The 54,950-nt window shown below is 68.4% G+C and carries 51 protein-coding genes; 30 read left to right on the plus strand and 21 right to left on the minus strand.

Going from position 1 to position 54,950, the window contains the following annotated elements; genetic code table 11:
* Nucleotides 1-502: 502 nt before the first annotated feature.
* From OOT46_RS26230 to OOT46_RS26240, 3 genes are all read right to left on the minus strand, one after another.
* Nucleotides 503-2,152 carry a PhoH family protein gene (locus OOT46_RS26230; RefSeq protein ID WP_265406582.1) on the minus strand — a complete coding sequence of 550 codons (1,650 nt, stop codon included), beginning with the start codon at nucleotides 2,150-2,152 and terminating at the stop codon, nucleotides 503-505.
* 171 nt (nucleotides 2,153-2,323) lie between these two features.
* Nucleotides 2,324-2,800 carry a peroxiredoxin gene (locus OOT46_RS26235; protein ID WP_265406583.1) on the minus strand — a complete coding sequence of 159 codons (477 nt, stop codon included), beginning with the start codon at nucleotides 2,798-2,800 and terminating at the stop codon, nucleotides 2,324-2,326.
* Between the two features lie 131 nt (nucleotides 2,801-2,931).
* The gene (locus tag OOT46_RS26240) at nucleotides 2,932-3,312 is read right to left on the minus strand and encodes an Mth938-like domain-containing protein (RefSeq protein WP_265406584.1); all 381 of its coding nucleotides are present in this window, start codon (nucleotides 3,310-3,312) and stop codon (nucleotides 2,932-2,934) included.
* Nucleotides 3,313-3,494: 182 nt separating this feature from the next.
* Between OOT46_RS26240 and OOT46_RS26245 the strand changes: the two genes are divergently transcribed.
* The 9 genes from OOT46_RS26245 to clpB all read left to right on the plus strand — a co-directional run bounded on the left by OOT46_RS26245 (nucleotide 3,495) and on the right by clpB (nucleotide 13,104).
* A complete protein-coding gene (locus tag OOT46_RS26245; RefSeq protein WP_265406585.1) occupies nucleotides 3,495-4,721 on the plus strand; it encodes a pyridoxal phosphate-dependent aminotransferase in 1,227 nt (408 codons plus the stop codon).
* Between the two features lie 58 nt (nucleotides 4,722-4,779).
* Nucleotides 4,780-6,102 (plus strand): homoserine dehydrogenase, encoded by a 1,323-nt coding sequence (locus tag OOT46_RS26250; RefSeq protein WP_265406586.1) that lies wholly within the window; start codon nucleotides 4,780-4,782, stop codon nucleotides 6,100-6,102.
* A 22-nt stretch (nucleotides 6,103-6,124) separates the two neighbouring features.
* Nucleotides 6,125-7,531, plus strand: coding sequence for a threonine synthase (gene thrC, locus OOT46_RS26255; protein ID WP_265406587.1), 1,407 nt, complete (start codon nucleotides 6,125-6,127; stop codon nucleotides 7,529-7,531).
* Between the two features lie 15 nt (nucleotides 7,532-7,546).
* Nucleotides 7,547-8,131: a molybdopterin-guanine dinucleotide biosynthesis protein B gene (gene mobB / locus OOT46_RS26260; protein WP_265406588.1), complete on the plus strand. Its 585-nt coding sequence runs from the start codon at nucleotides 7,547-7,549 to the stop codon at nucleotides 8,129-8,131.
* On the plus strand, nucleotides 8,073-9,287 hold the full coding sequence (gene glp, locus OOT46_RS26265) for a gephyrin-like molybdotransferase Glp (RefSeq protein WP_265406630.1): 1,215 nt from the start codon (nucleotides 8,073-8,075) through the stop codon (nucleotides 9,285-9,287). Before mobB ends, glp begins: the two co-directional genes overlap by 59 nt.
* A complete protein-coding gene (moaD, locus tag OOT46_RS26270; protein ID WP_265406589.1) occupies nucleotides 9,284-9,535 on the plus strand; it encodes a molybdopterin converting factor subunit 1 in 252 nt (83 codons plus the stop codon). Before glp ends, moaD begins: the two co-directional genes overlap by 4 nt.
* Before the next feature lie 3 nt (nucleotides 9,536-9,538).
* The gene (gene moaE, locus OOT46_RS26275; RefSeq protein ID WP_265406590.1) at nucleotides 9,539-10,039 is read left to right on the plus strand and encodes a molybdopterin synthase catalytic subunit MoaE; all 501 of its coding nucleotides are present in this window, start codon (nucleotides 9,539-9,541) and stop codon (nucleotides 10,037-10,039) included.
* Nucleotides 10,039-10,425 (plus strand): fluoride efflux transporter CrcB, encoded by a 387-nt coding sequence (crcB, locus tag OOT46_RS26280; RefSeq protein ID WP_265406591.1) that lies wholly within the window; start codon nucleotides 10,039-10,041, stop codon nucleotides 10,423-10,425. The genes moaE and crcB overlap by 1 nt, the downstream gene beginning before the upstream one ends.
* A 78-nt stretch (nucleotides 10,426-10,503) precedes the next feature.
* Nucleotides 10,504-13,104 carry an ATP-dependent chaperone ClpB gene (clpB, locus tag OOT46_RS26285; protein WP_265406592.1) on the plus strand — a complete coding sequence of 867 codons (2,601 nt, stop codon included), beginning with the start codon at nucleotides 10,504-10,506 and terminating at the stop codon, nucleotides 13,102-13,104.
* Between the two features lie 107 nt (nucleotides 13,105-13,211).
* On the opposite strand, the gene OOT46_RS26290 is transcribed toward clpB, so the two are convergent.
* Genes OOT46_RS26290 through phnF form a run of 4 tightly spaced genes read right to left on the minus strand, consistent with a single transcriptional unit; the run spans nucleotide 13,212 to nucleotide 15,890 of the window.
* Nucleotides 13,212-13,865, minus strand: a complete 654-nt coding sequence (locus OOT46_RS26290; RefSeq protein WP_265406593.1) for an ElyC/SanA/YdcF family protein — start codon at nucleotides 13,863-13,865, stop codon at nucleotides 13,212-13,214.
* A 14-nt stretch (nucleotides 13,866-13,879) separates the two neighbouring features.
* A complete protein-coding gene (locus tag OOT46_RS26295) occupies nucleotides 13,880-14,449 on the minus strand; it encodes a phosphonate metabolism protein/1,5-bisphosphokinase (PRPP-forming) PhnN (RefSeq protein WP_265406594.1) in 570 nt (189 codons plus the stop codon).
* A complete protein-coding gene (locus OOT46_RS26300) occupies nucleotides 14,446-15,123 on the minus strand; it encodes a DUF1045 domain-containing protein (protein ID WP_265406595.1) in 678 nt (225 codons plus the stop codon). The genes OOT46_RS26295 and OOT46_RS26300 overlap by 4 nt, the downstream gene beginning before the upstream one ends.
* On the minus strand, nucleotides 15,120-15,890 hold the full coding sequence (gene phnF / locus OOT46_RS26305; RefSeq protein ID WP_265406596.1) for a phosphonate metabolism transcriptional regulator PhnF: 771 nt from the start codon (nucleotides 15,888-15,890) through the stop codon (nucleotides 15,120-15,122). Before phnF ends, OOT46_RS26300 begins: the two co-directional genes overlap by 4 nt.
* A gap of 82 nt (nucleotides 15,891-15,972) precedes the next feature.
* Between phnF and phnG the strand changes: the two genes are divergently transcribed.
* The 18 genes from phnG to OOT46_RS26395 all read left to right on the plus strand — a co-directional run bounded on the left by phnG (nucleotide 15,973) and on the right by OOT46_RS26395 (nucleotide 33,585).
* On the plus strand, nucleotides 15,973-16,446 hold the full coding sequence (phnG, locus tag OOT46_RS26310; protein ID WP_265406597.1) for a phosphonate C-P lyase system protein PhnG: 474 nt from the start codon (nucleotides 15,973-15,975) through the stop codon (nucleotides 16,444-16,446).
* Nucleotides 16,443-17,057: a phosphonate C-P lyase system protein PhnH gene (phnH, locus tag OOT46_RS26315; protein ID WP_265406598.1), complete on the plus strand. Its 615-nt coding sequence runs from the start codon at nucleotides 16,443-16,445 to the stop codon at nucleotides 17,055-17,057. The genes phnG and phnH overlap by 4 nt, the downstream gene beginning before the upstream one ends.
* 3 nt (nucleotides 17,058-17,060) lie before the next feature.
* Nucleotides 17,061-18,149 carry a carbon-phosphorus lyase complex subunit PhnI gene (locus tag OOT46_RS26320; protein WP_265406599.1) on the plus strand — a complete coding sequence of 363 codons (1,089 nt, stop codon included), beginning with the start codon at nucleotides 17,061-17,063 and terminating at the stop codon, nucleotides 18,147-18,149.
* Nucleotides 18,146-18,991 (plus strand): alpha-D-ribose 1-methylphosphonate 5-phosphate C-P-lyase PhnJ, encoded by an 846-nt coding sequence (locus tag OOT46_RS26325; RefSeq protein WP_265406600.1) that lies wholly within the window; start codon nucleotides 18,146-18,148, stop codon nucleotides 18,989-18,991. The genes OOT46_RS26320 and OOT46_RS26325 overlap by 4 nt, the downstream gene beginning before the upstream one ends.
* Entirely contained in the window at nucleotides 18,988-19,455 is a 468-nt protein-coding gene (locus OOT46_RS26330) for a GNAT family N-acetyltransferase (protein WP_265406601.1), read from the plus strand. Before OOT46_RS26325 ends, OOT46_RS26330 begins: the two co-directional genes overlap by 4 nt.
* Nucleotides 19,452-20,249 carry a phosphonate C-P lyase system protein PhnK gene (gene phnK / locus OOT46_RS26335; RefSeq protein ID WP_416136258.1) on the plus strand — a complete coding sequence of 266 codons (798 nt, stop codon included), beginning with the start codon at nucleotides 19,452-19,454 and terminating at the stop codon, nucleotides 20,247-20,249. Before OOT46_RS26330 ends, phnK begins: the two co-directional genes overlap by 4 nt.
* Complete coding sequence (gene phnL, locus OOT46_RS26340; protein WP_265406602.1) at nucleotides 20,246-20,977, plus strand: phosphonate C-P lyase system protein PhnL; 732 nt, start codon at nucleotides 20,246-20,248, stop codon at nucleotides 20,975-20,977. Before phnK ends, phnL begins: the two co-directional genes overlap by 4 nt.
* On the plus strand, nucleotides 20,974-22,119 hold the full coding sequence (locus tag OOT46_RS26345) for an alpha-D-ribose 1-methylphosphonate 5-triphosphate diphosphatase (protein WP_265406603.1): 1,146 nt from the start codon (nucleotides 20,974-20,976) through the stop codon (nucleotides 22,117-22,119). Before phnL ends, OOT46_RS26345 begins: the two co-directional genes overlap by 4 nt.
* Nucleotides 22,116-22,271 carry a hypothetical protein gene (locus OOT46_RS26350; RefSeq protein ID WP_265406604.1) on the plus strand — a complete coding sequence of 52 codons (156 nt, stop codon included), beginning with the start codon at nucleotides 22,116-22,118 and terminating at the stop codon, nucleotides 22,269-22,271. Before OOT46_RS26345 ends, OOT46_RS26350 begins: the two co-directional genes overlap by 4 nt.
* Before the next feature lie 229 nt (nucleotides 22,272-22,500).
* Complete coding sequence (locus OOT46_RS26355) at nucleotides 22,501-24,789, plus strand: type VI secretion system Vgr family protein (RefSeq protein ID WP_265406605.1); 2,289 nt, start codon at nucleotides 22,501-22,503, stop codon at nucleotides 24,787-24,789.
* 7 nt (nucleotides 24,790-24,796) lie between these two features.
* Nucleotides 24,797-25,171 carry a hypothetical protein gene (locus OOT46_RS26360; RefSeq protein ID WP_265406606.1) on the plus strand — a complete coding sequence of 125 codons (375 nt, stop codon included), beginning with the start codon at nucleotides 24,797-24,799 and terminating at the stop codon, nucleotides 25,169-25,171.
* A gap of 9 nt (nucleotides 25,172-25,180) precedes the next feature.
* On the plus strand, nucleotides 25,181-27,886 hold the full coding sequence (locus tag OOT46_RS26365; protein ID WP_265406607.1) for a DUF2169 family type VI secretion system accessory protein: 2,706 nt from the start codon (nucleotides 25,181-25,183) through the stop codon (nucleotides 27,884-27,886).
* A gap of 11 nt (nucleotides 27,887-27,897) precedes the next feature.
* Nucleotides 27,898-28,947, plus strand: a complete 1,050-nt coding sequence (locus OOT46_RS26370; protein WP_265406608.1) for a pentapeptide repeat-containing protein — start codon at nucleotides 27,898-27,900, stop codon at nucleotides 28,945-28,947.
* Between the two features lie 32 nt (nucleotides 28,948-28,979).
* Nucleotides 28,980-29,705, plus strand: a complete 726-nt coding sequence (locus OOT46_RS26375; protein ID WP_265406609.1) for a DUF3540 domain-containing protein — start codon at nucleotides 28,980-28,982, stop codon at nucleotides 29,703-29,705.
* A gap of 4 nt (nucleotides 29,706-29,709) precedes the next feature.
* A complete protein-coding gene (locus OOT46_RS26380) occupies nucleotides 29,710-30,102 on the plus strand; it encodes a DUF4150 domain-containing protein (protein ID WP_265406610.1) in 393 nt (130 codons plus the stop codon).
* 194 nt (nucleotides 30,103-30,296) lie between these two features.
* Nucleotides 30,297-31,028, plus strand: coding sequence for a response regulator (locus OOT46_RS26385; protein WP_265406611.1), 732 nt, complete (start codon nucleotides 30,297-30,299; stop codon nucleotides 31,026-31,028).
* Complete coding sequence (locus OOT46_RS26390; protein WP_265406612.1) at nucleotides 31,025-32,083, plus strand: sensor histidine kinase; 1,059 nt, start codon at nucleotides 31,025-31,027, stop codon at nucleotides 32,081-32,083. Before OOT46_RS26385 ends, OOT46_RS26390 begins: the two co-directional genes overlap by 4 nt.
* Before the next feature lie 224 nt (nucleotides 32,084-32,307).
* The gene (locus tag OOT46_RS26395; RefSeq protein ID WP_265406613.1) at nucleotides 32,308-33,585 is read left to right on the plus strand and encodes a serine hydrolase domain-containing protein; all 1,278 of its coding nucleotides are present in this window, start codon (nucleotides 32,308-32,310) and stop codon (nucleotides 33,583-33,585) included.
* A 618-nt stretch (nucleotides 33,586-34,203) separates the two neighbouring features.
* Here OOT46_RS26395 and OOT46_RS26400 read toward each other — a convergent pair.
* Genes OOT46_RS26400 through phnC form a run of 4 tightly spaced genes read right to left on the minus strand, consistent with a single transcriptional unit; the run spans nucleotide 34,204 to nucleotide 37,477 of the window.
* A complete protein-coding gene (locus OOT46_RS26400; protein ID WP_416136259.1) occupies nucleotides 34,204-34,788 on the minus strand; it encodes a phosphohydrolase in 585 nt (194 codons plus the stop codon).
* Complete coding sequence (gene phnE / locus OOT46_RS26405) at nucleotides 34,788-35,579, minus strand: phosphonate ABC transporter, permease protein PhnE (RefSeq protein WP_265406615.1); 792 nt, start codon at nucleotides 35,577-35,579, stop codon at nucleotides 34,788-34,790. Before phnE ends, OOT46_RS26400 begins: the two co-directional genes overlap by 1 nt.
* A 37-nt stretch (nucleotides 35,580-35,616) precedes the next feature.
* Nucleotides 35,617-36,588, minus strand: coding sequence for a phosphonate ABC transporter substrate-binding protein (phnD, locus tag OOT46_RS26410; RefSeq protein ID WP_265406616.1), 972 nt, complete (start codon nucleotides 36,586-36,588; stop codon nucleotides 35,617-35,619).
* Nucleotides 36,589-36,637: 49 nt separating this feature from the next.
* A complete protein-coding gene (gene phnC / locus OOT46_RS26415) occupies nucleotides 36,638-37,477 on the minus strand; it encodes a phosphonate ABC transporter ATP-binding protein (protein ID WP_265406617.1) in 840 nt (279 codons plus the stop codon).
* Nucleotides 37,478-37,740: 263 nt separating this feature from the next.
* Between phnC and OOT46_RS26420 the strand changes: the two genes are divergently transcribed.
* On the plus strand, nucleotides 37,741-38,934 hold the full coding sequence (locus OOT46_RS26420) for an aromatic ring-hydroxylating oxygenase subunit alpha (protein ID WP_265406618.1): 1,194 nt from the start codon (nucleotides 37,741-37,743) through the stop codon (nucleotides 38,932-38,934).
* Here OOT46_RS26420 and OOT46_RS26425 read toward each other — a convergent pair.
* The 6 genes from OOT46_RS26425 to OOT46_RS26450 all read right to left on the minus strand — a co-directional run bounded on the left by OOT46_RS26425 (nucleotide 38,916) and on the right by OOT46_RS26450 (nucleotide 45,517).
* A complete protein-coding gene (locus tag OOT46_RS26425; RefSeq protein ID WP_265406619.1) occupies nucleotides 38,916-39,980 on the minus strand; it encodes an ABC transporter ATP-binding protein in 1,065 nt (354 codons plus the stop codon). The two genes, OOT46_RS26420 and OOT46_RS26425, sit on opposite strands and share 19 nt — an antisense overlap.
* A gap of 15 nt (nucleotides 39,981-39,995) precedes the next feature.
* Nucleotides 39,996-41,057: an ABC transporter ATP-binding protein gene (locus OOT46_RS26430; protein ID WP_265406620.1), complete on the minus strand. Its 1,062-nt coding sequence runs from the start codon at nucleotides 41,055-41,057 to the stop codon at nucleotides 39,996-39,998.
* 12 nt (nucleotides 41,058-41,069) lie between these two features.
* Nucleotides 41,070-41,915 (minus strand): carbohydrate ABC transporter permease, encoded by an 846-nt coding sequence (locus OOT46_RS26435; protein ID WP_265406621.1) that lies wholly within the window; start codon nucleotides 41,913-41,915, stop codon nucleotides 41,070-41,072.
* Nucleotides 41,912-42,793: a carbohydrate ABC transporter permease gene (locus OOT46_RS26440; RefSeq protein ID WP_265406622.1), complete on the minus strand. Its 882-nt coding sequence runs from the start codon at nucleotides 42,791-42,793 to the stop codon at nucleotides 41,912-41,914. Before OOT46_RS26440 ends, OOT46_RS26435 begins: the two co-directional genes overlap by 4 nt.
* A gap of 64 nt (nucleotides 42,794-42,857) precedes the next feature.
* Nucleotides 42,858-44,420: an ABC transporter substrate-binding protein gene (locus OOT46_RS26445; RefSeq protein WP_265406623.1), complete on the minus strand. Its 1,563-nt coding sequence runs from the start codon at nucleotides 44,418-44,420 to the stop codon at nucleotides 42,858-42,860.
* Between the two features lie 44 nt (nucleotides 44,421-44,464).
* On the minus strand, nucleotides 44,465-45,517 hold the full coding sequence (locus tag OOT46_RS26450; protein WP_265406624.1) for an NAD(P)-dependent alcohol dehydrogenase: 1,053 nt from the start codon (nucleotides 45,515-45,517) through the stop codon (nucleotides 44,465-44,467).
* Nucleotides 45,518-45,757: 240 nt separating this feature from the next.
* On the opposite strand from OOT46_RS26450, the gene OOT46_RS26455 reads away from it, so the two are divergent.
* Complete coding sequence (locus tag OOT46_RS26455; RefSeq protein WP_265406625.1) at nucleotides 45,758-47,626, plus strand: sigma-54-dependent Fis family transcriptional regulator; 1,869 nt, start codon at nucleotides 45,758-45,760, stop codon at nucleotides 47,624-47,626.
* 174 nt (nucleotides 47,627-47,800) lie between these two features.
* On the opposite strand, the gene OOT46_RS26460 is transcribed toward OOT46_RS26455, so the two are convergent.
* The gene (locus tag OOT46_RS26460) at nucleotides 47,801-50,362 is read right to left on the minus strand and encodes an ATP-binding protein (protein WP_265406626.1); all 2,562 of its coding nucleotides are present in this window, start codon (nucleotides 50,360-50,362) and stop codon (nucleotides 47,801-47,803) included.
* A 302-nt stretch (nucleotides 50,363-50,664) separates the two neighbouring features.
* On the opposite strand from OOT46_RS26460, the gene OOT46_RS26465 reads away from it, so the two are divergent.
* Nucleotides 50,665-51,966 carry a serine/threonine-protein kinase gene (locus tag OOT46_RS26465; RefSeq protein WP_265406627.1) on the plus strand — a complete coding sequence of 434 codons (1,302 nt, stop codon included), beginning with the start codon at nucleotides 50,665-50,667 and terminating at the stop codon, nucleotides 51,964-51,966.
* Between the two features lie 200 nt (nucleotides 51,967-52,166).
* Here the strand turns inward: OOT46_RS26465 and OOT46_RS26470 are convergent, their stop codons facing one another.
* From OOT46_RS26470 to OOT46_RS26480, 3 genes are all read right to left on the minus strand, one after another.
* Nucleotides 52,167-52,508, minus strand: coding sequence for a putative quinol monooxygenase (locus tag OOT46_RS26470; RefSeq protein WP_265406632.1), 342 nt, complete (start codon nucleotides 52,506-52,508; stop codon nucleotides 52,167-52,169).
* 495 nt (nucleotides 52,509-53,003) lie between these two features.
* Nucleotides 53,004-53,432, minus strand: a complete 429-nt coding sequence (locus OOT46_RS26475) for a hypothetical protein (protein ID WP_265406628.1) — start codon at nucleotides 53,430-53,432, stop codon at nucleotides 53,004-53,006.
* A 60-nt stretch (nucleotides 53,433-53,492) separates the two neighbouring features.
* A partial coding sequence (locus OOT46_RS26480) for a hypothetical protein (protein WP_265406629.1) occupies nucleotides 53,493-54,950 on the minus strand: 1,458 nt, incomplete at its 5' end.

Genomic DNA, 54,950 nt, shown 5'->3' on the forward strand with positions numbered 1-54,950 from the left:
CACGAACCTGTCGCGTAGCGACAGGCAGCCAGCGCGCGGCGATGCGCAGCGAGTCGTGCGGGGTTCGGGGGCCCCGTGTGGGGCGGCGAGGAGCGCAGGGCTTGGGAGGTTGCCCCGCCCGGAGGGCGGGGTCGGCGAGCACTGTCCGAGGTCCGTTTGAAGGGCGCGAAGCGCCCTTCAAAAAGGCCGAGTTGCGCAGCCGCCTCCCAAGCCCGAGCACCGCAGCGGACCCTCCTCGCGCAGCGAGGAGGGCGCTCTGCTCGGGGTCGCCTTTCTTTGCCTTCTTTCTTTGGCGAGGCAAAGAAAGAAGGTGCGCTGCCGGGCGCACATCCCGGCATCGCCCCTCAGGGGCGCGCCCGCGTCAGCGGGCTTGTAGGAGCAAGGCAGCAGAAGCACCCCGTCAGGCTCAACCTCACAAACCACAAACCACAACCCGCGAGCCATGCCCATGAAAAAGGGGCTCCCATTGGAGCCCCGTCCTGGGCGGGCGTCGCGCGCCCCGTCAGAGCACCTGGCTCGCGAAGTCCGCCAGCCGCGAGCGTTCGCCGCGTGCGAGTGTCACGTGGCCGCTATGCGGCCAGCCCTTGAAGCGGTCCACCGAGTAGGTGAGCCCCGAGCTGCCTTCCGTGAGGTAAGGCGTGTCGATCTGCGCCAGGTTGCCCAGGCAGATGATCTTGGTGCCGGGACCGGCGCGCGTGATCAGCGTCTTCATCTGCTTGGGCGTCAGGTTCTGGGCCTCGTCGATGATGACGTACTTGTTGAGGAAGGTGCGCCCGCGCATGAAGTTCAGGCTCTTGATCTTGATCTTCGAGCGCACCAGCTCGTTCGTCGCCGCGCGGCCCCACTCGCCGGCGCTCGAGTCCGAGCGTGCCAGCACCTCCAGGTTGTCGTCGAGTGCGCCCATCCACGGCGACATCTTTTCTTCCTCGGTGCCGGGCAGGTAGCCGATGTCCTCGCCGACCGGCACCGTGACCCGGGTCACGATGATCTCGCTGTAGCGGCGTTCGTCCAGCACCTGGCTCAGCCCGGCCGCCAGCGTCATCAAGGTCTTGCCGGTGCCGGCAGTGCCGGTGAGCGTGACGAAGTCGCACTCGGGATCCATCAGCAGGTTGAGCGCGAAGTTCTGCTCGCGATTGCGCGCCACCACGCCCCAGACGGCGTTTTTCTGGTGCGTGTACTCCTTGAGCGTGCGCAGCACCGCGGTCTTGCCGGTGATCTCGGTGACCTTGGCATACAGCGGCACGACGCCGGCCGCCTCGAGGTAGACGAACTGGTTGATCATCAGCGAGGGCACCAGAGGCCCGCTGATGCGGTAGTAGGTGAGTCCGCCCTGCTGCCAGCTCTCCATCGTCTTGCCGTGCCGCTCCCAGAAGTCGGCGGGCAGCGCGAGGGCGCCGGTGTAGAGCAGGTCGACGTCGTCGATGGTCTTGTCGTTGTAGTAGTCCTCGGCGGGCAGCCCCAAGGCGCGCGCCTTGATGCGCATGTTGATGTCCTTGGACACCAGCACGACATCGCGCTGCGGGAACTGCTGGCGCAGCGACTGCACGACTCCCAGGATCTGGTTGTCGGCCTTGCCCTGCGGCAGGCCCTCGGGCAGCTGCACATTGAGCAGCTGGGTCTGGAAAAACAGGCTGCCGCCGGCGTCCTTGTGGCCGCTCTTGGACAGCGGGATGCCGTCGGGCATCGCACCGGTACTGCCGGCCACGAGGCCGTCAAGTTCGCGGCTCACCTGGCGGGCGTTGCGAGCCACCTCGGACATGCCGCGCTTGTGACTGTCCAGTTCCTCCAACGTCACCATCGGCAGGTAGACGTCGTGCTCGTCGAAGCGGAACAGCGACATCGGGTCGTGCATCAGCACATTGGTATCGAGCACGAAAAGTCGGGGCGGCCCCTCGGCCCGTGGGCGTTTCACCGCACGCGGCTGGGGCGTCGGCTCGGCGGTCTCGGCCCTGGCCCGGACGGCGGCGCGTGCGGGCGGTTTGCTGGCTTCGACCGGAGCGGTCTTGTCGGCCGGGTCGAAGAGATCGAGCACCGGCGGCGAGGTCGGCTCCGTCTTGGAGGAGCGTTTGGTCGGCCGGGGCGCCGCCTGGGCGTCGAGGTCAGCGAGCGTAAGAACGGTGGCTTTCTTGGCGGGCGGTTTCGGCAGTGGCATCGTGTGGCGACAAAAAAGTCAGGCTGCGAAAACAAAAAAAGCCGTACACAAGTCGCGTACGGCTTTCGGTGATGCAGGAGATCCAACTCAACAGCATGGATCCATTATGCACAACTCGCAGGGCGGGGCAATGCCGGGCCGGCGACGCCAAGGCGCGAAGCGCCTGGCGTCTCAAGCCGTCTTCTTGAGCGCCTTGACGGCCTTCAGGACCTCGTCGACGTGGCCCGCGACCTTGATGCCGCGCCATTCGTGGCGCAGCACACCATCAGCGTCGATCACGAAGGTGCTGCGCTCGATGCCCTTGACCTTCTTGCCGTACATGATCTTGTTTTTGACGACGCCGAACATGTGGCACATCTTTTCTTCGGTGTCGGCGATCAGCTCGAAGGGCAGCTCCAGGCTCTGCTTGAACTTGTCGTGCGAAGCCATGTTGTCGCGCGAAACACCGAAGAGGACTGCGCCAGCCTTCACGAAGTCTTTGTGCTTGTCGCGAAATTGCATCGCCTCGGTGGTGCAGCCTGGGGTATTGTCTTTAGGATAGAAATACAGGACGACGGTTTGCCCCGCAAATGCCGCAGGCGTGTACTTCACGCCACCGGTGGCGAGCGCTTCAAATTCCGGGAGGGGTTTATTGAGGGCTGGCGTCATGTAGATTTTTTGGAGGGTTGCGCCGGGTCAGGCGTAGCCCGAGATTATACGGCTTCTCGCTTGTCCCTCGGACCCTCGGGCACGCCGCCGCATGCACAGAACGCGCGAGTGAGGGGGGCGGCCCGCGATCCTCAGCCGAGGGGCTTGACGAGCAGCGCGGCGACCACCGAGCGGCCTTCCGAGATCAATACGTTGTAGGTGCGGCAGGCCGCCGCGGTGTCCATCGTTTCCATGCCGACGCCTCGCTCCACCAGCGGCCGCAAGGCCTCGGGCCGCGGGAAGCGCAGCCGCGGCCCGCTGCCGAACAGCACCACTTCCGGCGACAACGCAGCCACCTGTTCGAAATGTTCTGCCTGCAGTTCCTGTGCTTCGCGACCGTCCCACTCGACCACCTCGCCCGCGTGCGGGACGATGATGCTGCGGGTGTAGAGTCGGCCGTTGACCGTCACGCCTTCCGGCCCGTGAGCGCCGATGACGTTGGCGGAGTCGATACGGTCGGGTTGTAGCTTCACGGCGGCGCTCCGGTCGGGGACGGGGGGATGCCGGCACAACACAGGAAAAGCCGCGCGGCCGGCAGGGTGGCTGTGGTTAAATTATAGGTTTTGCGCTGCAGCATTTGCTTCAGCTCCGCGTTTCAACGCGGGTTCGCGAGCCCGCTGCCGTATCCGCTTCCAACCGTCCCCGGAGGTCTTTCGTGAAACCCGTCTCCAAGTCCGCCAAGCTGGCCAATGTCTGCTACGACATCCGTGGCCCGGTGCTGGAGAAAGCCCGGGCGATGGAAGAGGAGGGCCACAAGATCATCAAGCTGAACATCGGCAATCTGGCCGTGTTCGGCCTGGAGCCGCCGGACGAGATCGTGCAGGACATGATCCGCAACATGCCCCACACGGCCGGCTACACCGATTCCAAGGGTTTGTTCGCGCCGCGCAAGGCCGTGGTGCACTACTGCCAGGAAAAAGGCGTGCGCGGCGTCACGGTGGACGACGTCTACCTTGGCAACGGTGCCTCCGAACTGATCGGCATGTCGCTGAACGCGCTGCTCAACAACGGCGACGAGGTGCTGATTCCGGCGCCCGACTACCCGCTCTACACCGCGGTGGTGGCGCTGTCGGGCGGCACGCCGGTGCACTACGTCTGCGACGAGCAGTCGGGCTGGTTGCCCGACATCGACGACATCAAGCGCAGGATCACGCCCAACACCAAGGCCATCGTCGTCATCAATCCGAACAACCCGACCGGCGCGCTTTACCCCGAAGCGCTGCTGCTGGAACTGCTCGAGGTGGCACGCCAGCACCAGCTGATCGTGTTCGCCGACGAGATCTACGACAAGACGCTGTACGACGGTGAGACCCACACCAGCATCGCCTCGCTGGCCGATGACGTGCTCTGCGTGACCTTCAATGGCCTGTCGAAGAACTACCGTTCCTGCGGCTACCGCGCCGGCTGGATGGTGGTCTCGGGCGAGAAGAAACACGCGCGCGACTACATCGAGGGCCTCAACATGCTGGCCTCGATGCGCCTGTGCGCCAACACGCCGGGGCAGCTCGCGATCCAGACGGCATTGGGTGGCTACCAGAGCATCAAGGACCTGGTGATGCCCGGCGGACGCCTGGCGCGCCAGCGCGATCTGGCCTACCAGCTGCTGACCGCGATTCCGGGCGTCAGCTGCGTCAAGCCGAAGGCAGCGCTCTACATGTTCCCGCGCCTGGACCCCAAGCTCTACCCGATCGCCGACGACCAGCAGTTCGCCTACGAACTGCTGGCCGAGGAGAAGGTGCTGATCGTGCAAGGCACCGGCTTCAACTGGTCGCAGCCCGATCACTTCCGGCTCGTGTTCCTGCCGAATTCGGACGACCTGAGCGATGCGATCGGCCGCATCGCGCGCTTCCTCGAGCACTATCGCAAGCGCCACTCCTACTGACCCTGATTCCCTCCGACCCGATCCGACCGATCCGTCGATCCTCTACCTCCGAACAGCTATGAATCCCATCCGCATCGGTTTGCTGGGCGCCGGCGTCGTCGCCAGCGGTGTCGCCAAGGTCCTGGAGCGCAACCAGGCCGAGATCCGGCGTCGCGCCGGGCGCGGCATCGAGATCGCCCGCGTCGCGGCGCGTTCGCCCGAGAAGGCGCGCGCCGCGCTCGGGCCCGCCGTCGAGATCGGCAGCGATTTCGACGCCGTCGTGACCGATCCCGGCATCGACATCGTGGTCGAACTGATCGGTGGTACCACACGCGCCAAGGAACTGGTGCTCAAGGCCATTGCCTCGGGCATGCACGTGGTCACCGCCAACAAGGCGCTGCTGGCCGTGCATGGCACCGAGATCTTCGCGCAAGCCAGCCACCACGGTGTCATGGTCGCCTTCGAGGCGGCGGTGGCCGGCGGCGTGCCCATCATCAAGGCGCTGCGCGAGGGCCTCACCGCCAACCGCATCCAGTGGATCGCCGGCATCATCAACGGCACCACCAACTTCATCCTCAGCGAGATGCGCTCCAAGGGCCTGGACTTCGATGTCGTGCTCAAGGAAGCGCAGCGTCTCGGTTATGCCGAGGCCGACCCGACCTTCGACGTCGAAGGCGTGGACGCGGCCCACAAGGCGACCATCATGAGCGCGATCGCCTTCGGCATCCCGGTGCAGTTCGACCAGGCCTATGTCGAGGGCATCACGAAGCTGCAGGCCGCCGACATCACCTATGCCGAGCAGCTCGGCTACCGCCTCAAGCTTCTGGGCATCACCAAGCGCCGCGACGACATCGCGGGCGGCGGCATCGAGCTGCGCGTGCACCCGACCCTGGTGCCGGCCAAGCGCCTGATCGCCAATGTCGAGGGCCCGATGAACGCGGTGGTCGTCAACGGCGACGCGGTCGGCGCGACGCTCTACTACGGCAAGGGCGCCGGCTCCGAGCCGACCGCCTCGGCGGTGGTGGCCGACCTGGTCGATGTGACCCGCCTGCACACCGCCGACCCCTACCACCGGGTGCCCCATCTGGCCTTCCAGCCCGACATGCTGGACAGCACGCCCATCCTGCCGATCGAGCAGGTGGTGACCTCCTTCTACCTGCGCCTGCGCGTGGCCGACCAGACCGGCGTGCTCGCGCGCATCACCGGCATCCTGGCGGAGCACGGCATCTCGATCGACGCGGTGCTGCAGCGTGAGGCCGGCGACAACGAGAACCAGACCGACCTGATCATCCTGACGCACGAGACCGAGGAAGGCCGCATGAACACCGCGATCGGCCAGATGCAGAGCCTGCCCACGGTGCTGCAGCCCATCGTGCGCATCCGCAAGGAAGAGCTGAACTGACGAACCCGGGCCGGAGACCGACTTGAAGTACATCAGCACGCGCGCCGACAAGACCGAGCGCGGTTTTTCCGAGATCCTCCTGGAGGGCCTGGCGCCCGACGGCGGCCTCTACCTGCCCAGCCACTATCCCAGGGTGGACGCGCAGACGCTGCAGCGCTGGCGCGGCCTTTCCTATGCGGAGCTGGCCTTCGAGGTGCTGTCGCTCTACATCGACGACATCCCGGCCGGCGACCTGCGCGACATCGTCTCGCGTACCTACACCGAGCAGGTGTTCGGCAGCCGCGAGATCACGCCGCTGAAACCGCTGGACGGCGGCATCCGGCTGCAGGCCCTGTCCAACGGCCCGACGCTGGCTTTCAAGGACATGGCGATGCAGCTGCTGGGCAACCTGTTCGAGTACGAGCTGAAGCGCCGCGGCGATCAGCTCAACATCCTCGGCGCCACCAGCGGCGACACCGGCAGCGCGGCCGAGTACGCGATGCGCGGCAAGCAGGGCGTGCGGGTTTTCATGCTGTCGCCGCATGGCCGCATGAGCCCCTTCCAGCAGGCCCAGATGTTCAGCCTGCAGGACGAGAACATCCACAACCTGGCGGTCGAAGGCGTGTTCGACGATTGCCAGGACATCGTCAAGGCGGTTTCCAACGACCTCGAGTTCAAGCGCCGCTACAAGATTGGCACCGTCAACTCGATCAACTGGGCCCGCCTGGTGGCCCAGGTCGTCTACTACTTCGCCGGCTACTTCCAGGCCACCCGCTGCAACGACGAACCGGTCAGTTTCGCGGTGCCCTCGGGCAACTTCGGCAACATCTGCGCCGGCCACGTCGCGCGCATGATGGGCCTGCCGATCCGCCGCCTGGTGCTGGCCACCAACGAGAACGACGTGCTGGACGAGTTTTTCCGCACCGGCACCTACCGGGTGCGCAAGAGCGCCGAGACCTACGAGACCTCCAGCCCCTCGATGGACATCTCCAAGGCCTCGAACTTCGAGCGTTTCGTGTTCGACCTGCTGGGCCGCGACGGTGACCGCACCCGCAGCCTGTTCAAGCAGGAGGTCGAGCTGCACGGCTCCTTCCAGCTCGCGCCCCACGAGTTCGCCAAAGTGGCCGAGTACGGCTTCGTCTCCGGCCGCAGCACCCATGCCGACCGCCTCGCCACGATCCGCGACACCTGGGAGCGGCATGGCGTGATGATCGACACCCACACCGCCGACGGCCTGAAGGTCGCACGCGAGCACCGCGACGCCAGCGAGCCCATGCTGGTGCTGGAGACCGCGCTGCCGGTCAAGTTTGCCGCCACCATCCGCGAGGCCCTCGGGCGCGATCCCGAGCGGCCCGCAGCGCTCGAAGGCATCGAGGCGCTGCCCAAGCGTTTCACCGTCGTGCCGCCCGACGCCCAGGCCGTCAAGGACTACGTCGCGCGCCACTGCTGAGCTGCCGGCAGCGCGATGAAAGTGCTCGGCTTCTGCGGCTACAGCGGTGCCGGCAAGACCACCTTGCTGGAGCAGCTGATCCCGCGCCTGCGTGCCGCGGGCGCGCGGGTGTCGGTGGTCAAGCACGCCCACCACCGCTTCGACATCGACCAACCCGGCAAGGACTCCTGGCGGCACCGCCAGGCCGGCGCCTTCGAGGTCGTGATCGCTTCGGACCGCCGGCTCGCCAAGATCCGCGAGTACGAGGTCGAGGCCGAGCCCACGGTGCACCAGCTGATCGCCGAGCTGAGCGCCTGCGACTGGGTGCTGGTGGAGGGTTTCAAGCGCTCGGCCCTGCCTCGCATCGAGGTCTGGCGCGCCAGCACCGGGCACCCGGCCCTCCACCCGGAGGATCCTTGGGTGGTGGCGGTCGCCACCGATGACCGGGCAGCCCTGCCGCAGCCGACGGCGTTGCCGGTGTTGGATCTGAATGACCCCGACGCCGTGGTCGCGCATCTGCTGCAGAATGCTGCTCGATATGAGTACCGCCCCCCGCCCGACGATGCTGAGCCTGGACGAGGCCCTGGCCCGGCTGCTCGCCCCCCTGAAACCGGTCGCTGAGACCGAGTCGCTGCCCACCTTCGAGGCCCTCGGCCGTGTCCTTGCCGAAGACCTGCGCTCGCCGCTGGACGTGCCGCCGCTGGCGAACAGCTCGATGGACGGGTATGCCGTCCGGGCCGCCGAGGTGGCCGACGAGGGGGTCGTGATGCCGGTCTCGCAGCGCATCGCCGCAGGGCAGGTGGGCGAGCCGCTGGAGCCGGGCAGTGCCGCGCGCATCTTCACCGGCGCGGCGCTGCCGCCCGGTGCCGACGCCATCGTGATGCAGGAGCAGGCCGAGGTCCTGGACGACGGCCGCGTGCGCCTGCAGATCGTGCCGACGCCGCGCCAGTGGGTCCGCGAGCAGGGCGAGGACGTGCGCCGCGGCAGCACGGTGCTGGCGCGCGGCAGCCGGCTCACACCCCAGGCGCTGGGTCTGGCTGCGACGGTCGGCGCTGCCCGTTTGCCGGTCGTGCGACGCCTGCGCGTGGCGCTGCTATCGACCGGCGACGAGCTGGCGATGCCCGGCGAGCCGCTGCGCCCTGGGGCGATCTACAACTCCAACCGCTACACCTTGCGCGCGCTGCTGGCCCAGGCCGGCTGCGAGTGCACCGACCTGGGCATCGTGCCCGACTCGCTCGAAGCGACCCGGCAGGCGCTGCGCGGCGCCGCCGGCGGCCACGACCTGATCCTCAGTTCGGGCGGCGTCTCGGTCGGCGAGGAGGACCACGTCAAGGCGGCGGTACAGGCCGAAGGCCGGCTCGACCTCTGGCAGGTCGCGATCAAGCCCGGCAAGCCGCTGGCCTTCGGACACGTGGACGGCGGCCCGGGCCGGACGCCCGCCTGGTTTTTGGGTCTGCCCGGCAATCCGGTCGCGAGTTTCGTGACCTTCCTGCTGGCCGTGCGCCCGGTGCTCGCGGCCTTGCAGGGTGCCGTGGTCCAGGCGCCGGCGCCCGTGATGCTGCCGGCCGGCTTCGACTGGCTGAAACCCGACCGCCGCCGCGAATTCCTGCGCGTGCGCCGCGGTGCCGACGGCCGGCTCGAGCTGTTCCCCAACCAGAGCTCGGGGGTGCTGAGCTCCACCGTCTGGGCCGACGGCCTGGTCGACAACCCGCCTGGGCAGGCCATCCGCGCCGGCGACCTGGTGCGTTATGTTTCGCTGAGGGAGTGGCTGGCATGAAGATCAACGTGAAGTATTTCGCCTCGATCCGCGAGGCGCTGGGGGCGGGCGAGACCGTCGAGCTGCCGGAGGGCGCCACGGTGGGCCAGCTGCGCGACGCGCTGATCGGCGCCTCCGCTGCGCACGCCGAGGTGCTGGCGCGCCGCCGTGCGGTGCGTGCTGCGCTGCAGCAGGCGATGTGCGACGAATCGGCGGCGCTCGCGCCGGGCTGCGAGGTCGCCTTCTTCCCGCCTGTCACGGGAGGCTGAGTCATGGACGCGAGGGCAAGGGTCTCGATCCAGACCGAGGACTTCGACCTCGGCCAGGAGGTCGCCCGCCTGCGCGCCGGCGACGCCGGGGTCGGCGCGGTGGTCAGCTTCATCGGCACCGTGCGCGACCTGAGCGAAGGCGGCGACGTCAGCCGCATGGAGCTGGAGCATTACCCCGGCATGACCGAGGCCTCCATCGAGGCCATGATCGACGAGGCCATGACACGCTTCCAGCTGCGCTCTGCCCGGGTGGTGCACCGCGTCGGGCCGCTGTTGCCGGGCGACCAGATCGTGCTGGTGGCCGTCAGCTCGGCTCACCGCGGCGAGGCCTTCCAGGGCTGCGAGTTCCTGATGGACTACCTCAAGACCCAGGCGCCGTTCTGGAAGAAGGAGCACACGCCGGAGGGTGCCCGCTGGGTCGATGCACGCGCCAGCGACGATGCGGCGCTGCAGCGCTGGGGTCTGGCGGCCGGCAACGCGCAAGCGCCGGGCAGCGGCGCCTGATGCAGGCGCTCTCGGCCGTTCACGCCCTCGCGGTGGCCGGTGGCGCCGCGGCCGGGGCGCTGCTGCGCTGGCAGGCAGGCCTGTGGCTGAACGGGGCCTGGAGCGGGTTTCCCCTCGGCACCTTGCTGGTCAACTGCGCCGGCGGTCTGCTGATCGGCATGGCCGCCTGCTGGTTCAGCCGCACCCCGGACGAGTTCTGGCGGCTCCTGCTGGTGACCGGCTTCCTCGGCGGTCTGACCACCTTCTCCGCGTTCTCGGCCGAGTCGCTGCAACTGCTGCAGACGGGGCGCTGGGGCCTGGCCCTCGGCCACAGCGCCGCACACGTGGTCGGCGGCCTGAGCTGCGCCGCGATCGGCTTCAAACTCGTGAAGTCCGCCTTGATCTGAGTCAGTCGCGGGCGCGCCGATTGCACTTGAAATGAGGCTGCGCTGCCTTCATTTCCTTCGCAATTCGGAGGATTCCTCATGCGACTCGACAAACTCACCACCAAGTTCCAGGAGGCCCTGGCCGACGCCCAGAGCCTCGCCCTCGCGCACGACAACCAGTACATCGAGCCCCCCCACATCCTGCTCGCCATGCTGCAGCAGGACGAAGGCCCCAAGGCCCTGCTGGCGCGTGCGGGCGTCAACGTCCCGGGCCTGCAGAAGGCGGCCGAGGGAGCCCTGAAACGCCTGCCCCAGGTGCAGGGCGCCGAGCAGGTGCAGGCCGGCCGCGAGACCGTCTCGCTGCTGCAGGCGGCGGAGAAGGAGGCGCTCAAGCGTGGCGACCAGTTCATCGCCAGCGAGATGTTCCTGCTCGCCCTGTGCGACTCGAAGGCCGACATCGCGCAAGTGGCGCGCGAGTTCGGGCTGACCCGCAAGTCGCTCGAATCGGCCATCGACGCCGTGCGCGGCGGCCAGACCGTGGACAACGCCGAGGCCGAAGGCCAGCGCGAGGCGCTGAAGAAGTACACGCTCGACCTCACCGAGCGGGCCCGCCAAGGCAAGCTCGACCCGGTGATCGGCCGCGACGACGAGATCCGCCGTGCCATCCAGGTGCTGCAGCGGCGCTCCAAGAACAACCCGGTGCTGATCGGCGAGCCCGGTGTCGGCAAGACCGCCATCGTCGAGGGCCTGGCCCAGCGTATCGTCGCCGGCGAAGTGCCCGAGACCCTGAAAAACAAGCGCGTGCTGGTGCTCGACATGGCGGGCCTGCTGGCCGGCGCCAAGTTCCGCGGCGAGTTCGAGGAGCGGCTCAAGGCCGTGCTCAAGGAAGTCTCGCAGGACGAGGGCCGCATCATCCTCTTCATCGACGAGATCCACACCATGGTGGGCGCCGGCAAGGCCGAAGGCGCCATCGACGCCGGCAACATGCTCAAGCCGGCGCTGGCGCGCGGCGAGCTGCACTGCATCGGCGCCACCACGCTGGACGAATACCGCAAGTACATCGAGAAGGACGCCGCGCTGGAGCGCCGCTTCCAGAAGATCCTGGTGGACGAGCCCAGCGTGGAGGCCACCATCGCGATCCTGCGCGGCCTGCAGGAGAAGTACGAGGTGCACCACGGCGTCGAGATCACCGACCCGGCCATCGTGGCCGCGGCCGAGCTCTCACACCGCTACATCACCGACCGTTTCCTGCCCGACAAGGCCATCGACCTGATCGACGAGGCGGCCGCCAAGATCAAGATCGAGATCGACTCCAAGCCCGAGGCGATGGACAAGCTCGACCGCCGCATGATCCAGCTCAAGATCGAACGCGAGGCGGTGCGCAAGGAAAAGGACGAGGCCTCGCAGAAGCGCCTCGGCCTGCTCGAGGACGAGATCGCCAAGCTCGAGCGCGAGTACGCCGACCTGGAGGACATCTGGAAGTCGGAGAAGGCGGCCGCCCAGGGCTCGGCCCACGTGAAGGAGGAGATCGACCGGATCCGCTTCCAGATCGAGGAGTTCAAGCGCAAGGGCGACTTCAACAAGGTCGCCGAGCTGCAGTACGGCAAGCTGCCCGAGCTGGAGAAGAAGCTCAGGGACGCCCAGGCCAAGGAGGCCGGCAAGGCCGAGACCGGCAAGCCGCAGCTGCTGCGCACCCTGGTCGGCGCCGAGGAGATCGCCGAGGTGGTGGCGCGCGCCACCGGCATCCCGGTCAGCAAGCTGATGCAGGGCGAGCGCGACAAGCTGCTGCAGATGGAGGCGCGCCTGCACGAGCGTGTGGTGGGCCAGGACGAGGCCATCGTCGCGGTGAGCGACGCGATCCGCCGCTCGCGCGCCGGCCTGAGCGACCCGAACCGGCCCTACGGCTCCTTCCTCTTCCTGGGCCCCACGGGCGTGGGCAAGACCGAGCTGTGCAAGGCCTTGGCGAGCTTCCTGTTCGACAGCGAGGAGCACCTGATCCGCATCGACATGAGCGAGTTCATGGAGAAACACTCGGTGTCGCGGCTGATTGGCGCGCCGCCGGGGTATGTCGGCTACGACGAGGGCGGCTACCTGACCGAGGCGGTGCGGCGCAAGCCCTACTCGGTGGTGCTGCTCGACGAGGTCGAGAAGGCCCACCCCGACGTCTTCAATGTGCTGCTGCAGGTGCTCGACGACGGGCGCCTGACCGACGGCCAGGGCCGCACGGTGGATTTCAAGAACACCGTGATCGTGATGACCAGCAATCTTGGCTCGCACCTCATCATGCAGATGCAGGGCCAGGAGCCGGAGCTGATCCGCGATGCGGTGTGGGCCGAGGTGAAGGGTCATTTCCGGCCCGAATTCCTCAACCGCATCGACGAGGCGGTGGTGTTCCATGCGCTGGACCAGAAGCACATCGAGTCGATCGCCCGCATCCAGCTCAAGGCCCTGGAGGCACGCCTCGAGAAGATGGAAATGAAGCTCGATGTCTCGCCCGCGGCGCTGGCCGAAATCGCCAAGGTGGGCTTCGACCCGGTGTTCGGGGCGCGACCGCTGAAGCGGGCGATCCAGCAGCGCATCGAGAACCCCGTCGCCAAGCTGATCCTGCAGGGCCGTTTCGGCCCCAAGGACGTGATCCCGGTCGACGTCGAGAGCGCGGAGGAGGGCGCGAGCTTCACCTTCGAGCGCGTGGTGCACTGAAGCCGCCGCTGGATACACCGGGGCTCTGGGATCCGAGCCGGGTCTCGCCCGACCGCCCGTGAAGGCCCTCCTTGCAAACAAGGAGGGCCTTTGTCATGGATGCCCGGTCAGCGCATCAGCCCGGCGGCCGCCGCGCGCAAGCTCGAAGCATCGAAACCGTGCTTCTGTGGTCGAGCAATGTGTCCTCGCTCGCTGTAGTCGGCAATCTTGATCAGTTCCTCGGCAACCTTGCGCCGAAACTCGTCGTGACGGCGCCAGGAGGTGCGGTCCACGTGGAAATAGTCGACCCCATGGAGCGCCACCTGCCAGTCTGGGAAGCGTTTCTTGAGCGTCAGGAAGCTGCGGGGCGCAGCATGCAGTTTCGCCAGGACATGAAGCTGACGTGCCGGACAGCAACGCCGCAAGAGGTCCGCGCTGAGAAGCACGTTCTCGTAGGTGTTGCTGGCGCGCCGCTCGACTTCGAAGACATCGGCCGGAATGCCCAGCTGGCAGGCTGCGGTGACGATGCGGTCCGCTTCGCCGCGGTGGCCGCTGACGATTGCACGTCTCAGCGACAAGCCGCTCCACAGCGCCTGGATGCGCTCCGCGAAATGCGGGATGTGATGCGACGTGCCGAATACGAACAAGGTGTCCGATTCAACAGCATCCCCCGCTTGAAAGACCCAGTCGTCCAGCTCGACGTCGCCTGCCTGCGGAACGCGGTGATCTGCCCCGCTCCGATAGACATCTGCCCCGGACGCCGAGTCGGGCAGGGACGGCACCCTCTTTGCCCCCATCAGTCCCCCTCGCGGCGCAGGCCCTGCCACCACCGGTCGAGCAGCGCCGCTGCGGCCGCGACGTCGCCCGTATTGCTTACCACCAGCGCCGCGCCGCTGACCGGGACCTCGCGGGCCAGCCGCGCCGCGACCGCGGTGGCATCCTCGCGCCGCCGCGCTGCGAGCCGCGCCGCCAGCAGCTCGGGCGGGGCCGTCACTTCGACAACGCGGGCCCCGGGTGCACGCCGGCGCAGCTGCGGCAGGTGCGCCCGCGACCCGTTCAGGACCACCCAGCGCCCCTGCCCGAGCGGTGCCAGCGAGGTATGCCGCACGCCGTAGTGCAGCCCGTGCGCCTCCCACCAGAAGGCGAGGGTGTCCGAGGCCCGGAGGTCGATGAAGTGCGCCGGGTCGATGGACTCGTGGCCTTCGCCCTGCGGGTCGGGGGCCCGCGTGATGACCCGGCGCACCGGCGCCGGCCCGGTCCCCGGCGGCAGCTTCCGGAGCCAGGTCTGAAGCACGCTGTCCTTGCCGGCGCCGGACGGGCCGACCACGACGATCAGCCGTTCGCTGTTCAGCAAGGGGCCCGTCATCGGCCGTCTCCGAGCGGAAAGCGCCGCACCAGCCGGAACGGCGCACCGGGCGAGGGCTCGACGAACCACGCGAGCTCGCCGGCCGGGCGAGGCGCTGCCAGCGCCTCCGCGAAATGGCGCTCGGCCGCCGCGGTGAGCTCGTCACGCAGCGCGGCCTGGTCCGCGCTGATTTCGTCCGACAGGGTCAGGTGCATGCGCCAGCGCTCGAACACATGCGGGTAGCCCCAGCGGTCGTAGAGGCGCACCTGCTCGTCGTCCAGACCGGCGACGCGACGCGCCCGCTCGCCCGTGTCGGGTGGCGCGCGAAACGGGTCGAGCCGGGCGACACAGTCGGCGGCGAGCGCGGCGAACGACGCCGGCAGCGCCGCCTCGGGACACAGGGCCATGAAGTCGCGCAGCCAGCCCACGCGCAGCGCCGGCATCTCCACCGCCCGGTGCTCGCGCGCAAGCGCGGCGAGCGTGTCGGCGAAGGCCGACGCATCGCTGCCCTCGCGCCAGCGCATCGGCGCCTTCAGCGTTGCATGAAAGCCATAGCGCCACGGCGAGGCCCGGTGAGGCGGCGCTGCACCCAGCGGCCGGCCTTCGGTGGGATCGCGCCCGAGCCAGGCGATGCCGGCGTGCCACAGCGGATCGTCGGCGGCCGGGACCCAGTAGACCGCATGCCGGGCCGTCATGCGAGGTCTCCGTCCGGCTCGACCGTCAGCTGCACCGCATCGGCGGCGAACAGGGTGGTCCCGGCCTCGACGGGCGTGCCGTCCAGATCGGCGTTGACGTACTGGACCACCAGCACCGGCTGGGTCACGGGCCGGGCCAGCGCGTCGGCTTCGGCGAGCGTGGGCAGCCGCGTCGAGATGGTGCTGCGCACCCGCACGTAGTCGTCGACGCCGAGGCGGCGCAGCGCCGCCGTGATCGCGCCGGTCTTGCCGAAGGCCGCTGCCATCTCCGCCAGGCGCGGACACGGATAGGCCGAGGTGGTGATGCCGACCGGCCGGCCGCGGATCGAGGCGCGGGTGTGCAGCACCTCGACTTCACTCGACGCCGCCACTTTCAGCGGCCGCGCCCAGGCGCCGGCGGGCACGCGTTCATGCGAGAGCAGCTCGCGGCTGGCGCGCTCGCCGGCCTGCGCGACGTTTTCGCTCAGGCGCGTGCGCCGTTGCAGCGCGTAGTCGAGCACCAGCTCGCGCACATAGGTGCCGCTGCCGTGCACCACCCGCAGGTGGCCTTCGCGCACCAGCGCCTGCACGGCCTGGCGCAGCGTGTGGCGGTTGACGCCGAAGCGCTGCGCCAGCGCAGTTTCATTGGGCAGGCGCTCGCCCGGGGCGATGCGGCCCGAGACGATGTCCTCTCTCAGCGACTGGGCGATGGCCTCCCACAGACGGGCGCGCGGCGCCTCGGCGGAGGCCTCTGCAGGAGCGAGGTCGAGCAGGGAATGTCTGGTCATGTTCAAGAAACTGTCATCGACGAAACCGATACTGGGCGCCATCCTAAAGTCATCTAGATGACATCGCGATGACCACGACACCATGACCCACACCGACCCTCCCGACAACGGCCGCCGCGCGTGGCTGTCCTTGCTGGCTCAGGCCCCGCGCGAGCAGCTGGCCGCGCAGGCCCCGCCGGTGCTCGCCGATCACGGCTTCGAATGGCTGCGCCGCCCCGAGACGGGGCTCGTGATGGTGCGCGCCCGCATCACCAACGGCGGCGACCGGTTTAATGTAGGCGAGGCGACCGTCACACGCTGTGTCGTGACGCACCGACCGGCGCAGGGGCCGGCCACCGCCGGCGTCGGCTGGGTGCTGGGGCGCGACGCCCAGCGCGCCGAATGGATTGCCAAGCTCGATGCGCTCCTGCAGCTGCCGTCACTGCACGCGCTGCTGGCCGACGCCGTGCTGGCACCGCTGGCCGCCGCACTCGCGGAACGCCGTGCGGCCGATGCCGCACGCACGGCCGCCAGCCGCGTGTTGTTCTACACCCTTCAGCCCGAGGCCGCCCGATGAGCACGCCGTCGCTTGCCGATCTTCCCGCCGGGTTTGCCGACCCGGTGCACGAAACGCAGCAGGTATTCCGGCGCCTGCTCGACGCGATGTCGCGGCCCGGCCGCATCTACGCCGTCGACGCCGCGCGCCTGTCGCCGCCGGCCGGCCTCGGCGCTGCGGCGGCCGCCGTGCTGCTGAGCCTCGCCGATCCCGAGTTGCGTGTCTGGTTGTGCCCGTCGTACGCCGAAGGCCGGCTCGCCGATTGGTTGCGTTTCCACACCGGCGCGCGCATCGTCGCGTCCCCCGAAGCGGCGGACTGGCTGGTGCTGCCGGCGGCGAGCGCGTCGCCCGAGCTGTGGTCGCAGGCCGGCGCCGGCACCGACGAGGCCCCCCACACGTCGGCCACGCTGCTGATCGACCTGCCTCAACTGGGCGACGCGCCGCGCTTGCGTCTGCGCGGGCCCGGCATCGAACACGAGCACACGCTGGCCCCGGAAGGCCTTGAAGCCGCGTTCTGGCGCGCCCGCATCGCCCGTGAGGCCGACTTCCCACGTGGCGCCGACCTGGTGCTGGCTTGCGGCGAACGCCTCGCCGCGCTGCCCCGATCCACCCGCATCGCCCTGGAGGACTGACCGATGTACATCGCCGTCAAGGGAGGCGCGGCCGCGATCGCCGCCTCGTGGCAGCTGCTGGACGCCGCGCGCAGGGGCGACCCGGCGCTGCGCGAACTCGAGGTCGCGCAGATTCGCGAGCAGCTCGGCCTGCTGGTCGACCGTGTGATGGCCGAGGGCTCGCTGTACGACCCGGAACTCGCCGCGCTGGCGCTCAAGCAGGCGCGTGGGGACGCGATCGAAGCCGCCTTCCTGATCCGTGCCTACCGCACCACGCTGGCGCGCTTCGGGTTCACCCAGGCGCTGGACACCGACCGCATGCGGGTGCAGCGCCGCGTCTCCGCGATCTTCAAGGACCTGCCCGGCGGGCAGCTGCTGGGCCCGACCTTCGACTACACCCAGCGCCTGCTGGACTTCGACCTGCTCGACACGCAGCGCGAGCCGGCACAGGCCGCAGCGCCGGCGGCGCCGGCCGCCGACACGCCCCCGGAGGTCGAGTCCGCCTTGTACCGCCTCGTCGAGGAGGGCCTGGTCGAAGCGGCGGCGCCCAGCCCCGGCGACCCCGAGCCCCCCGACATCACGCGCCAGCCGCCGGCCTACCCGATGCCGCGCACGGCCCGGCTGCAGATGCTGGCGCGCGCCGACGAGGGCTGGCTGCTGGGCCTCGGCTACTCCAGCCAGCGCGGCTACGCGAACACCCATCCCTTCGTCGGCGAGCTGCGTTTCGGCGCGGTGCCGGTCGAGGTGGTCCCTGACGAGCTCGGCTTCGCGATCGAGATCGGCGAGATCGAGCTGACCGACTGCCAGATGGTCAACCAGTTCGTCGGCAGTGCTGTGGCGCCGCCGCAGTTCACGCGCGGCCACGGCATCGCCTTCGGCCATGGCGAGCGCCGTGCGATGGCGATGTCGCTGGTCGACCGCCTGCTGCGCGCCGACGAGTTCGACGAAAGCCTCGAAAGCGCGGCCCAGCAGCAGGAGTTCGCGCTGCCGCACGGCGACAACGTCGAGGCCTCGGGTTTCGTGCAGCACCTGAAGCTGCCTCATTACGTGACCTTCGAATCCGAACTGCAGATGGTGCGCAGCTTGCGCCCCACCGGGGAGACCTCCGCATGAACAGCGGCTACAACTTCGCCTACCTCGACGAAGGCACCAAACGCATGATCCGCCGCGCGCTGCTGAAGGCGGTCGCGGTGCCCGGGTGCCAGGTGCCGTTCGGCTCGCGCGAGATGCCCCTGGCTTACGGCTGGGGCACCGGCGGCATCCAGGTGACCGCCGCCGTGCTCGGCCGCGGCGACGTGCTCAAGGTGATCGACCAGGGCTCCGACGACACCACCAACGCCGTCAACATCCGCCATTTTTTCGCGCGCACGACGGGGGTGGCGACCACCGAGCGCACCCGCGAGGCGACGCTGATCCAGACCCGCCACCGCATCCCCGAGGCGCCGCTGGCCGAAGGCCAGGTGCTGGTGTTCCAGGTGCCGCAGCCCGAGCCGCTCTACAAGCTGGAGCCGCGCCGCGCCGAGGCGACGCGCCTGCATGCCTACCGGGAATACGGCCTGATGCATGTGAAGCTGTACGAAGACCTGACGCACTGGGGGCGGCTGGACAGCAGCTACGACCACCCGGTGCTGGTGCACGGCCGCTACGTGATGTCGCCGTCCCCGATCCCGAGCTTCGACAACCCCAAGATGCACCGCATGCCCGCGCTGCAGCTGTTCGGCGCCGGCCGCGAGAAGCGCCTCTACGCGGTGCCCCCGTACACCGACGTGCGCAGCCTGGACTTCGAGGATCACCCCTTCGAGGTGCCCTTGCCCGCGCATGCCTGCGCGCTGTGCGGCAGCACCAGCAGCTGGCTCGACGAAGTTCCCGTGCCGGACGGTCCGGCGCTCTGGACCTGCTCCGACACCGACCACTGCCGCGAGCAACGGCAGCAGACCGAAGGAAACCCCCGATGACTGCCACTTCCCCCGTGACGGTGCGCGACGCCACTGTGCACGACGTGCCCAGCTTGCTGGAGCTGTATGAAAGCTCGGGCCTCGACCAGCCCGGCGACAACAACCCGGCGCAGGCCGTGTCGCACTGGTCCGAGCTGCGCAAGGCCGGCGCCCAGGTCCTGATTGCCGAAGACCGCGACGGCCGGCCGCTCGGGACCCTGACGCTGTTCATCCTGCCGCTGCTGGCCCACCGCGCCGCACCGGCCGCGCTCGTCGAGGACGTGGCCGTGCACCCCTCGGCGCAGGGCTGCGGCCTCGGTCGTCGCCTGGTGCACGAGGCGATGGAGCGCGCGCAGGCCGCCGGCTGCTACAAGCTCGCGCTGTCGTCCAATGAGCGTCGTGAAGCCTCGCACGCCTTCTACGACAGCCTCGGCTTCCAGCGCCATGGCTTCAGTTTTGTCGCAGCGCTCGGAGGTGCCCGGTGAGCCCGCAGGACCAGGCGCTGCTGCGCGTCGAGGCAGTGAGCCACCGTTTCGCGGCGCCCGGCGCCGCGGGTCGGTGGGCGGTGCGGGAGGCAGCCCTGTGCTTGTACCCCGGCGAGGTGGTCGCGATCGTCGGCGAATCGGGCTCGGGCAAAAGCACCTTGCTGAATTGCATTGCCGGCCGCATCGCTCCGGCCGAGGGTCAGGTCCACTACCGCGCCGCCGACGGCCGCTGGGTCGACGTGCACGGCCTGCCCGAGCGCGAGCGCCGCGAGCTGGCGCGCACCGAATGGGGTTTCGTCGAACAGCACGCCGCCGAGGGCCTGAGGATGAACGTCAGCGCCGGCGCCAACGTCAGCGAACGACTGATGGCCCTCGGGCAACGGCACCACGGCCACCTGCACGCAAGCGCACAGGCGTGGATGCGGCGCGTCGAGCTGGACCCGGCCCGCGTCGACGACAGCCCGCGCAACTTCTCGGGCGGCATGCGCCAGCGCCTGCAGATCGCCCGCAACCTCGTGACACGGCCGCGCCTGGTGCTGATGGATGAACCAACCTCCGGCCTCGACGTGTCGGTGCAGGCGCGTCTGCTCGATCTGGTGCGCCTGCTGGTCGCTCGCATGCACCTGTGCGCGCTGATCGTCACGCACGACCTCGGTGTCGCGCGCCTGCTCGCGCACCGCACGCTGGTGATGCGCGAGGGCCGCATCGTCGAGCAAGGCCTGACCGACCGTGTGCTCGACGATCCCCAGCACCCCTACACCCAACTGCTCGTCTCCTCGGTGGTGATGCCATGACGCCTCCCGTGCTTCGCGTGCGCGACCTGCGCAAGACCTTCACGCTGCACCTGCGCGACGGCCTGCGGCTGCCGGTGCTGCAGGGGGTCTCGTTCGAGGTCCACGGCGGCGAATGTGTCGCGCTGGTGGGCCCGTCCGGGCAGGGCAAGTCCACCTTGATGAAGTGCCTGCATGGCAGTTATGGTGCGGACGGCGGCGAGGTGCTGCTGTCTCGCGACGACGGATCGACGCTGGACCTGGCGAGCGCGACGCCTCAGCAGGTGATCGCGGTGCGGCGCCGGGAGCTGGCCTATGTGAGCCAGTTCCTGCGTGTGGTGCCGCGCGTGCCGGCGCTGGACGTGGTGGCCGAGCGCCGTGTCGACGCCGACCCGGCGGCAGCGAGCCTCGACGAAGCCGGCCACGAGCGCGCGCTCGCGGCCGCCCGCGAGGAGGCCGCCGCGCTGCTGGAGCGCCTGCAGGTGCCGCGTGGCTTGTGGGAGCTGCCGCCGGCGACGTTTTCGGGCGGCGAACAGCAGCGTGTCAACATCGCCCGTGGTTTCATCCAGCCGGCGCGGCTGCTGCTGCTCGACGAGCCGACCGCGTCGCTCGACGCGGCGAACCGCCGGGTGGTGATCGGATTGATCGAAGAAGCGAAACACCGTGGCAGTGCCGTCGTCGGCATCTTCCACGACGAAGAGGTGCGCGACGCTGTCGCGACCCGTTGCATCAGCGTGAGGCACGAAGCATGAATTCGAACGAGACCCTCCTGAACAACGCCCGCCTGGTGCTCGGCAACGAGGTGCTGACAGGCCATGTGGTGCTGCGCGACGGCCGCATCGCCGCGATCGGCCGCGGCGCGAGTGTTTCCCCGGCGGCCGTCGACCTGGACGGCGACCTGCTGCTGCCCGGCCTGGTCGAGGTCCACACCGACAACCTGGAGCGCCACGTGATGCCGCGTCCGCGCGTCAACTTCCCGATGCAGTCGGCGCTGCAGGCCCACGATGCCGAGATCGCCTCGGCCGGCATCACGACCGTGCTCGACGCGATCGGCGTCGGCGACCCCTATGGCGACGGCTTCCGCTCGCGCGACCAGAGTGCGCTGCTCGAGGTGCTGGACCGCCTGGAGGCGGCCGGTGCGCTGCGCGCCGAGCACCTGATCCATGTGCGCTGCGAACTGCCGGCCGAGAACGCGCAAGCGCTGTTCGATGCGTTTTCACGCAGCCGGCGGCTGCGCCTGATCTCGCTGATGGACCACACGCCCGGACAGCGCCAGTGGACCGATATCGAGCATGCCCGCGTCTACTACACCGGCAAGAAGGGCTGGAGCGACGCGCGTTTCGACGAGGAAGTGCGTGTCGCCCCCGAGCGCCAGGCACGTTACGCGACGCCGAACCGCGCCTGGTTCACCGCTTTTGCGCGCGAACGCGGCATCGCGCTGGCGACCCACGACGACACGACGCTCGCGCACGTCGACGAGGCCCAGGCCCTCGGCGCCACCATGAGCGAGTTCCCCACCACGCTGGAGGCCGCACGCCATGCGCGTGCGCTGGGCCTCTCGACGGTGGCCGGCGCGCCCAACGTCGTGCGCGGCGGATCGCATTCCGGCAACGTGTCGGCCATCGCGCTCGCCAGCGCCGGCGTGCTCGACGCGCTGTCGTCCGACTACGTACCCTCCAGCCTGCTGCAGGCCGCCTGGAAGCTGCAGCAGGACGCGGGCTATTCGCTGCCTGAAGCGGTGCGTGTCGTCAGCCGGGCGCCAGCCTTGGCCTGCGGCCTGGGCGACCGCGGCGAGATTGCGGTCGGCCTGAAAGCCGACCTGGTCCGTGTCGTCGAGGTCGACGGCCTGCCGTCGGTGCGCGAGGTGTTCCGCGACGGGCGGAGGGTGGCATGACGGCCGTGTGGCGCGATGCCGTGCACGACCTGCGCGGCGTCGAAGCAGTGCGGCCGCGCCGTGCTGCGCTCGGGCCACACAGCGATGCGAGCATCGACGGCGCGGCCTACGATGCGGCGCTGCCGGACCGGCAGCGCGAGACGCTCTACTGAAACGCGCGACAAGCGCTGCTCATCAGCGCGGCTTGCGGCACCTGGTCGAGAGCCTCCCTTCCTACCCGAGCTTCATGGCTGCGTTGTGACATCTCCCTCCGCGCGGGGCGACCAGGTTAGGGATAGGGTCCGCACATTTCCTTGCCCAGAATGCCGCCACTCGAACTCGAACGCTCCGCGCAGGACAGTCGAGATCCGCGCAGCCTCGCGAGTCAAGGAAGGGACGGTTATGCCACGCGTCATGGACATCAGCACGCCTCTGGGGGAGGACGTTCTGTTGTTTCGCTCGATGAACGCCAGCGAGGAGCTGGGGCGATTGTTCGAGCTCCGCATCGAGCTTCTGTCCGAGCGCGACGACATCGACCCTGACGATCTGCTCGGCAAGAAGGTCACGGTCCGGCTCGAGCTGCCCGCCGGCGTGCGGCGCTGCTTCAACGGCTACGTCACGCGCTTCGGCCTGAGCGGGCATGTGGGCCGCTACCACCGCTATCGCCTGACGGCGCGACCCTGGCTGTGGCTGCTGACGCGCAACAGCGATTGCCGCATCTTCCAGAACCAGTCGGTGCCGGACATCCTGCAGGAGATCTTCGACAAGTACCCGTCGGCCGCGGTCGAGAACCGCCTGACCGGCAGCTACCGCCCCAAGGACTATTGCGTCCAGTACCGCGAGACCGACTTCAACTTCGTCAGCCGGCTGATGGAGCAGGAGGGCATCTACTACTTCTTCGAGCATCAAGAGGGCCGACACACCCTGGTCCTGGCCGACGGACCGGGGGCACACCAGCCCTTCGACGGCTACCACAGCATTCCCTTCATCCCGCCGGGTCGCCGCAGCCGGCTCGACCAGGATCACGTCGACGAGTGGAGCGTCTCGCGCGAGATCCAGCCGGGGGCCTTTGTCCTCGACGACTTCGACTTCGAGAAGCCGAGCGCGGACCTGCGCGCCTCCACGCGACGCCAGCGCCGGCATGCCGAGGCGGGTGGCGAGTTCTACGACTATCCGGGCGACTACCGCGACGCTGACGACGGCGAACACTATGCGCGGGTGCGGCTGGAGGAGTTGCAGGCCCGCCATGAAGGCATCGAGGGCGCGGGCAACGCGCGCGGTATCGCCGTGGGGTCGGTATTCAGGCTGACCGGTCAGGCGCGCGGCAGCCAGCAGCGCGAGTACCTGGTAACCCGCACGGCGCTGGAGCTGGGGACCAACGAGCACGAGTCGCGCGAAACGCCAGAGCCCGGCGCCGGCTTGCGCTGCAGCTTCGGGGTGCTCGACAGCCGCGAGAGCTTCCGCCCCCAGCGGCTCACGCCCAGGCCGGTGGTGCAGGGGCCCCAGACCGCGATCGTGGTCGGGCCCTCCGACGACGAGATCCACACCGACGCGTACGGCCGCGTGAAGGTCCAGTTCCATTGGGACCGCCGCGGCGGGTCCGACGAGAACAGCTCCTGCTGGGTGCGTGTTTCGCATCCCTGGGCCGGCAAGAACTTCGGCATGATCGCGATCCCCCGCATCGGCCAGGAGGTCATCGTCGATTTTCTGGAAGGCGATCCGGACTGCCCGGTGGTGACCGGCCGGGTCTACAACAAGGAGCACATGCCGCCCTGGACGCTGAACGAGCACAAGACCCGCAGTGGCATCGTGACCCGTTCGAGCGAGGGCGGGTCGAGCAGCACCGCCAACGAGCTGCGTTTCGAGGACAAGAAGGGCGAAGAGGAGATCTTCGTCCACGCCGAGCGACAGCTGCGTACCGAGGTGGAGGCGGCCGAACTGCGTGACGTCGGCGCGGACCGCACCACCGCCATCCACGGCAACGACCGCCTCACCGTGGACAAGTCGCGCTACGAGCATGTCAAGGGCGACTTCCGCGATCTGCTGGTGGACCAGCTGAGCGTGCGGCGTATCGGCGCCGGCGAGATCGAGGAGATCACCGACGGCCTGAAGACCACCATCAAGACCGGAGGGCACGAGCACACCGTCAGCGCCGGCGGTCAGACCCTGGAGATCACCGGCGGCTTGAAGACCACCGTCAAGACCGGCGGCCAGACGCACACGGTCGATGCCGGCGGCCAGACCATCAAGGTCACCGGCAATGTCAAGGAAGACGTCATCGGCCGCATCGACCAGAGCGCGAGCCTGGGCATCGGCATCACGACGCCGCAGGCCTATTCCTTGAAGGCGGACGGTGGGGTCACGATCAACGCACCGTCGCTGACCTTGCTCGGTGGCGCCACCGTATCGGGCGCGACGCCCAAGGCGTCCTGGTGGACCGGCTACGACGGCCGGGTGATCGGCGCGGTCACCCGGCTGACGCTGCTGAGCTACGAGGCCAAGCTGGTGACGCTGGAAACCAAGGGCCTGAGCATGCTGGGCGTGACCTACAAGAGCGAGCACATCGGCATCAAGGAAAAGAAGGCCATGATCGACAAGGCGACCACGGCGCTGGAGCTGAAGAACATCGCGTCGGCGGTCAAGCAGGGCGCGATCGCCTTGTCCAAGTACTCCACCTTCATCGTGATCTGAGCGCCCCATGAAGATCGATCCCCTGTTTGTCGTGCCCGCCCTGGTCGCCGTGCTGGTGCTGAGTTGGCTGTTCTACGACAGCGCCCGCACGCAGCGCCGCGAGCAGCAGTTGCGCGAGGCCGGCACCCGGGCTCGCGTGCGGGTCGTGTCGGCGTCGCAGACCGGCCACTGGGTCGCCAACAACCCGGAGCTGGCCCTGCAACTGGTGCTGAGCGAGCCGGGCCGGCCCGAGCGCGAGCTGTCGGTGCGGCACGTGATCCCGGTGCAGGCCGCCGGCCTTCTGGTGCCCGGTGCGGTGCTGCAGGTGCGGCTCGATCCGCACCAGCCGGATGTGTTCGTGTTCGACGAGCCCTGGGCCGTCGCCGCGTCCGGGTTGCGGTAGCGGGGCGCCATGAGGGTACTCAAGCCGCAGTGCCTGTCGGTGCTGCACCGCTGTTTCGAACGCCAGCGCCGGGCCTACCTGGGCGTCGCTGTGGTCGGTTTTGTCCCGCTCGGCGAAGAGCCCGCCTTGCTGCCGGAGCAGGAGCTGTGGCAGCTGGTGCCGCCGCTGCTGGGCGACACGCCACTCGACGCTGCCATGCCCAAGTACGGCGCCGAATTCCTTGTCTCGGGCGACGCCTGCGCGCCCGGCGGCGAGCCGGTGGCAGGGCTGGAGACCCGCGTCCGGCTCGGCGGCCTGAGCAAGACGCTGCATGTGTTCGGCACGCGACGCTGGGAGGGCCGCGCGTTCAGCCAGCCCGAGCCCTTCGTCCGCATGCCGATGGGCTGGGAGCAGGCCTACGGCGGGCCGGACTTCGAGCTGAACCGGCAGGGGCGCGGCCGTGCGCCGGTGACGACCGCGGCCGGCCGGGTGCATGAGCTGCCGCAGGTCGAATACCCCGCGCAGCCCAGCGTCGCGCCGAACCAGGCGATCGCGCCGGCCAGCTTCGGCCCGCTGGGACCGATGTCGCCGCAGCGCAAGCGCTTCGACGGCAGCTACGATGCGGCGTGGATGCAGCAGGACTTCCCGGGCACGCCCGCCGACCTCGACTGGCGCTATTTTTGTGTCGGCAGCGAGGACCAGTGGCAGAGCTGCGCGTTCAGCGGCGACGAAACGCTGGAACTGGTTCACCTGCACCCGGACCGGCCGCGCATCACCGGCCGGCTGCCCGGCGTGTGCCCGGTGGTCGTGGTGCGCGACAAGGGCATGGCGGTCGGCATGGGGCGTTTCCTGGAGTGTCGCCTGTCCACCGTCTGGTTTTTCCCCAACCAGTTGCGGGCGGCGCTGATCTGGCACGCCTTGATGCCGGTCGCCGACGAGTTTGCCGACCAGGTCGAGTTGATGTGCGTCGGGGCCGAATGGCTGGGCCAGCCGCGCCCACGCGAACAACACTACCTGCAGGCGATCTCAGAGCGCCTCGACGAGGAGCACGGCGCCTTGCGCACGCTCGACGACACCGACCTGCTGCCGGCCGGCCTGGCGGTGCCGAACGAGTCGCTGGCGCGCTTCGAAGCGCTGCTGAAGAGTTCCGGCATCGGTCTGCAGCGCCACCAGGACAAGCTGCGCAGCGAGACCGAGCGCCTTGAAAGCGAGCTGCAAAGCGTGCTGGGCGAGCAGGCACTTGCCGAGGCACGGCAACGCCAGGCCGAGGCGCTCGTAGCCTTGCAGGCCCCCGACCTGTCGGCCGGACTGCCCGGCGACACCCGATCCTTGATCGCCTGGGCGCGCCGGCCGTCGCTGCAGCGCGGGGCTGCGCTCGAGCAACTGCAGCAGCAGGCGCGCGATGGCGTGCTCGACGACGTGCACCAGGTGCTGAGCGGCGCGGGTTTCGAGACCTCGGTGCTGGCGCCGTTCCGGGACCGGCTGGCGGGCGGACCGGGGGCGGGGCAGCCGCTGCCCAGCCTGACCCAGCTCCTGCGCGACGTCGAGCGCCCGCTGAGCGAGCTGCCGGCACCGCACGCCGGGCAGCTGGCGCCCGCTTCACCCATCACGACCGAGATGCGTGAGCGGGCTGCGCAAGCCGATGCGAAGATGCAGCCGCTGTGGCGTGCCGCGGCCCATGTGCGGGAGACACCACCCCCGGTCGACGCAGGCACCGCCGAGCGCTGGCGGCACAGCGCGGCGCAGCTCAAGGCACAGGGCAAGAGCTTCGCGGGGCTGACACTGCTTGGCGCGGACTTCCGCCAGATGGACCTGTCGGGGGCCGATTTCAGTGGCGCAACCCTGGACGGCGCCGACTTCAGCGGCGCCGGCCTGGCGGGGGCCTGTTTCGACCGTGCATCGCTCGCGCATGCGCGTTTCGTGCAGGCGCGCTTGCAGGGCGCCAGCTTTGCCGAGGCCAACCTCGGCAAGAGCGATCTGAGCCGGGCGCTGTGCCTGCAGAACAGCTTTCGTGGCGCCAACCTCACGCAGGCGGTCCTGGCACAGGCGCAGCTCGACGAGAGCGTGTTCGAAGGTGCCAGCTTGCTGGAGACCGACCTGTCGGGTGTGCGACTCGTTTCGGCCCGTCTCGACCATCTGGTCTTGCTGCGTTGCAGGCTGGGCGCCGCCTCCCTGGTGGGCGCCCATCTGAACAAAACCTCCTTCATCGAGTGCGAGGCGGCCGGTGCGGTGTTCGCGCAGGCCGGGCTCGCGTCGGCCGACTTCGTCAACTGCCGACTGGACGGCGCGGTGTTCGATGGCGCCGAGGCCGACAACGTGCGATTCGTGCACCACTGTTCGCTGGTCAAGGCCAGCTTCCGGGGCGCCGTGATGCGGCGCGCCAGCCTGCGTGGCCTGGCCCTGGAAGGGGCCGATTTTCAGCGCTGCCGCCTGGACGGCGCCGATCTGGGCGACAGCCGCTGCGCCGGTGCCGACTTCAGCCGCGCCAGCCTGAGCGAGGCGCTGCTCGCCAAGGCGGGCCTGCAGGGTTGCCGCTTCGTCGCGGCCAACCTGATGCGTGCGATCTTGCAGCACGCCCAACTGCAGCGAGCCGATCTGCGCGACAGCAACCTGTTCGCGGTCGACCTCGCGCGCATCGATAGCGACGAGCACACCCGCTGGGAGCGCGCCTACACCGCCAAGGTGCGCACCCTGCCGGCGCTCAAGGTGCTGCCGCCCGGCAGCGGACCGGCGTGAAGGACCGTGCGATGGACATCGAGCAACTGAAGGCGAAGATCGCGGCCGCCGAGCCGGTCATGGACCTCCGGCTGTCGGGTCTCGCGCTGGCCGGGCGGGACCTCTCGGCAGCGGTGTTCATGCGCTGCGACTTCTCGGGCTGCGACCTGTCGGGCGCGTTGTTGCGCGAGGCCTCCCTGGTCGAATGCCATCTCACCGGGGCCACCCTGCGGCAGGCCAACCTGCACCTCGCCACGCTGCACCAGTGCGACGCCACGGGGGCCGAACTGGGCGGCCTGTACGCACCCGGCGCGTCGTTCACCGAATCGGTGCTGGCGCGCTCTCACTGGACCGGTGCCGATCTGGAGTTCGCGAATTTCGCGAAATGCGACTTCGCCGATGCCGAGCTGTCGGGGGCCAAGCTGGAGCAGGTGTCTTTCCTGGAGTGCGGATTCGCCGGCAGCGTTTTGCAGGACACGGTGCTGAACGCCACCGTGTTCTACCGGGCCGACCTGCGCGGTGCGCACTTTGGCACGCCGCGCGGCGATCAGGGCGTCTTCGTCGCCTGCCAGCTGGCTGGCCAACGCTGGGCGGGGGCGCAGTGGAGCCGCTCGCAGTTCATGGAGGCGGACCTGACGGGCGCCGACCTGAGCGGCGCCCGCCTGGGCAACTGCAATTTCAAGGGGGCGCTGCTCCAGCAGGCCTGCCTGCAGGGCGTCGATGCGCCGCAGACCCTGTGGCTGGAAGCGCAGCTCGAGGCCTGCGACTTTTCGGATGCGCGCCTGCCGCAGTCGGTCTGGACCGGCGCATACGCCGTCCGCGCCTGCTTCTCGCGCGCCGTGTTGACCGAATCGGTGCTGCAGCGAGGCCGCTTCGAGGCCTGCCGCTTCGACGGCGCCGACCTGCGCTATGCCGATTTCGCGCATGCCGTGCTGACCGGCAGCGAGTTCGACGGCGCCGACCTGTTCCGCGCCGGCCTGCGCGGGGTGCAGGCCGGGCGGACGCGGGGCCTGGACCGGGCCAGGGCTGCGCCCGACGATCCTGAAACCGTGAAGGCCGAATCGTGGCTGGCGCCACAGTGAGCCGGGATGCAAGCCCGGTGGGAGAAACACAGATGAACGAGCCGCAACAGGTGCCGACGAAACGTCGAGACGGCCCGCCGGCCACGATGCCACCGGAGTCCCAGGGGAGGGCGCCGTCCGGGCTCACGCAGGGCGTGATCCAGCAGGTGGGCGAGGTCGAGCGGGTCTCCGAGTCGGAGCCGGCGCAGTGCCGCGTGACGGTCTCGACCCCGGCCGGCCTGCGCCAAGCCGGGCTCGCGACCTCCTGCCTGACCGTGCCGGCGCCCGGCGACGTCGTGTTGCTCGCCGGCTGGGACGAGCAGCTGTACGTGCTGGCCGTGCTGGCGCGCGGCTCGGCCGAGCCGTTGGTGCTGCGCACCGAACGCGACACCACCTGGGTGGTGCAGGGCGGTCTTGCGGTGCAGGCGAGCGGGGCCGTCGACCTGGCCAGCGCGGGGCAGCTGCGCCTGGGGGCGGACCGCCTGAGGCTGGAGGCCGAGCAGGTCGACCTCCTCACCGGGCGGCTGGGCATCGTCAGCCGCGTGGCCCAGTGGGTGGCCGAGGTGCTGGAGACCACCGCGACCTCGCTGCGCCAGGTCAGCCGGACCCACACCTTGCAGGCCCAGGGCTACCACCGCCAGGTCGATGAGCTGGAGTCGGCCCGGGTCGGCCACGTCGACCTGAGGGCCCGCGAGATGCTCAACATCCAGGCGCAGCACACGGTGATCAAGAGCCGCGAGCTGGTCAAGATCGACGGCAAGCAGATCCAGGTGGGGTGAGACCATGTTCGCCAACACCCAGATGGGTGGCATCGACTTCGCCTTCCCCGACGTGTGCCTGACCCCGATGCCGGTCCCCACGCCGGTGACCTATCCCAACGTGGCCGCGTCGCCGATGGGCGTCGGCGCCGCCTACCACGTGCTGCTCGGCGGCGCGCCGGCGCACCACCTCGGCACCACCATCCCGATGACCAACGGCGACAACGCCGGGGTGGCGCTGGGGGTGGCGTCCGGCATGGTGATGGGGCCGAGCCGCCACCTGACGGCCGCCTTCACCGTGCTGTTCGGCGGCATGCCGGCCACGCGGCTGACCAGCACGTCGCTGCAGAACAGCACCAACGCGCCCGGCATGCGGGTCGCGCCGAGCCAGGTCAAGGTCTTGCTGTTGGCGCCCTGAGAGACTGCACGGCAGAGAGCGTGGCCCGGTGGGCGGGCTGAGAGGCCGGGAAGGAAAGGTAGGCCGGTGCTGGGCCGATCAAGTGAGTCAGGGGCATAGGGCCCTCTTCCTGGTCGCGGAAACAATTGCAGTTGACAGCGCGAACGCCCGGGCGCCATACAGGCTGCGAGTGAAGCTCCCCGACACGCCCGCCCATGGCCGATACCGCAGCCACCTTCGACAGGCTCCAGCACGCCACGCCCCTCATTCTCGTCGCCGAGGACGAGGCCGAGATCGCCGACATCCTCGCCGCCTACCTCCAGCGCGACGGGTTCCGCACGGTACTGGCGCCGGACGGGGTGCGTGCCCTCGAGCTTCACATGTCGCTCAAGCCCGACCTCGTCGTCCTCGACATCAAGATGCCCCGGCTGGACGGCTGGGGCGTGCTGACAGAGTTGCGGCGACGCGGCGACACGCCGGTCATCGTGCTGACCGCGCGCGACCAGGACATCGACAAGCTGCTGGGCCTGCGCATGGGGGCGGACGATTACGTCATCAAGCCCTTCAACTGCGCTGAAGCGGTGGCCCGGGTGCACGCGGTGCTGCGCCGCTCGCTGCCCCCGGGCGCAAGGGGATCGCGCCTGCGCGCCGGCGCCTTCGAGATCGACATCGAGAGCCATGAGGCGACGGCACGGGTCGGCGCCATGCTCCATCCACTCGAGCTGACCTTGACGGAGTTCCGCCTGCTCACCCACCTGGCCCGGTCCCCCAAGCGCGTGTTCAGCCGGGAGGAACTGCTGCTCACCTGCCTGCCCGAGGGCAGCGCGCTGGAGCGCACCGTCGACAGCCACCTGAGCAAGCTTCGCAAGAAGCTCGAGCGGCTCGGCATCGAAGGGGTGCCGCTGAGCGTCCGGGGCGTGGGCTACCGACTTGACAGCGAGCGATGAGAACATCGGCCGGGCTGCGGCGGCAGATCGTGCTGTGGATGGGCCTGCTGTCGGTGGCGGTGGCCGTGTTCTCGCTTCTGGGCTTCTACGCCTTTTATGTCGTTGCGCTCAAGCGCTGGCCGGGCATCATCTCCGAAGGCGTCACGCCCTCGGGCGCCGAGCTGGGCTGGATGGTCGGCACCACCCTGGCGGCCCTGGTGCTGACGGTGGTGGTGGCGGTGAAGCTGTCGCGACGTATCCTCGCGCCGCTCAACGCCGTGGCGCAGAGCCTGCGGCAGGTCGCAAAGGGCAATCTGGCGGCGCGCGCGCGCCACGACAACCGTGCCGTCGGGGAAGCCGCCCAACTGGTGCATGACTTCAATGCCATGGCGGAAAGGCTGGACCACATGGCACGTGAACGCACGCTCTGGCATGCCGCGATCGCCCATGAGCTGCGCACTCCCGTCACGGTGCTCAGCGGCCGGCTGCAGGGCTTGAGCGACGGTGTCTTCGAGGCCGGCGAAGCGCAGTTCCGCAGCCTGCTGACGCAGGTCGAAGGGCTGGGCCGGCTGATCGAGGACCTCCGTGTGCTGGGCCTCGAGGAAAGCGGCCACCTGCGGCTGCAGCTGGAGGAGACCGACCTAGCGTCCGAAGTGGCCAGCGTGGTGCAGGCCTTCGAGCCCCGCCTGCGGGCCGCCGGCTTCGTGCTCGCACTCGACCTTGATGAACCCGCTGTCGCCGTGTGCGACCCCGTTCGCATCCGGCAAGCTCTGCTGGCACTGCTTGAGAATGCCCTGCACCACGCGGTGCCCGGGCTCCTGCGCATCTGTGCCGGGGTTGACGGCGGCGTGTGCCGGCTGCGGGTGGAAGATGCCGGCCCGGGCATCGATCCGGCACTCTCGTCCCGGGTGTTCGACGCTTTTCAGCGAGGCGAGCCGACCAAACCGTCAGGTCGCGGCGGGAGCGGCCTGGGCCTCGCCGTCGTGCGTGCCATTGCCCAGGCACACGCGGGGCAGGCAAGCTGCCGTCCTTCCAGCACCGGCGGAACGGTCTTCGAGGTGGCCTGGCAGGGCTAGGGCCAGGCAGACGGAAACCGCACCGGGAGGCGTGTTCCGGCCTCGAAGCCGGCTCCATCGGATCTCCACACCGTCTGCACACCAGCACCATCTTTCCTTCGCACACTGCGTCGCACTGCCGGCCGATGCAAGCCGCCCGCCTGGGGCCGACGCACCCGGCAACGGCCCTGTGCCACGTGTCAGGACCGTTCCGGCAGCTCCTCCACAGCACTGCAGGAAACGACATGACTGAGACTGCACGCCGACTCGGCAACGTGACCCCAAGCCACGCATCGTGGGCACGCCCGCTGCGCATGGCCCTGTTACTGGGCGCCCTCGGCGGCGCCCTTTCCGCCTGCGGCGGAGGGGAGGAGGAGCTCTACGGCTTCCCGCATGACCATGAGCCGATAGCTACCGTGCGCCAGCTGTACGACGGGGCGTTGACACCCGAGCTGGCCGTATCGACCTACCGAAACACCCACCGCCTTTTCGCCACCCGCCGCATCGAGCCCGCCCGCAAGCCCGTCCCCCTGCCTCCGTCGCCCAAGCCGTTGAAGGACGTCACCTTCGCCTGGCAAGGGCAGACCTATCACCTCGGCGACTACCTCACGCAGAACCGGGTCGCCGGGCTGCTGATCCTCAAGGACGGCAAGGTCGCCCACGAAACCTATCGATTCGGCAACACCCGGCGTACGCGGTGGATGTCGATGTCGATGGCCAAGTCGGTCACGTCCACGCTGATCGGCGCGGCGGTGCGCGACGGCTACATCAGCAGCCTCGACGACCCGGTGACCAAGTACGTGCCCCGCCTGGCCGGCAGCGGCTACGAAACCGCGACGGTCCGTGACGTGATCAGCATGACCTCCGGTGTCCAGTGGAGCGAGCTCTACACCGACCCGACCTCGGACCGCCGCCGGCTGCTCGAGGCCCAGATCGCGCAGACGCCGGGCGCGATGCTCGAGGTCCTGCGGTCCGTGCCGCGGGTCGCGCCGCACGGTTCGGTCTTCAACTACAGCACCGGAGAAACGCAGGTCGCCGGCGAGGTGCTGATCGGCGCCGTGCAGAGACCTGCAGCGACCTACCTGTCGGAGAAGATCTGGAGGAAATTCGGCATGGAGCACCGGGCCCGCTGGTGGCTCGATGCGCCGCACGGCCACGAGATCGGGGGGAGCGGCATCAGTGCCACGCTGCGCGACTATGCGCGCTTCGGCCTGTTCATCATGAACGACGGCGTGGCCGGTGGTGAGCCGGTGCTCCCGAGCGGCTGGGTCACCGAGGCCGGCTCCCCGCTGCGGTTGAGCACCGGCGAGACGCTGGACTTTTACGGCTACGCCTGGTGGATCGACACCCAGACGGCGCCGGGGGCCCAGTTTTTCGCCGGGGGCATCTTCGGTCAGTACATCTACATCGACCGGCCCGAGAAGGTGGTGATCGCGGTCAACAGCGCCTGGCTCCAGCCCACCGGCCAGGACCAGCTCGACTTCGCCTTCTTCAAAGCCGTGGTGGACGCGTTGCGACAATAGCGCGTGCGAACTCGGTGCCAGGGTGTCACCGACGATCCGGCTGGGCAGGTCGCTCGCAAAGTGGTGGTTTTGCCGCAGATGCGGGCTCAGAAAAAGGTGAAGTTGAACCTATCGCTGCGCGGAACCTGGCGCTTAGCCGGGACCCTCGTGGCCCGTGTAAAGCCGGGTTCCATTCAATAACAATAGCGTCTGGTCGCGTTTACCTACTGTCGCACTTTCCCGCTTCCGCCTTTGCCAACATGGCGATGCGATTGCGCACCAGGGTGACAGGTATGTGCACACCGGTGAGCGAAGCGGTGGCTGTATCACAGTCGATCCAGCGGGTGGGGCCCAACTCGACAAGGAGCGGCAGCAAACCCAAAAGAACGCTAACTGCCTGGCCGACTATCTCAAATCCCAGGTGAAGCAGGGCGACTGCCGTCCGCTGCGGCTATACGGCGTGAAGAACTGACTCCCGAGTCCCGGTTGCCCCGTCCCAGGGACCGCTGCTTGCAAATGATGTGAGCCGGCGCCGCTGGCGATGCCGTCCGTTCAAGAGGACATGCCGGAACGCATACGGAGTCTCGGCGACGCTCAGGCGACACACAGGCTAGAGAGGACGGCCCGCCCGGCAGGAAGTCACGAGCGGGTTGTGCAAGAGCCTTGGCCCGGATCTTCCGTGGAGGCGCCAAGCCCCACCTCCGCCAACAGGGCCAGGTAGTAGCGCAGCGAGGGTGTCCTGCGCCCCGGCAGCTTGGCCGCGTCGTCCCAACGCCGCAGCTGCAAGGCGTCCTCGGCGAAGGGCAGCTGCCGGAAGGCCGCGCAGTCGGCCGCGGACATCGGCCCGCCCTGCAGTGTGAGGGAGTGGACCGATGCCGGCGACAGCGTCGCCGCATAGGCCGCATCCATGGCGACCAGGCAGCGCTTGGCGGCCACGTGCAGACGGATCGGCTCGACGACGGCAGGTGGGAAGGCGGTCGCCAGGAAGGGCACCGCGCGCTGTTCGTGGCCGTCGTCCACCGCATCCGGCAAGGCTGCGGCGAAGTGGCCGATGTCGTGCAGCAGTGCGGCAGCCACCAGCGCGGCCGGGGCCCGGGCGCACTCGGCGAGCTGCGCACATTGCAGGGCATGCTGCAGCGCGGTCACCGCTTCGTGGCGGGCGCCGTCGTAGAACACGTCGCCGTGCTCCGCGAACAGCGCCTCGATGCGGTCGAGCGCGTGCATCACACCAGCCGCTTGCGCAGCTGCGCCGACAACAGATCGATCACCGAGACCGTCACGATCAGCATCAGCAGCACCGCGGCCGTCTGGGCGTACTGGAAGCCGCGGATGACCTCCCACAACACCATGCCGATGCCACCCGCGCCCACCATGCCGACCACCGAGGCCGAGCGCACGTTGGCCTCGAAGCGGTACAGCGCGAACGAGATCCACAGCGGCATCACCTGTGGCAGCACGCCGTAGACGATCTCCTCCAGCGGGTGCGCGCCGGTCGCCCGGATGCCCTCCACCGGCTGCGGGTCGATGGCCTCCACCGCTTCCGAGAACAGCTTGGCGAGGGTGCCGGTGGTGTGCACCCACAGGGCCAGCACGCCGGCGAACGGACCGAGCCCCACCGCGACGACGAAGAGCAGCGCGAACACCATCTCGTTGATCGAACGGAAGGCGTCGAGCAGGCGCCGCACCGGCTGGTGGATCCACCACGGCGTCAGGTTGCCGGCCGCCAGCAGCGAGAGCGGCACCGAGCAGACGATCGCGAGCGCGGTGCCCCAGACGGCGATCTGCAAGGTGACCACCAGTTCGGCGAGGCAGTGGCGCCAGTCGCTGAAGTCGGGCGGCAGGAAGCCCTTCAGGTACTCGCCCATGTTGCCGGCATCGCTGAACAGGTCGAGCGGGCGCATGTCGGCGCCCTGCCAGGATCCAGCCAGCAGCGACAGCAGCAGGCCCCACAGGAGCAGCTGCCCCCATGAGGCGCGCGGCGGCTGCGCCGCCGCTTCGACAGCCAGGGTGGTCATCGGGTCTCCTCCGGGCGGCGCCCTGCGTTTTTCTTTCTCACTTCGCCTTGGCCAGCTCGGCCAGGCGGGTGTCGATGTCCTTCAGCTTGCGGGCCTTGTCCTCGGCGCCCAGCGCTGCGTCGGCCTCGACCTTGCCGCGCTCGCGGGCCAGCTCCAGCTGGCGGATCGGCAGCAGCTGCAGGTTGTCGGACGCCACGAAGCCCGACAGCGTCAGCTTCGCCAGGTTGGCCTTCTCGCGCGCGTCGCGGCCATAGGTCTGGAAAAACTCGCGCAGGCGCTTTTTCGTGGCCTCGTCGAGGTCCTTGCGCCAGACCAGAGGGTCGCTGGCGATCAGCGGCGAGCGCCACACCTCGCGCAGCTCGGCGGCCTTCTCGGGCATCTTGATCTTCATGCGCTCGACCCCGTCGCTGGCGACCGTCGCCACGTCGACCTGCTTGCCGGCGACCGCCAGGATGTTGGTCTCGTGGTTGCTGCGCACCGAGCGCTTGAAGTCGCGTGCCGGGTCGACCTTGTGGGCGCCGAAGGCGTAGTAGCCGGGCACCAGCGAACCGCTGGTGGAGTTGACGTCGCCGAAGCCGAGCGACAGGTTCTGGCGGTTGCGGATCACATCGTCCAGCGTCTTCAGCGGGCTGTCCTTGTGGACGATCATCAGGCTCCAGTAGCCCTGCGTGCCGTCGACGTTGACAACACGCGCGAACACCTCGCCGCCGGCCCGGTCCACGGCCTCCATCGCCGACTTGTTGCCCATCCAGGCGAGCTGGATCTTGTTGAAGCGCATCGCCTCGATCACGCCGGCGTAGTCGGGGGCGAAGAAGGTGTTGACCTTCAGGCCGGTGGCCTTCTGCAGGTCGTCAATCAGGGGCTGCCAGGCGGCCTTCAGGTTGTTCGACGACTCGGTCGAGATGAAACCGAAGTTGATTTCGCGGGTCTCGGCGGCGGCGGGCGAGGTCAGGCCGAACAGGGTGGCGCTCACGGCGATCAGCGCGGCGATATGGGTGCGACGGTTCATGGAGGAGGGCTCCTGGGGAAAGATGGGGAACATTGAGGGCGAGCGCCGTTCAGGCCGCCTGCATCATCGGGACCGGCGCCAGGCCCGGCGCCGGGTTTGCCGGGCGCCGCAGCACGGGTTCGGGGAACAGCTCGTCGGTCTGCCCGCCGTACAGCGCCTGCAGCCGCTCCATCGACAGCTCCGCGGTCGGACCGTCGAACACCACCTCGCCGGCGCGCAGCGCCACCGTGCGCGGGCAGTAGGCGAAGGCGTAGTCCACCTGGTGCAGCGAGACCACGACCGTCGCGCCGAACTCGCGGTTCACCGCCGCCAGCAGCTCCATCACGCGGCGGCTGGCGGTCGGGTCGAGCGATGCGATCGGTTCGTCGGCGAGCACGACCTTGGCACCCTGCACCAGCGCACGCGAGATGGCCGCACGCTGCTGCTGGCCGCCCGAGAGCGTCGATGCGCGTTGCCACGCGCAGGCCTCGATGCCGACGCGGCGCAAGGCATCGAGCGCGCGCTCGCGCTCCCCGGCCGGGAAGCTGCCCAGCAGCGTGCGCCACAGCGGCAGGCGGTGCAGGGCGCCGGCCATCACATTGGTCATCACCGGCAGGCGTTCGACCAGGTTGAACTGCTGAAAAATGGTTGCGATGTCGGCGCGCAAGGCCCGCACCCGGGGCGACAGGCGGCCGGCGGACTGGAGCTCGCGGCCCAGCACCTGCACCGAGCCTTCGTCGGCCCGGTGCAGGCCGCACAGATGGCGCAGCAGCGTGGACTTGCCGGAACCGGACGCGCCCAGCAGCGCGACCATCTCGCCGGCCGAGACACGCAGGTCGACGCCGCGCAACGCGGGCTTCGCGCCGAAGCGCTTGCGCAAGGCCTTCACCTCGATCGCCGGATCGCTCATGGGGATCTCCCGGACAGAGTGGACAACGGGGCGAATCATCTAGATGACCCGTGACTGTCGCGTGAATTCGGTGTGACAGCGGGATGACGGGAGCGGCGGCCCCCTGCTTTTGGCGCCTGCCGCCAGCGGCACACCGGCCGAACCGGTTTAGGATGCCGGCAGGCTGCGGCGGCAGTTCGGCTCGCAGGACTTCATTTCCGCCTTCGGCAAGCGGCCGCGCTCGCGAGTCGGGATCGAAGGGGAGCCCGGACGAGGACAGCAAGATGAACAACGCAACTCTGGCGGAGCTTCACGCCCGCATCGCCGCCGCCATCAACGGCGCGCAGCGCCAGCGCGAGCCGGGCAGCTGGTCGCCGGTGGAGCGTTACCTCAGCCGCAGCCGGTACGAGGCCGAGCGCATCGCCTTGCGCCGCTGCCCCCTGGCGGTCGGCGCGGCCGCCCGCCTGAAGTCGCCCGGCGACTGGTGGGCCACCACGGTCCACGGCGTGCCGGTGCTGTTGTGCCGTGGCGAGGAGGGCGAGCTGCGCGCCTTCATCAATGCCTGCCGGCACCGGGGCGCCGCGCTGGCGGCGGAGGGCGCCTGCGGCACCGGGCGCGAACGGTTTGTCTGTCCGTATCACAGCTGGACCTACGGCGCCGACGGCCGCTGCCTCGGGCGTCCCCACGAGAGCGATTTCGCCCATGCGCCGCGCGAGCAGTCGGCGCTGGTGCCGCTGCCCTGCGTGGAACGCTTCGGGCTGGTCTGGGTGGTCGCCAGTGTGCAGAGCGGCTTCGACTGGGACGGCTACTTCGGCCCCCTGGGGCGGGAGGTGGAGGCGCTCGGCTTCACGGCGGAGGCCACGGTCGCTCACGAACGTGGCCTGGAGCAGGCGTCGAACTGGAAGCTGCTGTTCGACGCGAACCTGGAGACCTACCACTTCGCCTATGCCCACCGCGGCACCATCGCCGCCCTGTTCCACGACAACGTGGTGGTGCACGACCGCTTCGGCGACCACCAGCGCCTGGTGCTGCCCAAGCGGGCCTTCAGCGCGCTGGCCGGGCCACCGGCGACGCTGGAAGCTTATGCCAAGGCCATCAACACGATCTACTTCTTTTTCCCGGCCACGCTGCTGCTGTGGGAGGGCGACCACCTGAACGGCTTCGCGGTGACACCCACCGGCGTGGACGCCTGTCGGGTCGACGGCTGGCTGGTGGTGCCGCAGCAGCACCGCAGCTCGCGCTCGCCGGCGTACTGGCAGCGCAACCTGGACGAGTTCTGGACCGTGCTCGGCGAGGACTACGCGCTGGCGGCCAGCATGCAGGCCGGGCTTGCCAGCGGGGCCAACCAGGCCTTGTGTTTCGGCGCCAACGAGTTCGCCTGCGCGGCCTTTCACGCTTCGGTCGAGCGCATGCTCACCCTGGAGTGCCAAGCGGCGCTCCAGGGCGAGGCCGGCCTTCCTCAAGCGACCAGGGCCTGATCGACGAACACCCTCAGCTTGTCGACAGGCAGGCGCACCGTGGTTCGCTGCGGCGGCAGCGGCCGGTCGCGATCGAGCTTGAGCCTGGCGTGCGCCGTGCCGATGCGGAGCTCCAGGACCCGCACGCTGCCGTGGTCCTGCACGCCCAGCAGCTCGGCGGGCACCGCTTCCGGATCCCCGGGCTCGGCCAGGGTGAGGTGCTCGGGGCGGATGCCGATCTGGAAGGCGGCCGAGGGCGCGCGCGCGAGCCACCCCGCCGGCACCGGAACGGCGACGCCGCCGATGCGCAACTCCTCCTGCCCCAGCGCGGCGTCGAACAGGTTCATCGCGGGCGATCCGATGAAATAACCGACGTAGGTCGTGCTCGGCCGCTCGAACAGGTCCTCCGGCGTGCCGCGCTGCACGACCCGCCCGGCGGACATGACGACCACCTCGTGCGCGAAGGTCATGGCCTCGTTCTGGTCGTGCGTCACGTACACCACCGTCAGGCCCAGCCGGGTGCTGATCTCCTTGAGCTTGCGCCGCAGCTGGAATTTCAGCTGCGGGTCGATGACGGTCAGCGGCTCGTCCATCAGCAGCGCCGCGACATCGTCGCGCACCAGCCCGCGGCCGAGCGAGATCAGCTGCTTGGCGTCGGCGGTCAGACCGCGTGCGGGCCGGCCGAGGCGGTCCTGCAGGCCGAGCAGCGCGGCAATCTCCTCGACCCGCCCGGTGACGCGGGCCGAGGGCCAGCCGCGGCAGCGCAGCGGAAAGGCCAGGTTCTCGAACACGCTCTTGAAGGGGTAGATCACCGGAAACTGGAAGACCTGGGCGATGTTGCGGCCGGCCGTCGGCTCCGCCGTGACGTCGCGGCCGTCGATCAGGACGCGTCCCTCCGACGGCCGCAGCAGGCCGGAGATGATGTTGAGCATGGTGGTCTTGCCGCAGCCGGACGGGCCGAGCAGGGCGTAGCTGCGGCCGTCGCGCAGTTCCATCTCGAAGGGTTCGAGCGCGTAGGGGGCACTGCCGTAGCGGTGACCGATGCGCTCCAAGGTGATGCGTGCCATGGTGTGGTTGACTCCTCAGGGGGCGGCGACGAGCTGTCCGGCCGGCGCGAACGCGAACAGCCGCTGCAGCGACAGGCCGATCGGGATCCGGGCGCCGAGCTCGACGTCGTGGATTCCTTCGAGCTGCAGGGCGACGCTGCCGAAGGCCGTGTCGACGTGCAGGAAGGTCTCGGAGCCCGAGACCTCGGAGAATCCGAGCGAGCCGCTGATGCCGCTGCTCGGATCGATGTGCAGGTCCTTGGCGCGGATGCCGAAGCGGTACTCGCCCGGGGGCAGCTGGGCCAGGTGCACGGGCAGCGTCATCCGGGGGCCGCCGTTCAGCACGAGGGCACCCTCGGCGACCTGGCCGGGCAGGAAGTTCATCGGCGGATCGTTGACGATCTCGGCCACGGTGGTGGAGGCCGGCCGGTCGAACACCTCGGCCGGCGCGCCGGCCTGCAGGATGCGCCCCTCGTGCATCACCACCACGGCGTCGCCGAGCATCATTGCCTCGGCCGGCTCGGTGGTGGTGTAGACGACGATGGTGTCCGAGGCGCCGGCCAGCAAGGCGCGGAACTCGCTGCGCAACTGCTCGCGCAGCTTGTAGTCGAGATTGACCAGCGGCTCGTCCAGCAGCAGCAGGCGCGCACCGCGGGCCAGCGCGCGGGCGAGCGCCACCCGCTGTTGCTGCCCGCCCGAGAGCTGCCCCGGGCGCCGCTGCTCGAAGCCGGTCAGGCCGACCTTCTCCAGCATCTGGGCGACACGCTGTCGCAGCGCCGCATCGGCCATGCGGCGGCGCCGCAGGGGGAAGGCGACGTTCTCGAACACGCTGAGGTGCGGGTAGTTGATGAACTGCTGGTAGACCATGGCCACGTCGCGCTGCCAGACCGGGGTGTCGGCGAGCGACCGGCCGTCGAGGCGGATGGCGCCGCGGTCGGGCGCCTGCAGCCCGGCGAGGGTGCGCAGCAGGGTGGTCTTGCCGGCCAGCGTGCGGCCGATCACGGTGGTCAGCTGGCCGGGGCGGAACTGCATCGCGAGGTCGTCGAGATGCGCCACACCGTCGCGCTCCAGGTGCAGCTGGTCGATGCTCAAAGTCATGCCCGTGCTCCTTCAACGCACCGCGCCGGCCAGCGTGCCGCGCGACAGGAAACCTTCGACCCAGAAGGCAATGGCCACCAGCGGCGCGACCGAGACCAGGGCCGAGGCCGAGAGGCTCCACCACGGCGTGACCGAGGAGTTGAGCGCCACCACCGCGACGGGCAGCAGCTGCGTGTCGGTGAAGGTGAGGGTGAAGGCGAAAAAGAAGTCGTTCCAGCCGAAGATGATGCAGAACAGGGTCGCCACGATGATGCCGGGCAGGCTGTTGGGCAGCACCACGCGGAAGAAGGCACCTAAGGGGGTGCAGCCGTCGAGCATCGCCATCTCGTCGATGGCACGCGGCACGTTGTTGAAGAAGTCGATCATCACCCACACCGCGATCGGCAGCAGCAGCGCGATGTAGACGAGGATCAGGCCCAGTTTCGTATCGAGCAGCTGCAGGAACTGCAGCATCAGGAAAAAGGGGATCGCGAGCACGATGGGCGGCATGATGCGCTGGGAGATGAAAAAGAACACCAGATCGCCGTTCCTGACGAAACCGGCCCGGTAGCTGAAGCGGGACAGGCCGTAGGCCGCCAGCGTTCCCAGCACGATGCTGATCGCGCTGGCGCTCAAGGTGACGATGGCGCTGTCGAGGTAGGGGCCGACGATGTCGATGCCGCCGGTGGCGCCGAACAGGTGGCGCCATCCGTCCAGCGAGGGCTGGTACTGCAGCCAGGGGAGGTAGGTGGGCCCCCCGGTGACGCCGGCCGAGGTCTTGAAGCTGGTGGTCGCCGCCCACAGGAAGGGGGCGACGACAAACGCGGACCACAGCACGATGGCGGCGTACTTGAGCAGGGTGTAGAGCTTGGGTTTCATGCGCCTTCTCCGTGTGCAAAGCGCGCCAGCAGCTTGGCGATCAGCGTGAGCGCCAGCGTCATCACGACCAGATAGGTGATCGACAAGGCCGAGCCGTAGCCGATCTCGAAGTCGCGCAGGCCGCGGATGTAGATGTAGTAGCCCGAGGTCTCGGTCGCGGTGCCGGGTCCGCCCGAGGTCAGCACATAGATGGTGTCCATGATCTTGGAAGCTTCGATGAGGCGGATGACGATGGCGCCCACCGACACCGGCATCAGCGAGGGCCAGGTGACGTTGAAGAAGGTGCGGACCGGGCCGGCACCGTCGATGGCCGCGGCCAGGAAAGGTTCGCGCGGCAGGCTGAGCAGGCCGGCCAGCAGCAGCAGGAACATGAAGGGTGTCCACTGCCAGATCTCGACGATCATCACGCTGGCGAGTGCCGGCCCATGAGCGCTGAGCCATGGGACCGGCTCGATGCCGACGGCCGCGAGCAGGTGGTTGGCCGGGCCCAGCGACTCGTGCAGCAGCGTGCGCCAGACCACCGACATCACCACCGGGGTGGTCATCATCGGGATCAGGAACAGCACGCGGAAAAAGCGCTTCAAACGCACCTCGCGCCAGACCAGCAAGGCCAGCCCGAGGCCGAGCAGGTATTCGATCGTCACCGTGGCGACGGCGATCAGCGCGAGCCGCGCAAACGCTTCCCAGAAGCGCTGGTCCTGCAGCACCGCGGCGTAGTTGGACAGGCCGGTGCCGTTCAGGCCGGGCGTCACCGCGTCCCAGCTGGTGAAGCTCGCCACGATGGTGAAGAGCAGCGGGAACAGGATGATCGCGACGAGGATGAGCAGGCCGGGCAGCAGAAAGGCGAGCTTGTAGCTCCGGAACCAAAAACCGTTCATGGAAGGTGTCCAGCAAGGGGAGGGGGCACCGGCGCCAGGCGCCGGTGCGCTCGGGAGCCGGGGCTCAGCGGCCGCGGTCCTCCAGGGCCACGACCTTGGCGTAGGCGTCGCGGACCTTGTCGACGCCGATCTTGCGCACGATCTCCTGCCACTTCTTCGCCACGCCGTCGAGCGCCTCCTGCGGCGACTTCTGGCCCGCCATCGCCTCGGCCACGCCGTTGGCCAGGGTGGACATGAACTGGTTCACGCCGGGCACGCGCAGGTCGAACACGCGGTTGTTGCTGCGGTCCATGCGCGACAGGGTGTCAACGTAGGACTGCGCCACCTTGGCCTCCCAGCCCAGCTTGTCCTGCCAGTAGGCCGGATCGAACTGACCGCCCCGGTAGGGGTTGACGCCGAAGCGGCCGATCTGCAGGTCGAGGTAGGCGTTGGCCTCGTTGGAGAAGAAGCACAGGAAGTCGAAGGCCATGTCCTGGTTCTTCGAGGCCTTGTTCACGCCCGAGGTCCAGCCCCAGGTGATGTAGGGCGGCGCGTTGGGCACGTCGAAGCGGTCCCAGGTCTTGGTGACGCGGTTCCACACCTCGCGCGAGCCCGGCAGCGGCGCGGCCAGCACCTTGTTGCGGATCGGGTTGCCCGGCTCCATGGCCTGGATGAAGGCGTCGTCCCAGCTGTAGCTCATCAGCGCCTGGCCGCCGCCGAAGGAGAAGATCTCGTCGCCGAGGCCGAAGCTGTTGCCGCCGGGCGGGAAGGCCTTCTGCGCATCGATGAACATCTGCAGCGCCTTGACCCAGCCGGGGTTGTTGACCTGCGGCTCCATGGTCTTCAGGTCGAAGAAGAAGCCGCCCTTGACCTTGGGGTTCTTGGCATAGGCGGCGGTGCGGCTGAGGAAGGCCGAGAACATCAGGTCGTCGCGCTTGGTCACCTCGGCGCTGCCGTAGTGTTTCTTGCCGTCGCCGGCCCAGTCCCAGCCCGAGAAGTACTTCGCCACCTGGTTGTAGTCCTCCCAGGTCGCCGGCACCTCCAGCTTGCGGCCGGTGTCCTTGAGGAAGCGTGCCTGCATGGCCGGGTTGTCGAAGACATCGGCGCGCAGCTTCATGTAGTGGCGGTCCCCGTCCACCGGGTACTGCAGCATCTGCTCGCCCCAGGTGGCGACGTCGCGGTAGTTGGGCGTGACGTCCTTCATGCCGCCGGCCTGCAGGTAGGTCGCCGGCACCGGCGCGAGGAAGCTGTGCAGGTCGCCGATCCACAGCGAGGGGTAGAACATCGCGTCGTAGGCCGCCTGGCGCGTCTGCAGCGGGATCATGATGCGCTGGTACAGGTCGCCGAAGGGCACGTGCACGACGTCGACCTTGGCGCCGGTCAGGTCCTGGAACTGCTTGGCGTGCAGGTCGGTCGGCTCGCCCATCACCGGCACGGCGTGCGTGATCACGCGCAAGGTGCGGCCGCGGTAGTTCTTCTTGGCGATGGCCGCATGGGAGCAGACGCCGGGCACGTCCGGCGCGCTGCCGTACTTGGCATAGTCGCCGTACTTCGAATAGTCGACCGCGGGCGCAGCGGCGGTCTGGGCGGCGGCCGGCGTCAGCGCAACCGCAGCGGCCAGGGCCAGGCATTGAAGATGCGTTTTCATGGTTTGTCTCCTCTTGGGTATGGGTGTTGTTGTGCAGCAGACCGTCAGGGAATGAGGACGGCGCGGCCGTGGATCTTTCCGTGGTGCAGATCCTTCAGGGCCTGGTTGGCGTCGGCGAGCTTGTAGTGCACCGTCGCCAGGTCGACCAGGCCGCGGTCGGCCAGCGCCATCAGCTCGATCAGCTCGGCCCAGGTGCCGACGAGGTTGCCGATGATGTTCTTCTCGGTGAACACCATGTCGACGCTGGGCACCCGGATGTCCTCGCCGTAGCCGACCACGTAGTAGCTGCCCATGGGCCGGGTCATCGCCAGGCCCTTGGAGGTGGTGCCCTTTTCGCCGACGAAGTCGATGACCGCCTCGGCGCCCTTGCCGCCAGTGAGTGCCAGCACCGCCTCGACCTCGTTGCCGTCGGCCTTGACGAGGTAGTCGGCGCCGCTTTTCTTGGCCAGTGCCAGCGACGCGTCGGACAGGTCGACCACGATGATGTCGGCCGCGCACATGGCCTTCAGGCACTGGATGCCGATATGGCCCAGGCCGCCGGCGCCGATGATCACGCAGCGCTCGCCGGGCAGGAGGTGCCGCGAGGCCTTTTTCACCGCGCGGTAGGCGGTCAGGCCGGCGTCGGCATAGGGCGCCACGTCCTTGGGCGACAGCGTCGCGGGCAGGGGAACGATGTTGCGCTGCGAGGTCGCGAGGAATTCGGCATAGCCGCCCTGGCTGTCGAGCCCCGGGAACTTGCCCTCGCCGTGCATGTCGTGGCCGCGCCGGCAGGCCAGGCAGGTGCCGCCGGTGATCTTGGGATGCACGATCACCGGGTCGCCGACCTGCAGCCCCTCGACCTCGCTGCCGACCTCCTCGATCCAGCCGGCGTTTTCATGGCCGATGATGAGGGGCAGCAGCTGGTCGCCGGTGGGGTCCAGGTGCGGCCTCCACACGCCTTCGATGATGTGCAGGTCGGTGCGGCAGACGCCGGCGCCGCCGATGCGCACGATCACGTCGGTCGATTTCTCGATGCGCGGATCCGGAACCTCCTCGTAGTCGACCCAGCGCTCGGCGGTCAGCGATTCGTCGTACTGCTTGAGAACTTGTGCCTTCATAAAGCTCCTCCGATCACACGCCCCCATCCCTTGGGGGCGACTGTGTCGGGCGCTTTTCGCAGGCTCCGTGCCAGCCGTGCGGCTCCTTTCAAATCAAGGACTTAGCCCGGATCGCAGGGGCCTTCGACGTGCAGCGCCTGGACGTCGCACCGCTTCGACTGTTCAGTTTCTGAATATTGCATTGGTGAACTTTTTGCCCGAAGCTTCGGCCCAGCCCCGATCACACACAACGAGGAGACCATGCAACATCTGTCCGGGCTGGAGCGGGCGCGCCTGGCGCTCGAAGGAGGGGGACGCCTGCCGGCGGGAGCGCTTGGCCAGACGCTCGCGGCAAGTTGGAAACGCTGCCTGGACCATGGCCTGGATCCCCTGGGCCGGGCGCAGGTGGCCGTCGTCGAGGGAGGCGACCTGAAGGGACGGCGCGAGCGTGACGCCCTGCTGCGCCGGCTGGCGATTGCCGAGATGCAGGTGCTCTACGAGCAGATCTCGGGCTCGAACTTCATGATCGCCTTCGCCGACCGGGACGGTGTCATCCTCGACACGATCAGCGACCCCGGCTTCGCGCAGAGCCGCGACGGCCAGGCCATCGTTCCCGGCAGCTGGTGGCGCGAGCAGGAGCGAGGCACCAATGCGCTCGGCCTCGCGCTGCTGGAGCGCGCGCCGATCGCCGTCTACGGACGCGAGCATTTTTTCGCGGCGCACGGCCACTTGAGCTGCATGGCGGCGCCGGTCTTCAATGCCGGCGGCGAGGTGATCGGCCTGCTCGACGCATCCTGCAGCAACGAAGCCCGCCAGCAGCACACCCATGCGCTGGTGAGGATGGCCGCCGCGCAGATCGAGAACGGCCTGATCTATCGTGAGCGCTCCGACGTCGTGATCCTCGCCTTCCACCCCCGCATGGAGTATCTGGACACCTTGTCGGCCGGCCTGCTGTCGCTCGCGCCCGATGGCCGCCTGGGCGCACTGAACCGGGTCGGCCGGGCGCTGCTCGCAGGCCTGGACGCGCAGGTGGGCCGCCGCTTCGACGAGCTGTTCGACGTGAAGCTCGACCGCGCGCTGGACAGTGTGCTCGGCGGCGCGGTACTGCGGGTGCGCGACCGCGCCGGCAGCGCGGTGTTCATGGTGTGCCGCCAGATCGGGAACCGCGCTGCCGGGGGGCGCGGCAGCCCCGCGCCCGCCGCGGTGCAGGTCCCACCGCGGCCGTCGACCGCATCGGTGGGTTTCGTCTGCGAGGACCCGGTCCTGCAGAGGCGCATGACCGGCATCGCCGAAGCGGCGCGGCGCCGCATGCCGGTCCACCTGCTCGGCGAGACGGGCACCGGCAAGGAGTTGATGGCGCGCCATGTGCACGCGCTGAGCGGCCGCAGCGGCGCCTTCGTGGCCGTCAACTGCGGCGCGATTGCCGAGTCGCTGTTCATCGCCGAGCTGTTCGGGCACGAGCGCGGCGCCTACACCAATGCCCGCCAGGACGGCTCGCCGGGTCTGATCCAGGCGGCGGACCAGGGCACCCTGTTTCTCGACGAGGTCGCCGACATCCCGGCGTCGGCACAGACGACGCTGCTGCGTTTCCTGGATGCGATGGAGGTGCGCCCGGTCGGCGGCCAGAAGGTCAAGCGGGTCGACGTGCAGATCGTCTCGGCCGCCAACCGGGACCTGCGCGAGGCGGTGGCGGCGGGACGCTTCCGCGCCGATCTCTACTACCGGCTCAACGGTTACGAGGTGCTGCTGCCGCCGCTGCGCGAACGTGCCGACTTCGGGCTGCTGGTGCACCACCTTCTGGAGGCGATCCAGCCCGGCATCGCCATCACCGACGAGGCGATCGAGCGTCTGCGCCGGCGTCCCTGGCCCGGCAACATGCGTGAGCTGCGGACCACCTTGCAGCGTGCGGTGATCGCTGCCGAGGGCGGATTCCTCGACGAGGATGGGATCGTCTCCGACGGCGCACAGGCCCCCGCTGCCTGCCCCGAGTGCCGCGGCCACGCATTGGCGCGGCGCAACTGCCTGCAGATCCGCGAGACCTGCGCCTCGGTGGGAGGCAACATCGCGGAAGCGGCGCGCCTGCTCGGGATCTCGCGCACCACCGTCTACAAGCACCTGCGCGACAACTAGCAGTGTCCACTCTGGGGATCGGTTCAGGACCTGGTGGAGCGCATTCCGCAGCTCAGTCGCAGTGCCTTGCACCGCTGCTGGGTGCGACATGCAGCTCCCAGTAGGACTCCAAACGAGGCCGCTTCGAGGAAACCGTGAGCGCCGAGCACCCGCTGGCGTCGCTGGGGCGCAGATTCAGCGGCTGGGCTCCGGAGCTGCGGGCGGGCCGGCGAGGACGACCTGGGCCAGCTGGCGGGCCCGTTCGCTGCCGAGGCGTGCGCCCCAGCTTCGCGGTTGCAGACACGCCTCATCGCCCAGAGACGCCTTGATGGTGGCAATCCTGTTCTCCTCCAGGCGGGCATGGATCGGATAGGTCCAGGGGTCGTCCTTATCCCGTGCTTCCTCACACTCCGCGAGCAGCCTGACCGCATCAGCGTGGCGCCCGCAGCGCTCTGCCAGCACGCCTGCGCACCACAGCAGGTACAGCCAATCCACGGTATCCGGCTCGATGATCGCCAGCGCCTCTGCTGCAACGGCGCGTGCGCCCTCGTCATCACCGATCGAGAGCAAGGCCTCGCAATGGAGGCAGAGGGCGCGACCCAGGTGTTCCGCCTGATCGAAGGCACGGCCAGTCTCGATGACCACGCGGGACAGCGCGATGCAGGCTGCGACATTGCCGGTCATCATGGACGCGTCCGCTAGCCAAATCCGCGAGAAATTCGCCATTTCGTCCTCGCCTTCCTGCTCGCACAGCGCCAGTGCCTGACTCAGGCAGTCGCGGTAATGTGCGGCGTCGCCGCGACACAAGGCCACCCAGCCTTCGTGGACCCTTCGGACGACCAGGACGCGGGCCGGCCAGGACGGATTCTCGACCTCGCGTGCCTCACGCAGTGCCTCGGCAGCGGCGAGGTAGTCGCCGACCCGCGCCGATTCGGTGGCTGCGACGGCTAGCGAGCGGTACAGCTCGTGGGGATCTCCGATGCTGCGCCACAGTGTCACAGCGCTCCGTGCCGAGTCCAGACGGGAAACACCGGGCAAGGTCACCCAGCTGCATGTGGCAATGAACCAGTGCAGGCGCGCTTGACCGGACCGGCTGGCGTGGGTGAGCAGCCGGGCGGCTTCCTCGACACGGTGGCTTGAGCTGGAATACAGGCCGCGCAAGAAGTCGATGAGGCGCAGCAGCGACAGAACGACCGCTGCCACTTCGGCGTCATCGCGCCTGCAGGCGCGATCGAAAGCCACTTGCAGGTCATCGTAGTCGGGCAGGTAGACGGCCAGGATGCGGATCGCGCGATTTGAGCGCCTGGTGCGTTGCGCGTCATGGGCGAGTGCCGCCATGGCCAGGCCGTGGCGACGATGCATGTGATCCACTTCGCCTGCGGCCGCCAACTTTTCCCCGGCAAAGAGGCGAGTCGTCTCGAGAAGGCGGTACCGTGGTGGCTCGAGTTGGGTCAGCTTGACAAGCGACTTGTCCACCAGTCCTGACAATGCGTCGACAGCCGTCCACTCGTTCAGGGGCTGGGTGGCGGCCGCCTGCACCGCCTGAAGGCGGAAACTGCCGGCAAACACCGAGAGTCGCCGCAGCAGGGTCTGCTCGTCGCCGTCCAGCAAGGAATGGCTCCACTCGAGGGTGAACCTGAGGTTCTTCTGGCGCGACGGAGCGTCGCGGCTGGGTGCTTGCAGGAGGTCCAGCCGATTGCCCAGCTCCTGTCGCAGGCCGCGGACGCCAAATAGGGGAATGCGCGCGGCAGCCATTTCGATGGCGAGCGGCACGCCATCGAGCTGACGGCACAGTTCGGTGGCATCTGCCAGGTTGGCATTCGTCAGCTGGAAACGTCGGTCCGCAGCCGTTGCCCGGCGTTCCAGCAGGTGGAGTGCGCCATAACGACGGGCCCGCGCCAGGGGAGTACCAGGCGGCGGCAGTTCCAGCGGCATCAGCGGATAGAGCTGTTCGCCCGGCACCTTCAGCGCTTCCCGCGACGTCGCCAGGACGCGAATGCCTTCCGTGCCCTCGAGCAGAGTCCGGACGATCGCAGCCACGTCCGCCGCCAGGTGCTCGCAGTTGTCGAACACGAGCAGCAGCGAGTGGCGCATCAGAGAACGGACCAGGTGCGCCAGCGCGTCTGCCTTGCCGAGTGGGACGTTGACGGCCATCGCGATGCTGGGGACGACGGCTTGTGCCGATGACAGCGCCGCAAGATCCACCCACCACACGCCTCTTGGATGGCTGTCGAAGCGGGCCCGTGCAGCCTCTTGCGCCAGGCGCGTCTTGCCAACGCCGCCGCAGCCGACCAGCGTGACCAGGCGATGCTGCGCGAGCAGGGACCTCAACTCCGCGAGGTCATCGTCGCGACCAATCAGTGGATCGAGTACCGCGGGCAGGTTGGTGGGGCTCGCCGGCGCGTGGCTCAGGCCCGCGGGCGGCACGCTGACCGGAGGTGCCGCAGCGGCTTCGGAGCCCTCGTTGACTGCTACGGCAAGGCGGTATCCGAGCCCCGGAATGGTCGCGATCGCATGCGGACCGAGCACCTTCCGCAAGGCGGAGATCTGCACCTGAATGTTCCCTTCCTCCACCACCCGTCCCGGCCACACCCGATCGAGCAGCTCCGCTTTCGCCACCAACCGGTTCCGGTGGACGACCAGCATGAGGAGGACGTCGAAGGCGCGTGGACCCAGAAGGACAGGGCTACTGTCACGCAGCAGCAGGCGCTCGACGGGGCGCAGTTCGAAACGATCGAAACGGTATCGATCGGACATCGCGGAATCTCCAGAGAAGCGGTCAGGAGATCTTCGAACGTTTCAGCAATTTTAAGGACGGGTGCTCGGTGGCGGGTGAACACTCGACCCGTATCGCGTTTGACGAAGCCATGTCCGGAGATCGGCGCTTTATGCGAACAGCGCCATGACCCCGGTGTTTCGTCACGCAGGGTATCGCCGGACGGCCCGGCAGCTCGCAGTCTCCATGCTCGCACCGGGGTCCGCTTGCTGCCGCCACGTGCCACAGCCGACCTTGCGACCCGGTCTCGTCAATGTGCACAGCATGACCAGGGAGTGCAGCCATGCATGGTAAAGAAGACCTCAGGTCGGTTGAAACCAGGCCGGACCCCGGGCAGTGGCAGCGTGTGAAGCACTTGCTGGCCGAGGCCATGGAGCGGTCGACTTCAGGGCGCCGAGAGTTGGTTGCCCGCGTCAGCGCGGACGAAGCGAAGCTGGGCAAGGAACTGCAATCCTTGCTCGATGTCGCCGCTGTGAGCAGCAGCGTGCTCGATCGGCCTATTTCAGCCTTGGTGCGAGTATTGAGGGAAGCCCACGAATCTTCGCGCACCGGCCAACGGTTGGGACCCTATCGCATCGTTGCGCTGATCGGGCGGGGAGGCATGGCGGATGTCTATCGCGCCGAACGTACAGACGGTGTGCTCGAGCAACAGGTGGCGATCAAGCTGATGCGCGACAGCTTCTTCGATCGAGAACACCTTCTCTCGCGCTTTTGCACCGAACGCCAGATCCTGGCCAGTCTCGACCATCCTAACCTCACCAGAGTCTTCGATGACGGCGTGACAGACGATGGTCGTCCGTATCTTGTGATGGAGCTGGTCGATGGTGAGCCCATCGACGTGTATGCGGAACGCCGCAAGCTGTCGATCGATCAACGGCTGCGGATGTTTGGTACGGTCTGCCAGGTGGTGCACTATGCGCATCAGATGGGAGTGGTCCACCGCGACCTCAAACCCGGCAACATCCTGGTGAGCACCGAAGGCATCGTCAAGCTGCTCGACTTCGGTATCGCGAAGCAGATCGCCGGCGATCCGCACACCGTGACTCGTACGGCCGACCGGGTGCTGACCTTGGCCTACGCCAGCCCGGAGCAGGTCCGCGGTGAGCAGATCACGCCGGCCAGCGATGTCTACTCGCTCGGCCTTGTTCTGTACCATCTCTTGACGGGCACGTCGCCGTACTGCAGGGTGTTCCCTGCCAGCGAGTACGAGCTCGGCAAGGCCATCTGCGACAGCAAACCGCAGCCTCCGAGCCGAGCTGCGACAACGTCTGCTGACGATCGCAGGCGGCTACAAGGCGACCTCGACGCCGTCGTGCTGAAGGCTCTGCGCAAGGATCCGGGCCAGCGCTATGCGTCCGCCGAGCACTTTGCCGAGGACTTGTTCCGGCATCTGGAGCGGCTGCCGGTATGGGCTCGACAGGGAGCCTGGCGCTACAGGACGGGGCGGTTACGACTGTGCCAAAGGGCGGTGACGGGTGCGGCGTCCATCGCCCGGCTCGCCTTGGCACCCCGCTTGGTTCTTGCGGTCATCAGAGGGTGTAGACGAAGCAGTGCTCGCGTTACAGCTGCGAGCGGCAGGTGCTGAGTGGCGAAGTTGAGGCTGTTTGATGCCGTGCACTTGGAACACCTTCCTGGCCAGATCGAGGCCGACTGTCGTCATCTGCAGGGTGGACGCTCCTTCCGGGCCGACAAGTGATCTCTCAAACGTGCCGAGAACATGGGGTCGCCGTTTTCGAGCAACACACGAGATGACCGGATCATCGGCCCCGCCGCCTCAGCTTCGTTTTACTTCGTGTTTGGCAGCTTGGCGGCCAACACGTCGATCTTTTCGATGCTCGGAGGATGCTGCAGCATGTCAGGCGCCTTTGCCATCAGTGCGGCCGCAACCTTGCCGCTCAGATGGGCGTCTCGTCCCGCCTCGCTGGGGAAGGTGTCGAAGATCGCGAATCGCGACTTGCTCAGCCTGACCGCGAACCAGCTGCTCGTGGCAGGTTCGTCGAGAACGACTGCTTTGCCCCCGATCAGGAACTTGGCGACTTCATCTTCCTTCCCTTTCTTGGCATCCAAGACGACCCACAAAGCCGTCTTGGCCTGGCTGTCCGCCGAATCGGCGGCTTGAGCTTGCAAGCTCACCAAGCCCGCCGCGCCGGCGACGGCAAGAGAGGTGGCAATGGCAGCGGCCATTCCTTTGAGAGAGTTCATGGATAGCTCCGTGTGCAGTCGCACGTTGTTGAGGGAGCTCGAACTCTAGATGCGGTGTCCACAAATGAAGAGTGGCGAAACCGACATCTTTGATAGCGTTTCTGCCATGCATGTCCAGTTCCTCATTGTTGCCGTCGGAGTAATACTGCAATAAAGTCTGCGACGACATTAGTGCGGGGGCACTCGATGGCCGCTTCAGACTGGGTGCAGCCATTCGCTGTCGCCGGCCTCACTGTTGGCGACGTCGGTCCCCGGACATTCGTCGGGTCACCCTCTGTACGCCCGCAGCACCTCTGTCACCGGTCACTCGACCTTTGCCGCAGAAAGATGGTCCGAGACTGTCTGCGCGGAAGATCTGGACATCGTAGTCTGGCCTGAGTTCACGCTGATGCAGTGGCCGACCCCGCCCGCATAGGCCTCTCACTTTGTGCGCGCCGTGGCGAGCATGCCGATCATCGACTGTTGCGCTTGCCGCTTTTCTGTGAGCTCGCCGAGCTTTTCCTTGGCGAATCCCAGCGCGCCGCCGCCAAGAGCAGCCGCTGCAGCGACGGCGGGAATCGCCACACCGAGGAACGGTGACAGGATCGGGAGCATGGCGGCTCCGGTCACAGCCAATCCAGCGCCGCCGCCCAGATAGGCTGCCCACTTCTTCGGTTCGTACTTTTTCTCGATGTCGTTCATCGCCTTTTGCTGTCGCTGAACGAGCGAAGCAAGGCCGTGACTGACCTCACGCACCATTTCGCTGGTGTCGATTTCGCCCGCGCCCGCGAGCTGGCTGGTGTACTTGTTGAGCTCCTCGCGGAGCCAGCGATGTTCGTTGTTGACTATCAGTTCGCGAGGGCCGTCCACGCGGATGTTCGATCGAGCGTTGGGAGGAGGTGCGATAGGCAGGCCGGACTCCGCCGTTCATCAACGCGAACACTGCTGCATTGCCTGTCGAACCGTCTCGCGGCTCAAGCTGCCGGCGCAGTTGGGCTGATGGCGTTCTGCCGCGGCCAGCAGCTGTGCCGCGCGGTAATAGGACTGGCACGCTTCACGGCGGTCATGTGCGGCGCGGGCACGAGCGATGTCGGTTGTGCCGTCCCTCTGCAGCGCCTGCGCCAGCTGGAAATTGGCGATCGCCGCGCCGGTCAGGTTGAACGTCTGCTCTTTGACGCCGGCCGCCAAGGCTTCGTATCGAGTGACGGCGGCCCGTGCGAGGCCAATGCTGCTCTCCACCTTGCCTAGCGCCAGCCGCGCTTGACTGAGCTTGGCCTGCATCAGGGCGAGCTCCGGCTGCAGCAACACGTCGTACGGCTCCCGTTGAACTTCAGACTCGATGAGGGCGATATTCGATTGAAGTTCCACACTCGACCGAGACCACTGACCGATGCGGCCCAACGCGGAGCCGAGGTAACCACGCGCGAAGATCTCCGCACGCACGGTCAAAGTGTCATTGGGGTCGTCAATCCGCAGTGCGCCGATCGTCGCAAGTGCTTGCTTGGCCGCCTTCGCCGCCAAGGTTGCACTCTCGGTGGCGCTATCCCGTTCCAGCATATGAAAGGCATACTTGTTGTAGAGATACGCAAGATGCCGCAACGCCCACGGGGCTCTGGCATGTGTGGCCAGCACCCGCTGCAATGCTTCCCGTGCCTTGCTGTAATAGCGGTTAAAGCCGATCTCATCACAAGCTCTGCTGTAGGCCGTCGCGAGGTTGCCGGAGACCACGATGATCGCCCGAGGGTCGTACATCTCCAGAACTTGGGCGTAGGGGAGCGCTTCCCGGAACAACAAGGCCGCGCCTTCCCTGTAATGCCCATCGAGGATCAGAATCTGTGCCTCCCGATCCAGCACCCTCACCATTTCTTGCTGCGCCGATCGGTGCTCGGGTGAGGACGGCGCTGTACCTGCCAGTACCGGTTTCAGCAGAGATTTGACCTTGCTGTAGGTGCGGCGCGCGCCCTCCTTGTCGTCGAGGCTCGCGCGGATCGGGTCGCCCAGGATGTCGCCAATACGCAAATAGCCGCGTGCGATCTCCACCTGCAAACCTGGGTCGTTGCGGTGCTCCGCACTGAGCCGCTCCAGATAGGTAAGCGCGGTCTGGATGAGCAGCTTGCGCGCGCCGACGCTGCCCGGCAAATTCTCGATCGCGGCGTGCACATCGAAGATGAAGACATTCGCCAGCTGACGTACGCTGCTGAGGTGTCGTTCGGCCCGTTCCCGTTCGCGGGTGGCCTCGTAGGCCTGGAAGGCTGCGAATGCCAGACCGGCCGCCATCGTCAGATTGGCTACCGTCGCAACACCCACCACCACCCGGTGTCGCAGCACAAAACGGCCAGCCCGGTAGCTCCAGGCACCGCGGCGCGCATGGACGGGCAGGCGCTCCAG

Origin of the sequence: Aquabacterium sp. A7-Y (genome assembly GCF_026153205.1) — a bacterium.
Classification (GTDB): Bacteria; Pseudomonadota; Gammaproteobacteria; order Burkholderiales; family Burkholderiaceae_C; genus Caldimonas.

Excerpts from the sequence above, each read along its gene's own strand:
- OOT46_RS26230 (WP_265406582.1), bottom strand. The coding sequence starts at position 2,152 with ATGCCACTGCCGAAACCGCCCGCCAAGAAAGCCACCGTTCTTACGCTC.
- OOT46_RS26235 (WP_265406583.1), bottom strand. The coding sequence starts at position 2,800 with ATGACGCCAGCCCTCAATAAACCCCTCCCGGAATTTGAAGCGCTCGCC.
- OOT46_RS26250 (WP_265406586.1), top strand. The coding sequence starts at position 4,780 with ATGAATCCCATCCGCATCGGTTTGCTGGGCGCCGGCGTCGTCGCCAGC.
- mobB (WP_265406588.1), top strand. The coding sequence starts at position 7,547 with ATGAAAGTGCTCGGCTTCTGCGGCTACAGCGGTGCCGGCAAGACCACC.
- glp (WP_265406630.1), top strand. The coding sequence starts at position 8,073 with ATGCTGAGCCTGGACGAGGCCCTGGCCCGGCTGCTCGCCCCCCTGAAA.
- moaD (WP_265406589.1), top strand. The coding sequence starts at position 9,284 with ATGAAGATCAACGTGAAGTATTTCGCCTCGATCCGCGAGGCGCTGGGG.
- moaE (WP_265406590.1), top strand. The coding sequence starts at position 9,539 with ATGGACGCGAGGGCAAGGGTCTCGATCCAGACCGAGGACTTCGACCTC.
- crcB (WP_265406591.1), top strand. The coding sequence starts at position 10,039 with ATGCAGGCGCTCTCGGCCGTTCACGCCCTCGCGGTGGCCGGTGGCGCC.
- clpB (WP_265406592.1), top strand. The coding sequence starts at position 10,504 with ATGCGACTCGACAAACTCACCACCAAGTTCCAGGAGGCCCTGGCCGAC.
- OOT46_RS26295 (WP_265406594.1), bottom strand. The coding sequence starts at position 14,449 with ATGACGGGCCCCTTGCTGAACAGCGAACGGCTGATCGTCGTGGTCGGC.
- OOT46_RS26300 (WP_265406595.1), bottom strand. The coding sequence starts at position 15,123 with ATGACGGCCCGGCATGCGGTCTACTGGGTCCCGGCCGCCGACGATCCG.
- phnF (WP_265406596.1), bottom strand. The coding sequence starts at position 15,890 with ATGACCAGACATTCCCTGCTCGACCTCGCTCCTGCAGAGGCCTCCGCC.
- phnG (WP_265406597.1), top strand. The coding sequence starts at position 15,973 with ATGACCCACACCGACCCTCCCGACAACGGCCGCCGCGCGTGGCTGTCC.
- phnH (WP_265406598.1), top strand. The coding sequence starts at position 16,443 with ATGAGCACGCCGTCGCTTGCCGATCTTCCCGCCGGGTTTGCCGACCCG.
- OOT46_RS26320 (WP_265406599.1), top strand. The coding sequence starts at position 17,061 with ATGTACATCGCCGTCAAGGGAGGCGCGGCCGCGATCGCCGCCTCGTGG.
- OOT46_RS26325 (WP_265406600.1), top strand. The coding sequence starts at position 18,146 with ATGAACAGCGGCTACAACTTCGCCTACCTCGACGAAGGCACCAAACGC.
- OOT46_RS26330 (WP_265406601.1), top strand. The coding sequence starts at position 18,988 with ATGACTGCCACTTCCCCCGTGACGGTGCGCGACGCCACTGTGCACGAC.
- phnL (WP_265406602.1), top strand. The coding sequence starts at position 20,246 with ATGACGCCTCCCGTGCTTCGCGTGCGCGACCTGCGCAAGACCTTCACG.
- OOT46_RS26345 (WP_265406603.1), top strand. The coding sequence starts at position 20,974 with ATGAATTCGAACGAGACCCTCCTGAACAACGCCCGCCTGGTGCTCGGC.
- OOT46_RS26350 (WP_265406604.1), top strand. The coding sequence starts at position 22,116 with ATGACGGCCGTGTGGCGCGATGCCGTGCACGACCTGCGCGGCGTCGAA.
- OOT46_RS26355 (WP_265406605.1), top strand. The coding sequence starts at position 22,501 with ATGCCACGCGTCATGGACATCAGCACGCCTCTGGGGGAGGACGTTCTG.
- OOT46_RS26360 (WP_265406606.1), top strand. The coding sequence starts at position 24,797 with ATGAAGATCGATCCCCTGTTTGTCGTGCCCGCCCTGGTCGCCGTGCTG.
- OOT46_RS26365 (WP_265406607.1), top strand. The coding sequence starts at position 25,181 with ATGAGGGTACTCAAGCCGCAGTGCCTGTCGGTGCTGCACCGCTGTTTC.
- OOT46_RS26370 (WP_265406608.1), top strand. The coding sequence starts at position 27,898 with ATGGACATCGAGCAACTGAAGGCGAAGATCGCGGCCGCCGAGCCGGTC.
- OOT46_RS26375 (WP_265406609.1), top strand. The coding sequence starts at position 28,980 with ATGAACGAGCCGCAACAGGTGCCGACGAAACGTCGAGACGGCCCGCCG.
- OOT46_RS26380 (WP_265406610.1), top strand. The coding sequence starts at position 29,710 with ATGTTCGCCAACACCCAGATGGGTGGCATCGACTTCGCCTTCCCCGAC.
- OOT46_RS26385 (WP_265406611.1), top strand. The coding sequence starts at position 30,297 with ATGGCCGATACCGCAGCCACCTTCGACAGGCTCCAGCACGCCACGCCC.
- OOT46_RS26390 (WP_265406612.1), top strand. The coding sequence starts at position 31,025 with ATGAGAACATCGGCCGGGCTGCGGCGGCAGATCGTGCTGTGGATGGGC.
- OOT46_RS26395 (WP_265406613.1), top strand. The coding sequence starts at position 32,308 with ATGACTGAGACTGCACGCCGACTCGGCAACGTGACCCCAAGCCACGCA.
- OOT46_RS26400 (WP_416136259.1), bottom strand. The coding sequence starts at position 34,788 with ATGCACGCGCTCGACCGCATCGAGGCGCTGTTCGCGGAGCACGGCGAC.
- phnE (WP_265406615.1), bottom strand. The coding sequence starts at position 35,579 with ATGACCACCCTGGCTGTCGAAGCGGCGGCGCAGCCGCCGCGCGCCTCA.
- phnD (WP_265406616.1), bottom strand. The coding sequence starts at position 36,588 with ATGAACCGTCGCACCCATATCGCCGCGCTGATCGCCGTGAGCGCCACC.
- phnC (WP_265406617.1), bottom strand. The coding sequence starts at position 37,477 with ATGAGCGATCCGGCGATCGAGGTGAAGGCCTTGCGCAAGCGCTTCGGC.
- OOT46_RS26420 (WP_265406618.1), top strand. The coding sequence starts at position 37,741 with ATGAACAACGCAACTCTGGCGGAGCTTCACGCCCGCATCGCCGCCGCC.
- OOT46_RS26425 (WP_265406619.1), bottom strand. The coding sequence starts at position 39,980 with ATGGCACGCATCACCTTGGAGCGCATCGGTCACCGCTACGGCAGTGCC.
- OOT46_RS26430 (WP_265406620.1), bottom strand. The coding sequence starts at position 41,057 with ATGACTTTGAGCATCGACCAGCTGCACCTGGAGCGCGACGGTGTGGCG.
- OOT46_RS26435 (WP_265406621.1), bottom strand. The coding sequence starts at position 41,915 with ATGAAACCCAAGCTCTACACCCTGCTCAAGTACGCCGCCATCGTGCTG.
- OOT46_RS26440 (WP_265406622.1), bottom strand. The coding sequence starts at position 42,793 with ATGAACGGTTTTTGGTTCCGGAGCTACAAGCTCGCCTTTCTGCTGCCC.
- OOT46_RS26445 (WP_265406623.1), bottom strand. The coding sequence starts at position 44,420 with ATGAAAACGCATCTTCAATGCCTGGCCCTGGCCGCTGCGGTTGCGCTG.
- OOT46_RS26450 (WP_265406624.1), bottom strand. The coding sequence starts at position 45,517 with ATGAAGGCACAAGTTCTCAAGCAGTACGACGAATCGCTGACCGCCGAG.
- OOT46_RS26455 (WP_265406625.1), top strand. The coding sequence starts at position 45,758 with ATGCAACATCTGTCCGGGCTGGAGCGGGCGCGCCTGGCGCTCGAAGGA.
- OOT46_RS26460 (WP_265406626.1), bottom strand. The coding sequence starts at position 50,362 with ATGTCCGATCGATACCGTTTCGATCGTTTCGAACTGCGCCCCGTCGAG.
- OOT46_RS26465 (WP_265406627.1), top strand. The coding sequence starts at position 50,665 with ATGCATGGTAAAGAAGACCTCAGGTCGGTTGAAACCAGGCCGGACCCC.